The 56,046-nt window shown below is 40.7% G+C and carries 57 protein-coding genes (1 of these 57 only partly in view); 34 read left to right on the forward strand and 23 right to left on the reverse strand.

The window, feature by feature from the left end:
• Positions 1–180: 180 nt before the first annotated feature.
• Both I6F41_RS14965 and I6F41_RS14970 read left to right on the forward strand, forming a co-directional pair.
• On the forward strand, positions 181–1,077 hold the full coding sequence (locus tag I6F41_RS14965; RefSeq protein ID WP_089368868.1) for a LysR family transcriptional regulator: 897 nt from the start codon (positions 181–183) through the stop codon (positions 1,075–1,077).
• Entirely contained in the window at positions 1,077–1,307 is a 231-nt protein-coding gene (locus I6F41_RS14970; protein ID WP_089368867.1) for a hypothetical protein, read from the forward strand. Before I6F41_RS14965 ends, I6F41_RS14970 begins: the two co-directional genes overlap by 1 nt.
• A gap of 5 nt (positions 1,308–1,312) precedes the next feature.
• Here the strand turns inward: I6F41_RS14970 and norR are convergent, their stop codons facing one another.
• Complete coding sequence (norR, locus tag I6F41_RS14975; RefSeq protein ID WP_089368866.1) at positions 1,313–2,899, reverse strand: nitric oxide reductase transcriptional regulator NorR; 1,587 nt, start codon at positions 2,897–2,899, stop codon at positions 1,313–1,315.
• Between the two features lie 160 nt (positions 2,900–3,059).
• On the opposite strand from norR, the gene I6F41_RS14980 reads away from it, so the two are divergent.
• The 3 genes from I6F41_RS14980 to hmpA are packed head-to-tail and all read left to right on the forward strand — an operon-like array spanning position 3,060 to position 5,793.
• Positions 3,060–3,329, forward strand: a complete 270-nt coding sequence (locus I6F41_RS14980) for a hypothetical protein (protein ID WP_011329510.1) — start codon at positions 3,060–3,062, stop codon at positions 3,327–3,329.
• Entirely contained in the window at positions 3,329–4,561 is a 1,233-nt protein-coding gene (locus I6F41_RS14985; RefSeq protein ID WP_197108720.1) for an NnrS family protein, read from the forward strand. Before I6F41_RS14980 ends, I6F41_RS14985 begins: the two co-directional genes overlap by 1 nt.
• Positions 4,562–4,611: 50 nt before the next feature.
• Complete coding sequence (hmpA, locus tag I6F41_RS14990) at positions 4,612–5,793, forward strand: NO-inducible flavohemoprotein (RefSeq protein WP_179807954.1); 1,182 nt, start codon at positions 4,612–4,614, stop codon at positions 5,791–5,793.
• Positions 5,794–6,098: 305 nt separating this feature from the next.
• Here the strand turns inward: hmpA and I6F41_RS14995 are convergent, their stop codons facing one another.
• The gene (locus I6F41_RS14995; protein WP_011329507.1) at positions 6,099–6,752 is read right to left on the reverse strand and encodes an endonuclease; all 654 of its coding nucleotides are present in this window, start codon (positions 6,750–6,752) and stop codon (positions 6,099–6,101) included.
• 263 nt (positions 6,753–7,015) lie between these two features.
• On the opposite strand from I6F41_RS14995, the gene I6F41_RS15000 reads away from it, so the two are divergent.
• From I6F41_RS15000 to I6F41_RS15010, 3 genes are all read left to right on the forward strand, one after another.
• On the forward strand, positions 7,016–7,981 hold the full coding sequence (locus I6F41_RS15000; RefSeq protein ID WP_089368862.1) for a DnaJ C-terminal domain-containing protein: 966 nt from the start codon (positions 7,016–7,018) through the stop codon (positions 7,979–7,981).
• The gene (locus I6F41_RS15005; RefSeq protein WP_011329505.1) at positions 7,981–8,301 is read left to right on the forward strand and encodes a chaperone modulator CbpM; all 321 of its coding nucleotides are present in this window, start codon (positions 7,981–7,983) and stop codon (positions 8,299–8,301) included. The genes I6F41_RS15000 and I6F41_RS15005 overlap by 1 nt, the downstream gene beginning before the upstream one ends.
• A 252-nt stretch (positions 8,302–8,553) precedes the next feature.
• Positions 8,554–8,934, forward strand: a complete 381-nt coding sequence (locus I6F41_RS15010; RefSeq protein ID WP_011329504.1) for a hypothetical protein — start codon at positions 8,554–8,556, stop codon at positions 8,932–8,934.
• Positions 8,935–8,936: 2 nt separating this feature from the next.
• On the opposite strand, the gene I6F41_RS15015 is transcribed toward I6F41_RS15010, so the two are convergent.
• Both I6F41_RS15015 and I6F41_RS15020 read right to left on the reverse strand, forming a co-directional pair.
• Positions 8,937–9,380: a PaaI family thioesterase gene (locus tag I6F41_RS15015; RefSeq protein WP_011329503.1), complete on the reverse strand. Its 444-nt coding sequence runs from the start codon at positions 9,378–9,380 to the stop codon at positions 8,937–8,939.
• A gap of 98 nt (positions 9,381–9,478) precedes the next feature.
• A complete protein-coding gene (locus tag I6F41_RS15020) occupies positions 9,479–9,931 on the reverse strand; it encodes an SRPBCC family protein (RefSeq protein WP_182684484.1) in 453 nt (150 codons plus the stop codon).
• A 279-nt stretch (positions 9,932–10,210) separates the two neighbouring features.
• Between I6F41_RS15020 and lexA the strand changes: the two genes are divergently transcribed.
• From lexA to I6F41_RS15045, 5 genes are all read left to right on the forward strand, one after another.
• Positions 10,211–10,828, forward strand: a complete 618-nt coding sequence (lexA, locus tag I6F41_RS15025) for a transcriptional repressor LexA (RefSeq protein ID WP_041454613.1) — start codon at positions 10,211–10,213, stop codon at positions 10,826–10,828.
• Positions 10,829–11,301: 473 nt separating this feature from the next.
• Complete coding sequence (gene coxB / locus I6F41_RS15030; protein WP_011329500.1) at positions 11,302–12,444, forward strand: cytochrome c oxidase subunit II; 1,143 nt, start codon at positions 11,302–11,304, stop codon at positions 12,442–12,444.
• Entirely contained in the window at positions 12,444–14,036 is a 1,593-nt protein-coding gene (gene ctaD / locus I6F41_RS15035; RefSeq protein WP_011329499.1) for a cytochrome c oxidase subunit I, read from the forward strand. Before coxB ends, ctaD begins: the two co-directional genes overlap by 1 nt.
• Positions 14,036–14,566: a cytochrome c oxidase assembly protein gene (locus I6F41_RS15040; protein ID WP_086997121.1), complete on the forward strand. Its 531-nt coding sequence runs from the start codon at positions 14,036–14,038 to the stop codon at positions 14,564–14,566. The genes ctaD and I6F41_RS15040 overlap by 1 nt, the downstream gene beginning before the upstream one ends.
• 30 nt (positions 14,567–14,596) lie before the next feature.
• The gene (locus I6F41_RS15045) at positions 14,597–15,472 is read left to right on the forward strand and encodes a cytochrome c oxidase subunit 3 (RefSeq protein ID WP_182684483.1); all 876 of its coding nucleotides are present in this window, start codon (positions 14,597–14,599) and stop codon (positions 15,470–15,472) included.
• Here the strand turns inward: I6F41_RS15045 and I6F41_RS15050 are convergent.
• On the reverse strand, positions 15,450–15,680 hold the full coding sequence (locus I6F41_RS15050; RefSeq protein ID WP_050754475.1) for a DUF2909 family protein: 231 nt from the start codon (positions 15,678–15,680) through the stop codon (positions 15,450–15,452). The two genes, I6F41_RS15045 and I6F41_RS15050, sit on opposite strands and share 23 nt — an antisense overlap.
• 17 nt (positions 15,681–15,697) lie before the next feature.
• Here I6F41_RS15050 and I6F41_RS15055 point away from each other — a divergent pair, with 17 nt between their 5' ends.
• From I6F41_RS15055 to I6F41_RS15075, 5 genes are read left to right on the forward strand one after another with little or no spacing between them, the layout of a single operon-like run.
• Positions 15,698–16,438 (forward strand): SURF1 family protein, encoded by a 741-nt coding sequence (locus tag I6F41_RS15055; protein WP_182684482.1) that lies wholly within the window; start codon positions 15,698–15,700, stop codon positions 16,436–16,438.
• Complete coding sequence (locus I6F41_RS15060; RefSeq protein WP_086997112.1) at positions 16,428–16,922, forward strand: transmembrane cytochrome oxidase associated protein; 495 nt, start codon at positions 16,428–16,430, stop codon at positions 16,920–16,922. Before I6F41_RS15055 ends, I6F41_RS15060 begins: the two co-directional genes overlap by 11 nt.
• Before the next feature lie 13 nt (positions 16,923–16,935).
• Positions 16,936–17,925 (forward strand): COX15/CtaA family protein, encoded by a 990-nt coding sequence (locus I6F41_RS15065; RefSeq protein WP_089368859.1) that lies wholly within the window; start codon positions 16,936–16,938, stop codon positions 17,923–17,925.
• Between the two features lie 40 nt (positions 17,926–17,965).
• Positions 17,966–18,895: a heme o synthase gene (gene cyoE / locus I6F41_RS15070; protein ID WP_011329493.1), complete on the forward strand. Its 930-nt coding sequence runs from the start codon at positions 17,966–17,968 to the stop codon at positions 18,893–18,895.
• A complete protein-coding gene (locus I6F41_RS15075) occupies positions 18,892–19,509 on the forward strand; it encodes an SCO family protein (protein WP_182684481.1) in 618 nt (205 codons plus the stop codon). Before cyoE ends, I6F41_RS15075 begins: the two co-directional genes overlap by 4 nt.
• 61 nt (positions 19,510–19,570) lie before the next feature.
• On the opposite strand, the gene I6F41_RS15080 is transcribed toward I6F41_RS15075, so the two are convergent.
• A complete protein-coding gene (locus I6F41_RS15080; RefSeq protein ID WP_011329491.1) occupies positions 19,571–20,596 on the reverse strand; it encodes a polysaccharide deacetylase family protein in 1,026 nt (341 codons plus the stop codon).
• A gap of 42 nt (positions 20,597–20,638) precedes the next feature.
• Between I6F41_RS15080 and I6F41_RS15085 the strand changes: the two genes are divergently transcribed.
• Positions 20,639–21,910 carry an MATE family efflux transporter gene (locus tag I6F41_RS15085; RefSeq protein ID WP_011329490.1) on the forward strand — a complete coding sequence of 424 codons (1,272 nt, stop codon included), beginning with the start codon at positions 20,639–20,641 and terminating at the stop codon, positions 21,908–21,910.
• A 14-nt stretch (positions 21,911–21,924) separates the two neighbouring features.
• On the opposite strand, the gene I6F41_RS15090 is transcribed toward I6F41_RS15085, so the two are convergent.
• Together I6F41_RS15090 and nfuA are read right to left on the reverse strand one after the other, a co-directional pair.
• On the reverse strand, positions 21,925–22,194 hold the full coding sequence (locus I6F41_RS15090; protein ID WP_011329489.1) for a hypothetical protein: 270 nt from the start codon (positions 22,192–22,194) through the stop codon (positions 21,925–21,927).
• Positions 22,195–22,206: 12 nt separating this feature from the next.
• On the reverse strand, positions 22,207–22,782 hold the full coding sequence (gene nfuA / locus I6F41_RS15095) for a Fe-S biogenesis protein NfuA (RefSeq protein WP_011329488.1): 576 nt from the start codon (positions 22,780–22,782) through the stop codon (positions 22,207–22,209).
• A 179-nt stretch (positions 22,783–22,961) separates the two neighbouring features.
• On the opposite strand from nfuA, the gene I6F41_RS15100 reads away from it, so the two are divergent.
• A complete protein-coding gene (locus I6F41_RS15100) occupies positions 22,962–25,493 on the forward strand; it encodes a M14 metallopeptidase family protein (protein ID WP_179807497.1) in 2,532 nt (843 codons plus the stop codon).
• An 11-nt stretch (positions 25,494–25,504) separates the two neighbouring features.
• Here the strand turns inward: I6F41_RS15100 and I6F41_RS15105 are convergent, their stop codons facing one another.
• Complete coding sequence (locus tag I6F41_RS15105; protein WP_011329486.1) at positions 25,505–26,182, reverse strand: ComF family protein; 678 nt, start codon at positions 26,180–26,182, stop codon at positions 25,505–25,507.
• Positions 26,183–26,256: 74 nt separating this feature from the next.
• Here I6F41_RS15105 and bioH point away from each other — a divergent pair, with 74 nt between their 5' ends.
• The 3 genes from bioH (at position 26,257) to I6F41_RS15120 (ending at position 28,265) form a co-directional block, all read left to right on the forward strand.
• Complete coding sequence (gene bioH / locus I6F41_RS15110; protein ID WP_011329485.1) at positions 26,257–26,994, forward strand: pimeloyl-ACP methyl ester esterase BioH; 738 nt, start codon at positions 26,257–26,259, stop codon at positions 26,992–26,994.
• A 90-nt stretch (positions 26,995–27,084) separates the two neighbouring features.
• A complete protein-coding gene (locus I6F41_RS15115) occupies positions 27,085–27,393 on the forward strand; it encodes a hypothetical protein (RefSeq protein ID WP_011329484.1) in 309 nt (102 codons plus the stop codon).
• Positions 27,394–27,398: 5 nt separating this feature from the next.
• Positions 27,399–28,265 carry a putative metalloprotease CJM1_0395 family protein gene (locus I6F41_RS15120; protein WP_182684480.1) on the forward strand — a complete coding sequence of 289 codons (867 nt, stop codon included), beginning with the start codon at positions 27,399–27,401 and terminating at the stop codon, positions 28,263–28,265.
• Positions 28,266–28,560: 295 nt separating this feature from the next.
• On the opposite strand, the gene I6F41_RS15125 is transcribed toward I6F41_RS15120, so the two are convergent.
• The 4 genes from I6F41_RS15125 to greB form a co-directional block, all read right to left on the reverse strand.
• The gene (locus I6F41_RS15125; protein WP_011329482.1) at positions 28,561–30,885 is read right to left on the reverse strand and encodes a Tex family protein; all 2,325 of its coding nucleotides are present in this window, start codon (positions 30,883–30,885) and stop codon (positions 28,561–28,563) included.
• Positions 30,886–31,054: 169 nt separating this feature from the next.
• Entirely contained in the window at positions 31,055–31,636 is a 582-nt protein-coding gene (locus I6F41_RS15130; RefSeq protein ID WP_179807479.1) for a CBS domain-containing protein, read from the reverse strand.
• Positions 31,637–31,686: 50 nt separating this feature from the next.
• Positions 31,687–31,998, reverse strand: coding sequence for a hypothetical protein (locus tag I6F41_RS15135; protein WP_011329480.1), 312 nt, complete (start codon positions 31,996–31,998; stop codon positions 31,687–31,689).
• A 118-nt stretch (positions 31,999–32,116) separates the two neighbouring features.
• The gene (gene greB / locus I6F41_RS15140) at positions 32,117–32,596 is read right to left on the reverse strand and encodes a transcription elongation factor GreB (RefSeq protein WP_011329479.1); all 480 of its coding nucleotides are present in this window, start codon (positions 32,594–32,596) and stop codon (positions 32,117–32,119) included.
• Between the two features lie 193 nt (positions 32,597–32,789).
• Between greB and ompR the strand changes: the two genes are divergently transcribed.
• Both ompR and envZ read left to right on the forward strand, forming a co-directional pair.
• The gene (ompR, locus tag I6F41_RS15145; RefSeq protein ID WP_011329478.1) at positions 32,790–33,509 is read left to right on the forward strand and encodes an osmolarity response regulator transcription factor OmpR; all 720 of its coding nucleotides are present in this window, start codon (positions 32,790–32,792) and stop codon (positions 33,507–33,509) included.
• Between the two features lie 5 nt (positions 33,510–33,514).
• Positions 33,515–34,816: a two-component system sensor histidine kinase EnvZ gene (gene envZ / locus I6F41_RS15150; RefSeq protein ID WP_011329477.1), complete on the forward strand. Its 1,302-nt coding sequence runs from the start codon at positions 33,515–33,517 to the stop codon at positions 34,814–34,816.
• A 72-nt stretch (positions 34,817–34,888) separates the two neighbouring features.
• On the opposite strand, the gene I6F41_RS15155 is transcribed toward envZ, so the two are convergent.
• Positions 34,889–36,931, reverse strand: coding sequence for a glycoside hydrolase family 97 protein (locus I6F41_RS15155; RefSeq protein WP_011329476.1), 2,043 nt, complete (start codon positions 36,929–36,931; stop codon positions 34,889–34,891).
• 179 nt (positions 36,932–37,110) lie between these two features.
• Positions 37,111–37,974 (reverse strand): polyamine aminopropyltransferase, encoded by an 864-nt coding sequence (speE, locus tag I6F41_RS15160; RefSeq protein WP_011329475.1) that lies wholly within the window; start codon positions 37,972–37,974, stop codon positions 37,111–37,113.
• A gap of 200 nt (positions 37,975–38,174) precedes the next feature.
• Between speE and speA the strand changes: the two genes are divergently transcribed.
• The 3 genes from speA to I6F41_RS15175 all read left to right on the forward strand — a co-directional run bounded on the left by speA (position 38,175) and on the right by I6F41_RS15175 (position 42,487).
• Positions 38,175–40,055: a biosynthetic arginine decarboxylase gene (gene speA, locus I6F41_RS15165; protein WP_179807481.1), complete on the forward strand. Its 1,881-nt coding sequence runs from the start codon at positions 38,175–38,177 to the stop codon at positions 40,053–40,055.
• A gap of 73 nt (positions 40,056–40,128) precedes the next feature.
• The gene (locus I6F41_RS15170; RefSeq protein ID WP_011329473.1) at positions 40,129–41,001 is read left to right on the forward strand and encodes an acyltransferase; all 873 of its coding nucleotides are present in this window, start codon (positions 40,129–40,131) and stop codon (positions 40,999–41,001) included.
• Between the two features lie 232 nt (positions 41,002–41,233).
• On the forward strand, positions 41,234–42,487 hold the full coding sequence (locus tag I6F41_RS15175; protein WP_011329472.1) for a mechanosensitive ion channel family protein: 1,254 nt from the start codon (positions 41,234–41,236) through the stop codon (positions 42,485–42,487).
• Here the strand turns inward: I6F41_RS15175 and chrA are convergent.
• Positions 42,453–43,604, reverse strand: coding sequence for a chromate efflux transporter (gene chrA, locus I6F41_RS15180; protein WP_182684486.1), 1,152 nt, complete (start codon positions 43,602–43,604; stop codon positions 42,453–42,455). The two genes, I6F41_RS15175 and chrA, sit on opposite strands and share 35 nt — an antisense overlap.
• A 186-nt stretch (positions 43,605–43,790) precedes the next feature.
• Between chrA and I6F41_RS15185 the strand changes: the two genes are divergently transcribed.
• A complete protein-coding gene (locus tag I6F41_RS15185) occupies positions 43,791–44,420 on the forward strand; it encodes an OmpA family protein (protein ID WP_011329470.1) in 630 nt (209 codons plus the stop codon).
• A gap of 12 nt (positions 44,421–44,432) precedes the next feature.
• Here I6F41_RS15185 and I6F41_RS15190 read toward each other — a convergent pair whose 3' ends face one another.
• The gene (locus I6F41_RS15190; RefSeq protein ID WP_011329469.1) at positions 44,433–46,208 is read right to left on the reverse strand and encodes an ABC transporter transmembrane domain-containing protein; all 1,776 of its coding nucleotides are present in this window, start codon (positions 46,206–46,208) and stop codon (positions 44,433–44,435) included.
• Between the two features lie 114 nt (positions 46,209–46,322).
• On the opposite strand from I6F41_RS15190, the gene I6F41_RS15195 reads away from it, so the two are divergent.
• Both I6F41_RS15195 and I6F41_RS15200 read left to right on the forward strand, forming a co-directional pair.
• Positions 46,323–46,508 carry a hypothetical protein gene (locus I6F41_RS15195; RefSeq protein ID WP_041454610.1) on the forward strand — a complete coding sequence of 62 codons (186 nt, stop codon included), beginning with the start codon at positions 46,323–46,325 and terminating at the stop codon, positions 46,506–46,508.
• Positions 46,509–46,518: 10 nt separating this feature from the next.
• Positions 46,519–47,136 carry a LysE family translocator gene (locus I6F41_RS15200; RefSeq protein WP_011329468.1) on the forward strand — a complete coding sequence of 206 codons (618 nt, stop codon included), beginning with the start codon at positions 46,519–46,521 and terminating at the stop codon, positions 47,134–47,136.
• A 107-nt stretch (positions 47,137–47,243) separates the two neighbouring features.
• On the opposite strand, the gene I6F41_RS15205 is transcribed toward I6F41_RS15200, so the two are convergent.
• From I6F41_RS15205 to I6F41_RS15215, 3 genes are all read right to left on the reverse strand, one after another.
• Positions 47,244–47,981, reverse strand: coding sequence for a MipA/OmpV family protein (locus I6F41_RS15205; RefSeq protein ID WP_011329467.1), 738 nt, complete (start codon positions 47,979–47,981; stop codon positions 47,244–47,246).
• A gap of 385 nt (positions 47,982–48,366) precedes the next feature.
• Complete coding sequence (locus tag I6F41_RS15210) at positions 48,367–48,711, reverse strand: rhodanese-like domain-containing protein (RefSeq protein ID WP_182684487.1); 345 nt, start codon at positions 48,709–48,711, stop codon at positions 48,367–48,369.
• Positions 48,712–48,714: 3 nt separating this feature from the next.
• A complete protein-coding gene (locus I6F41_RS15215; RefSeq protein ID WP_182684488.1) occupies positions 48,715–48,903 on the reverse strand; it encodes a YgaP family membrane protein in 189 nt (62 codons plus the stop codon).
• 129 nt (positions 48,904–49,032) lie between these two features.
• On the opposite strand from I6F41_RS15215, the gene I6F41_RS15220 reads away from it, so the two are divergent.
• Genes I6F41_RS15220 through I6F41_RS15230 form a run of 3 tightly spaced genes read left to right on the forward strand, consistent with a single transcriptional unit; the run spans position 49,033 to position 53,699 of the window.
• Positions 49,033–49,335 carry an ArsR/SmtB family transcription factor gene (locus I6F41_RS15220; RefSeq protein ID WP_011329463.1) on the forward strand — a complete coding sequence of 101 codons (303 nt, stop codon included), beginning with the start codon at positions 49,033–49,035 and terminating at the stop codon, positions 49,333–49,335.
• 4 nt (positions 49,336–49,339) lie between these two features.
• A complete protein-coding gene (locus I6F41_RS15225; RefSeq protein ID WP_182684489.1) occupies positions 49,340–52,624 on the forward strand; it encodes an efflux RND transporter permease subunit in 3,285 nt (1,094 codons plus the stop codon).
• Positions 52,614–53,699: an efflux RND transporter periplasmic adaptor subunit gene (locus I6F41_RS15230; RefSeq protein ID WP_182684490.1), complete on the forward strand. Its 1,086-nt coding sequence runs from the start codon at positions 52,614–52,616 to the stop codon at positions 53,697–53,699. The genes I6F41_RS15225 and I6F41_RS15230 overlap by 11 nt, the downstream gene beginning before the upstream one ends.
• Positions 53,700–53,742: 43 nt before the next feature.
• On the opposite strand, the gene I6F41_RS15235 is transcribed toward I6F41_RS15230, so the two are convergent.
• The 3 genes from I6F41_RS15235 to I6F41_RS15245 form a co-directional block, all read right to left on the reverse strand.
• Positions 53,743–54,150 (reverse strand): YfeK family protein, encoded by a 408-nt coding sequence (locus I6F41_RS15235; protein WP_225740950.1) that lies wholly within the window; start codon positions 54,148–54,150, stop codon positions 53,743–53,745.
• Position 54,151: 1 nt separating this feature from the next.
• Positions 54,152–55,006: an endonuclease/exonuclease/phosphatase family protein gene (locus I6F41_RS15240; protein ID WP_182684492.1), complete on the reverse strand. Its 855-nt coding sequence runs from the start codon at positions 55,004–55,006 to the stop codon at positions 54,152–54,154.
• A gap of 194 nt (positions 55,007–55,200) precedes the next feature.
• Positions 55,201–56,046 carry the 3' portion of an ABC transporter permease gene (locus I6F41_RS15245; RefSeq protein WP_011329457.1) on the reverse strand. Its footprint extends 393 nt past the window's final position, so the window shows 846 of its 1,239 coding nt (coding positions 394–1,239); its start codon lies beyond the right edge, outside the window — the gene reads right to left on this strand; it ends in the stop codon at positions 55,201–55,203.

The following is a 56,046-nucleotide window of genomic DNA, read 5'->3' on the forward strand; positions in this document are numbered from 1 at the left end:
TCTGGCTAGAGAAAATAAAATTAAATATAACGATGATTCAATATGTTAGTAAATCTCTTAACCAGAGTTCAGGTTAATGTAGATAATATGGGGCTACTTTAACAAAAAATGACTTGAAGAAAACCCGAATAAACGCAACACTTATGTGCGTATATGCACATAAGTTTAAGGTGGCACAGTATGGCGGTTAAGTTTGAAGATTGGCAAGATGTTAAAGTGGCTTTTGAGGTTGCACGTTTAGGTACCTTAACTGCGGCGGCAGAGGCGCTTAATGTGCACCATAGTACAGTGCTTAGGCGAATTAATAATCTTGAAAAAAACTTAAACACACGTTTGTTTCATCGCCATGCTCGTGGCTATAAAGCAACAGAAACAGGCGCTAAGCTGTTTAGTACCGCACAAGTGATCGACAGCTCTCTTGAGCAGTTACATAATGATATTGCTGCGGCTGATAGCACACTGCGCGGCAGTTTACTGTTAACCACGGTTAGTGGCTTTATGGATGTGCTTGGCGATGTGTGCGAGCAATTTCAGGCGCTACATCCACAAGTGCAGCTTGAGATGATTTTAGAGCAAAAGCGTTTACGGCTCGATCACGGTCAGGCGCACATTGCCGTACGGGCAGGGCCAAGGCCCGATGAAGGCGACTATATTGCACAGCATTTGGCTCAGCTTAACTCGGGTTTATATGCTAATCGGCGATATATTAATAAATATGGTATGCCTAAATCGCTGAGTGATTTACAGCAACATAACTTTATTTCTGGCGTGGCGGGCTTTAATGCGCGGGTGCCGTATTTTGAATGGGTAGATCAGCATATTGCAGCGCCGCAAATAAAACTGCGTGTGTCAGAAACCTCAGAAGCTACGCGTGCTGTAATTAAAGGCTTAGGAATTGGTGGGTTACAGCACAATGTTGCGGCTCAATACGCTAATTTAGTACCCATTTTATCTAATGAATTAATCTGGTGTACTGATATATGGCTAGTAACGCATCATTTGGTGCATCGTACCGCAAAGGTACAGGCGTTTAGCCAATTGTTAAAAACCTATTTTCAAACCAATAAAGCAAGCTAATGTGGCATTATAAAAACTTAGGTGATGCTATGTTTGCAGATGCAGAGCTGGCTAAAATAAAACAGCTAGCAAAGGCTACCAACGCACCACTTTACGTTAAATATTACGCAAAAAGTGGACTGCATTGTGAAGTGTTACTGTATTTTTCGCCGCACTATCAATCGCTTGCTGCTCTGCTGGGGGCTACTTGCTGTAAAGCCCCTAACTTAGATGAACTGACGGTTTTATAGCTATTTTATAGCGACTTTTTGACTGAAATACCTAAGCGTTTAGCCAAGCGAACTAAGTTTGCACGGTCTACTTTTAAGGTGCGTGCTGCACTTGCCCAGTTATAATTATGTTGCTCAAGCTGCTGACTAATTAAATGATGGGTAAAGGTATCGGTTGCTTGCTTAAGTGATAAATTTTGCTCTGCTATGTTAGTGCTACTGCCAGTGGTGGTGTTTGTGGTACTAGCAGGTAATGATAACTGTGTTGTATTACTCGCACTAAGGTTTAGCTCACAGTGCTCGGGCTTTATGGTAATAATGGCTTGTTGCCATTGGCTTTGTTTGGCCTTTAGTGCTGCGCGGCTAATTACATGCTCTAGCTCCCGTACGTTACCCGGCCACTGATATTGGGTTAACAATAATTGTGCATCGACACTTAACTTAAGTTGTTTTATTGCTAATTTTCGTGCGGTTTGCTCAACAAAAAAACCAGCTAATAAAACCACATCGTTTTCACGCTGGCGTAACGGCGCTACCGTTAGCGGGTAGACACTTAATCTATGGTATAAATCGGCTCTAAAGCGTCCTTCGGCTACTTCTTTTTTTAAATTACGATTAGTAGCAGCAATAACCCGCACATCAACATATTTCACTTCGTCTTCGCCTACTGTTTGTATTTCGCCACTTTGTAATACCCGTAGCAATTTACTTTGTAGTACCAGTGGTAGCTCGCCTATTTCGTCTAAAAATAAAGTACCACCGTGCGCTAGCTGAAACTTACCTTGGCGCGCATGATCCGCCCCAGTAAAAGCGCCTTTAGCATGGCCAAAAAACTCACTTTCGGCGAGATTTTCAGCAAGCGAAGCACAGTTTAAATGAATAAGTGGCTGCTCACTGCGTTTCGAGTGTAAATGAATATTACGTGCAACCAGCTCTTTGCCTACGCCGGTTTCGCCTAAAATTAACACACTAAAATTAGAGGCGGCGACAAGTTTTATATCATTTTTAAGTGCTTGTATTGCTGAGCTCTGACCAATAATTTCGCCGCCATCACGGGTGAGTGCTTCGCGGTTAAGCTCTTGCACTAAGGCGCTAGAATGCTGTGCATGTAATTTGTAATGAGCCAGCTGTAATGCCGTTTTAAAATGTGCGCTGCATAGCGTTTGTAAGGTGCTAAGCGTTTGCGCACTAATAGCGTTAAAGGCATTGGCATTTAGGCTGTCAAACGTAATCACACCTAATAACTGTTGTTGATAAAATAGGGGTAAACCTAAGCAAGCATGTACCGGAATGTCGCCAGTTTTTGCTAGTAGTAAGCCGTCGTACGGATCGGGCAATGGACAGTCATGGGCAAATTGCAGTGGTTGCTGAGTATTACAAATAGCTTCTAAGCGCGGATGCTCACTAAGCTTAAAACGCCGTCCCAGGCTATCTGGCATTAAGCCTTTAATTGCAAGCGGCTTGAGCTGCTCACCTTGTAGCTCAAGCAGTGCGCTGGCATCACTGGCAATCACTGTTTCAAGGACAGTAAGTAATTGCTCAAAACAGTTTTTATCTAATGTGCTTTGAGCCAGCTTTACCGCTACGGCAGTGAAGTTAATTGCGCTACTCATGTCAAAATGACTCTTATGTGTTTTTTTAGTTTGATTTATGGTAGGTCATAAAGACATAAAAAGCAAAGGTGGATAAGTTAGTTCATTGAAATATATATGTTTATTTTATTGGCACGATAAGTGTAATAGGTAGTTAAGTGCATTAGTTGTTGAGGCCGTTATGAACACCTTGGTTATACATAATCCAAGCTACAAAATTGAGACAGCTTGTTTACTGAAAAAACTACTGCTAGTGGCAAACTCATTATTAGCAGCTAGTTGTGCATTACTAATAACCAGTATTTTAATTAGCTACCCTTTTGCCGATTACTTTTCTATACCGGTGCAAATTTCGGCACATATTAGCACTATTGTTATTGCTGCTATTTTAAAAATTAGCTATGTGCTGCGTTGTATCGCACTGCATGGCATGGGGAAGGAAGTTCGTTAATGCGACCTATTAATTTATCTCAGCCGGTACCGGCTAATATTCGCTTTTACCAAATAACGCAGTGGCCAGTATGGATGCTGCCATTTAGACCCTATTTTTTAGCCGCAGGCTTGTTGGCTTTTAGTTCAATAGGCTACTGGTTATTAATTTTAACGGGTAGTGCAACTTGGCAGTTAACAATCCCCGCTACATTATGGCATGCCCACGAAATGTTATTTGGTTTTGCAGGTGTTGTTGCAGTGGGTTTTTTACTTACCGCCGCGCAAACTTGGACTGGAGTACCTAGCATTAGTGGCAAAAAGTTAATGCTATTAACGCTGTTATGGCTTGGGGCGCGAGGCGCATTTTTTGTGTCTTTGCCTGCTTTTGCACAATTTAATTTATATGCGGTGTTAGTGTTACAGCTTGCATGGTGGCTAGGTGTTATTGCAGCATTAGCTAATATGTTATTAACCGCTAAAAGCAAAAATAACTATCAATTTTTAGTGCTATTAGCGGCGCTGTGTACGTTAAATATTGTTTACTTGGCCCTGCTGATTGAACAAAACATGCAGTTTGCGCTCGCCATTGTTGATACAGCAGTATTACTGATGACCTTATTAATTGGCATAGTAGCAGGGCGTGTATTGCCATTTTTTACCAGTAAAGGCCTTGGTTTAACAGCGCAGGTACGTACAGCTAACGTTGACTCAGTATTACTGTATATGAGCGTTTTTAGTATTGCGGTGTTTTTTCTTAGTCAGTTATTTTTTAATCAGCTAAACCCAGGCTGGGCACTTGCTGTTGTTGCTTTGCTGCATTTAATCCGTAGTTTTTATTGGTGGGATAAAAACGTACTTAAAGTTCCTTTGTTATGGTCTTTGCATTTTTCGTACTTGGCACTAGGTGTAGGTTTAATGCTGGTAGCCGTGAGTTTTTACAGCAGTGTTATTTTATTTAAAGATGCATTACACCTCATTACCATAAGTACCATAGGGATGATGATTTTAGCCATGATGACACGCGTATCTCATGGGCATACCGGGCGCTCTTTGACTATTCCACATTATATGGCGGTTGCTTTTGCTTTAGTGTTAGTGGCTGGGATTACTCGTTCTTTACTGCCTTTTGTTATTGGGCCACACCTAGCTTGGCAGCTAAGTGCTGGGCTGTGGCTAATTGCCTTTTTATTATTTTTAATTCACTGCACACCTATTTTAACACAGCGTCGTGTTGATGGGCGTCGTGGTTAACCTATACCTATTTTATTAATTGGGTATTATTCACACGTAGGAAAACCTAGATGTTATCTGATAAAACTATTGAAATTGTTAAAAGTACTGTTCCTTTATTAGCAGAGGCAGGTACGGTTGTTACTGATCATTTTTACAAGCGTTTATTTAGTCATAATCCTGAGCTTAAAAATATTTTTAATATGAGCAACCAAGATACCGGCCGTCAACAATTTGCATTATTTAACGCATTGGCTGCTTATGCACAAAACATTGATAATTTAGAGGTGTTAAAAGCGGCACTTGGGCGTATTAACCATAAACATACTAGTTTAAATATTTTGCCGGAGCACTACCCAATTGTTGGTGCACATTTAATTGGCACGCTGAAAGAGCTTATTCCTGAGCAGTTCACGCCAGATGTTGAATATGCTTGGCGTGAAGCGTATGGCGTACTTGCTGATATTTGTATAACTGAGGAAGCTGCTTTATACGAGCACAGTAAAAATAACTTAGGCGGTTGGGCAGGCACACGTCAGTTTGCAATAACTAATAAGCAGGCTGAGTCAGAGCTGGTAACTAGCTTTACGCTTACGCCAGTTGATGGCGAGGCAGTAATTGCCCATAAACCGGGTCAATATTTAGGTATTAAAGTTAAGCCAGAGGCTAGTGAATATGAAGAGATCCGCCAGTATTCTATTTCGCAAAAAAGTAATGGTAAAAACTACCGTATTAGCGTTAAAAAAGAGTTATTACCAAACCCTGGCATGGTGTCTAACCATTTACACTCACTAGAGCAAGGCGCAATAGTAGAGCTATATCCGCCTGCAGGGGATTTCTTTTTACGAAATAACACCAGCCCTGCTGTGCTTATTTCAGCGGGTGTTGGGCAAACGCCAATGGTAGCAATGTTAGAGACGCTATTAAGCGATACTGCTAATCAAAATATTATGTATTTGCATGCTTGCGAAAATACTCAGCAGCACTCATTTGCTAATTATTTAAATGAACTAAGCACTGTTTACCCGCGCTTACAAACCATGACTTGGTTTAATCAAGGCGATGTAGGAGCTGATTTTACCGGTTTTATGGATTTACACGCAGTACAAGCGCAATTGCCACTGAGCAACGGCGACTTTTACTTGTGTGGACCCGCTAATTTTATGGCCTTTGTGAAAAAACAACTGCTAGAATTAGGCGTTAATAACGGACACATTCATTACGAAATTTTTGGCCCGCATCAAGATCTATAATATTTATAGAATAAAACTCAATTAAAAAAGCGCGCTATTGGGCATTACTTCAATAGCGCGCTTTTTTGTGCCGTTAAATAACCTGAACTCCGGATAATAAACCTATCTCAAGCAGCTATTTTCAGCGCTAACTGCGTTGAATTTACTTGCAATAGGCCAGCTATTGACGCGTAAATTCGCCTTGTTTTCACTGGAAATCTCTGGCTAGAGAAAATAAAGCTAAATATAACTATGATTCAATACGTTAGTAAATCTCTTAACCAGAGTTCAGGTTAAATATTAAACTGGCTCCTAATACCTTTAAATTAAAGCTTTTTGGTATTGGTTTGCGCGGCATACGCTTGTTGTTGCCAAGCATTAAATAACTGCTGTTGTTTATTTGATATTTTTAAGCCGTAAGTTTTTTGCATATAGGCATAGGCGTCGGCTATTTGTTTACGGGCATAAAAAGGAGGCTCTATTACTCGTTGTTTAAAGTTAACTTTAACTTCACAGCGACCGTATTGGGTGGCGCTTTCACTAAGCATTCCAAATCGATAATTAGAACGATCTGCGTTAATTTCACCAATAGCAGGAGCTAAGTTGTTTATATCGGCTTCCATCTTTCTAAACTTAGCACTTACTTTACGGCAGTTTTTACGCCCGCCATCTTGCCAGCATTGTAATTGGTGGCCAAACTCCCAGGCAGGCACAATATGCTCCCATTCTATGCGTAAAGCGCGTGCATTTACGTTACCTGAGCGGGTATGTGTATTGCGTGGCACATAGCCACAGTTAGTGGGGTCAGGAACTAGTTTTTTACCCTGTTTTTTTATATCGCAGCCACAGTAAATACTTTTAGCATTACTAGGGAGGGTTTTAATTAGGTGTCTTTTAGCGGTTGAAAACCGAGTGAATTCTTCAGCCGATAGCGAAAAGCATACAAAAAAAGCCAACAAGGCTAAAATAAATCGAGTCATATCCATCACATACGTGAACTACAGGAGCGGCTAGTTTAATGACTTGAAGCTAAAAGATAAAGTTTACTTAAAGCCATATTTACCGTTCTTTAGTATTTAACCTTAGCTCTGGTTAAGAGATTTACTAACGTATTGAATCATAGTTATATTTAGTTTTATTATCCGGAGCTCAGGTTATCTACTTTAAATTGTTGTTTAAATAAACAAAAGTTGTTACTTAAAGAGTATGATGAAAGCTCATAAGTTTGTGATTTGGATTGCGAATGAAATTTATAGATTATTATGCCGTGCTTGGAGTATCGCCCGATGCAGACGATAAAGCGGTTAAAGTAGCTTATAAAAAGCTAGCTAGAAAATATCATCCAGATGTAAGTAAAGAACCTCAAGCCGAGGAAAAGTTTAAAGAGATAGGTGAAGCTTACGAAGTTATTCACAACAAAGAAGAGCGCGCTAAATACGATGTGTTACGTCGTAATCAACAAAACCGTGCTCAGCAGCAAGCAAATTATGGCGGTAGCTATGGCTCGTCACAAAACCATTATCAGCAAGGTGATCCCCAAGCCGATCAGGAGTTTTCTGATTTTGTAAATTCAATGTTTGGCGGCGCAGGTGGGTTTAACCATGGCGGGCAGGGCAGAACTGGTGGCGCTCGTGCGCAAAAAGGACAAGATGTGGAAATTGAATTCCCGGTATTTCTTGAAGAAACGTTAGTCGATACCGTTAAACCAATTGAGTTTATGCTGCCGCAGCGAGACAGTAGTGGCCGTGTATCTGAAGTTAAAAAATCGCTTAAAGTTAAAATTCCTGCCGGCTCGGTTAATGGCGAACGCATTCGCTTAAAAGGCCAAGGTGGATTAGGTTCGGCAAATGGCCCTAATGGCGATTTGTATTTGCAAATTCGCTTAGTGCCTCATCCATTATTTGACGTTGAGGGGCATGACCTAAACATAGTGGTACCTCTTGCACCATGGGAAGCTGCTTTGGGCACTAAAATAAATTTACCTACATTAGCCGGAAAAATCCAACTAACTATTCCAGCTAATAGTCAATCGGGTCAACGTTTACGCATTAAAGGTAAAGGGTTAATTAGTAAAAAAGCCAAAGGTGACTTATTTGCTGTGATTAAAATTGTTAATCCAGCATTGAGTGATGATGTTAGCAAAAAGCTTTGGCAAGAGCTGGCCGAAAAAGCCCATTTTGACCCCCGTAGCAATTGGAGCAAGTCATAATGAAAATTATCGAGGCACCACAAGGCAATTTACTCACTAGCCAAGAATTGTGTGTGAGTAGTGATATTAGCGAAGCCATATTATATGAATTGGTTGAGCACAGCATTGCTATTCCTATTGAGGGCGAGCGCGTTACAGAATGGCAATTTACGGTATCAACAGTGATCTTAGTTAAAAAGGCTGCGCGTATTCAGCATGACTTATCGTTAGATTGGTCTGCTATTGCTTTGGTTTTACAATTATTGGATGAACGGGATGAGTTGATTGCTGAAAACCAAATGTTAAAGCAGCACTTAAGTCGATTTAAACATTTAGAATAAAAAATAGTGGTTAAATTTTAAATGCGAGTAGCTAGCTATTTTTATGGAGCTAGCTCAGCACTTTTATAATAGTGAGCTTTTGGTGCTTAAATATTTTTTATTCGTGAAATAAGAGTAAGTAAAGCGTCAATAAATGCGTAAAAATAGCCGACTATTCAGATAAAAAAGGTGAATATTGCAGAGTTGATTTGGTATAAGCGTAAAACTGCGTTAAAGTTTACAGCGAACTAATTAGAGGATAAACAGCAGACAATGTCGGAAATTCAATTTTTAAATGTAGACCTAGAGCTTGAGTCAAAGCAAGATATTAGCGTGCTTGTAGCTGACCTAAAAAAAATCGCCACTATTTTACATTATGATAAAGACGAATACCGTCAGTTAGCGCGTATAGAAGTAACAGGCGAAATATCTTCACCGGATAAAGCAATTAACCACTTATGTGAGTTAGTAGAGTCATGCTCGCGGGCTGCACTTAAGCAATGGTTGAGTTGTTCGCGCCGTACCTTTGATATTGGTTTTGAATCGGGCACTTCGCCAAAGTGTTTTAACCAAGCGCTGCACGCCGATACATTATTACGTATATCGGCAATTGGTGCAGGCATGGAAATTACTATTTACCCGCTAGAAAAATAGCGTTAGCCTTTGCGCTCTACAACAGCTGCGGTCATTTTTGATACGCAGCAAAGCTCGCCGCGACTATTCGTTATTTTTATTTCCCATACTGAGCTACGTTTGCCAATATGAAACGCTTTTGCGGTGGCGGTTAAGGTGCCATTACGCGAGGCTTTTAAATGGCTGGCACTGATCTCTTGCCCTACACAATAAAATTTAGTGAAGTCGACCACAAAATTAGCCGCGTAGCTGGCAACACTTTCGGCTAAAACCACGTTTGCTCCGCCATGCACCATGCCTATAGGGTTATGGTGCGCAGGAATTGCTGGCATAGTGGCAACTAAGTAATCATCACCAATTTCAGTTATTTCAATCCCCATGGTTTTCATCAGTGTACCTTGGCCATTTATGCCTTGGTCTAACTGCTTACAAAACGCTAAAGTAATAGGTTGATGCCAAATACTCATTGTTACTCCTTTAAAGGTTGAAAACGATAACCGATAATACGATTTTTCATGGCGATATGATAGCCAAATTAGTGCAGCTACTGCATGGTAATACAGTGCTACTTTTTGCTTTCTACATAGTGCTTAATTTCATCGAGATCTTTTTTTAGCATTTTACGCATCGAACTTTTAAGAAAAAACCCTATCACTGCAGAGATCATTTTTACCCAAATAGACTCAGAGCTATCAGAAAAAGTCATGGTTAAACAGGTGCTAGGTTCGGCGGCGGTAAGTGACAGCTTAGTGGTATAAACTGCCCCGCCATTTTCTGCGCGAGTGCAATAGTATTCATTAGTAACAGCTTCGGTGATCCACATGGTTTCTGAGGCTGCTTTGCCAAAAAGTTTTCGTGTTTCTAACCATCTTAGGCCCACTAGCCCTTGTGGTGGCTTCTCGATTATTTTTACATCAATAATGCCAGACAGCATATTGGCACTGTTTTCGATGTCAGTTATTGCCGCCCATACTTTACGTTTAGGACCGTTAATTATTACCGCTACAGTGATATTCATAACACTCTCCGTTAATTCACATTGATGAAGTTAAGGCCCATTACAAAAACGATAGCTAACTAATTTTTAATAACAGCAACAACTTAGTAGTTATGTAATTAATGTAACGTAAAACTAACACTATCGTGATCTGCGTAATTTTATCTGTAATTTACTTGGTAATTTTAAGCTTAGACCAATGCCACCTTTGGCAGCAAAGGCGAGGAGTAATTTAAATTTGCGATTTTCAGATAACTGTATATACTCACAGTTAAATGTACTGTATGGAAAACCAGTTGTATGCGACCATTAACTAACCGCCAAGCGCAAATACTCGAACTTATTAAAGTGTTTATTAAAGACACTGGTATGCCTCCTACACGCGCAGAAATTGCACAAACATTAGGCTTTAAAAGTGCTAATGCAGCAGAAGAGCATTTAAAAGCGCTGGCTAAAAAAGGCGCTATTAAAATGAAACCAGGCGCTAGCCGTGGTATTCAACTTATTGAAGAAGATGAACCAGAACAACTTGGTTTACCGTTAATAGGCCGTGTAGCTGCCGGCGAACCTATTTTGGCGCAACAACATGTTGAGAGCCATTGTAAAATTGACCCGTTAATGTTTAAACCCGCTGCCGATTTTTTATTGCGTGTAAATGGTATGAGCATGCGAGATATTGGTATTATGGATGGTGATTTACTGGCTGTTCATCGCACTCAAGTTGCCGAAAATGGCCAAGTTATTGTTGCCCGCGTTGATGACGATGTAACGGTAAAACGCTTAGAAAAAGCAGGCAAAAAAGTATTATTGCATGCTGAAAATAAAGAATTTTCGTCGATAGAAGTGGATCTTGAAAACGAATCTTTTAATATTGAAGGCTTAGCTGTTGGGGTTATTCGTAATGCTGACTGGATGTGACAATTAAGCTGTTATAGCTATGTAAAATATCGGCATAATTTAATAGCTCAGATAATTAATGCGCACTTTTTAGTGCGCTTTTTTTTGCCTTTTTTTTGTGAAAATTCCGCTGCAATGAAAAAATTATATTAAGTTTATGTTTTTTATCATTTAAGTATTTAATACTCGTTATCGCTGTCTTTTTATTTGTAACCCTTGCTGTTGCTCACTTCCTGCTTAGAACAAAATTAAATAAATCCCATATTTACGCTAATCCCCTAATATTATTTGATTATTTTTCAAACTAAAACTTGCTAGTTGTTCAATTATTAACTAATTGTTAATGGGCTGGACTAACAATAACTCACAGCTTTAGTTTTGAGAAAATATATTTATATATCCGGCAGCAATACAAAAATAAAAAATAACAAATTGGCATTTAAAGCTTATGTCTTTTTGTTTTGCACTCGCAACAGTATTAAAGGAGCTGTCACATGGGTAAATTGAGCTCTACCTTGTGGCTTATATTGTTTGTTTTTCCGCAGTTAGCATTGGCAAATAGCCAATATAATATGCGCAAAGGCGTAACCGATATAAGTAATAATGTTTATCAACTACACATGACCATATTTTTAATATGCTGTGTAATAGGCGTGATTGTATTTGCCGTTATGTTTTGGGCACTTATTCATCATCGTAAATCTAAAGGAGCAGTTGCTGCTCAATTTCACGAAAGTACCAAAGTAGAAATACTCTGGACAGCAATTCCATTTGTTATTTTAATAGCAATGGCAGTCCCCGCAACTAAAACATTAATAGCGATGGAAGATGCCAGTAAAGCGGATATCACTATTAAAGTAACTGGTTCACAATGGAAATGGCATTACGAATATATGGGGGAAGATGTTGAGTTTTACTCAATACTTGCCACACCGCAAAATGAAATTGCTAACCTAGCCGATAAAAACCCCAACTATTTACTTGAGGTAGATAAGCCTCTGGTATTACCGATCAATAAAAAAGTACGCTTTTTAATGACCTCCGACGATGTTATTCATTCTTGGTGGGTGCCCGATTTTGCTATTAAAAAAGATGCAAACCCGGGGTTTATTAACGAAACGTGGACCAACATAAACGAAGTCGGTATTTATCGCGGTCAGTGTGCTGAGCTATGCGGTAAAGATCATGGCTTTATGCCAGTGGTAGTAGAGGCTAAGTCAGAGGCCGATTTTAAAGTTTGGCTAGCAGATGCTAAACAAGCAAAGCAAAAAGCAGCAGCAGCAGATGCTGCATTACTTGACCAAACACTCCCTAAAGAAGAATTAATGACTTTGGGTGAGCAAGTGTATATGGCCAATTGTGCTGCATGTCATCAGCCCACAGGGTTAGGTTTGCCAGGCGTTTTTCCTGCACTTAAAGGCAGCCCGATAGTGCTTGGCGATATAAAAGACCACATTGATATTGTTATTCACGGAAGCCCCGGCACAGCCATGCAAGCCTTTGCTAAACAGCTCTCTATAAAGCAATTAGCAGCGGTAATTACTTATAAGCGTAATGCATGGGGTAATGATACCGGTGATGTAATTCAACCAAGTGAAATACAGGCAGCACTTGATGCCGATGGGGAGGCGAACTAATGAGTAGCATAGTAGAACAACCTGACATTAATGAAGCTCACCACGCTCATCATCCTGCTAAAGGCTTTAAGCGCTGGTTATATACCACAAATCATAAAGATATAGGTAGCTTGTACTTAATTTTTTCGCTAACTATGTTTTTTATTGGTGGTGCTATGGCTATGGTGATCCGCGCTGAGTTATTTCAGCCAGGATTGCAATTAGTCGATCCTCACTTTTTTAATCAAATGACCACGGTTCATGGGTTGATTATGGTATTTGGTGCCGTTATGCCGGCCTTTACTGGCTTAGCTAACTGGATGGTGCCATTAATGATTGGCGCGCCTGATATGGCCTTACCCCGAATGAATAACTGGAGTTTTTGGATTTTACCATTCGCGTTTTTAATTTTATTATCATCGCTATTAATGCCCGGTGGCGGTCCTGCGTTTGGTTGGACTTTTTATGCGCCGCTGTCCACAACCTACAGTAATGACAATACCGCCATGTTTGTATTTGCTGTGCATATTATGGGTATTAGCTCCATTATGGGGGCAATTAATGTAATTGTAACCATAGTTAACTTGCGTGCCCCAGGCATGACTTGGATGAAGGTCCCTATGTTTGTATGGACTTGGCTGATAACGGCATTTTTATTAATTGCGGTTATGCCGGTACTCGCAGGTGCAGTGACCATGGTGCTCACCGATAAATACTTTGCAACCAGCTTTTTTGATGCAGCTGGTGGCGGTGATCCGGTGATGTTTCAGCACATATTTTGGTTTTTTGGCCACCCCGAAGTATACATAATGATTTTGCCGGCTTTTGGCATTATTTCTACTATAGTTCCTACCTTTTCGCGTAAAAAACTTTTTGGTTATTCCTCCATGGTATATGCCACGGCGTCAATTGCGTTGTTGAGTTTTACAGTGTGGGCGCATCATATGTTTACTACCGGTATGCCGGTGGCTGGCGAGCTATTTTTTATGTACGCGACTATGCTGATATCGGTGCCCACTGGAGTAAAAATATTTAATTGGGTAGCCACTATGTGGCGCGGTTCAATTACGTTTGAAGTCCCCATGCTGTTTAGTATTGCTTTTATTGTGTTGTTTACCTTAGGTGGTTTTTCGGGATTGATGCTGGCCATTACACCGGCTGATTTTCAGTACCATGATACCTACTTTGTAGTGGCACATTTTCATTATGTACTGGTAACGGGAGCGGTGTTTTCTATTATGGCAGGCGCGTATTATTGGCTGCCTAAATGGACTGGCAATATGTATAACATAGCGCTGGCTAAATGGCATTTTTGGTTATCGCTGGTAAGCGTAAATGTATTGTTTTTTCCTATGCACTTTGTAGGGCTTGCAGGCATGCCACGCCGTATACCCGACTATGCGCTACAGTTTGCTGACTTTAACGCCATTATTAGTATTGGCGGCTTTGCCTTTGGATTATCGCAGTTGTTGTTTGTAGCTGTAGTGATTAAATGCGCACGCGGCGGCGACAAGGTTCCTGCAAAAGTGTGGGAAGGCGCAGAAGGACTGGAGTGGGAGGTAGATTCACCTGCTCCGTACCATACATTTTCAACACCACCGGAAATTAAATAATGATACACGCACCGCTACTTAAGCGCTTAGTTGTTATTTGCTTAGCCATGTTCGCATTTGCATTTGCGTTAGTGCCTTTGTATGACGTGTTTTGTGATATTACCGGCATTAACGGTAAGCCATCATTAGAGCAAGCAAAGCAAAGCACGCAAGTAATACAAAATCGCGAAATAAGTGTGAGCTTTACCACGCATGCACAAAGCGGTGCACCCTTTGCTGTGAAGTCTAAAGAGTATAGTGTTGCGGTAAAGCCCGGTGCTATGCGTGAGGTAATGTTTAGCGCCAAAAATAATAGTGACCAAGATAAAGTAATGCAGGCAGTGCCTTCGGTATCACCCGGTAGAGCAGCAAAATACTTACATAAAATAGCGTGTTTTTGTTTTGATCAACAGCCATTAAAAGCAGGTGAAGAACTAGAGTTTACGTTGCTTTTTTATGTTGATACCGCACTACCAAGTGACATTGAAGAGTTAACTTTATCTTATACGGTATTTGATATTAGTGAGCGGCTAGCAGCCAATAACAACTAGCCTAACTAGTGACAACCAGGAGCAAATAAAATGAAGCAAGAATATGAGCATTATTATGTACCAGATCAAAGCCCATGGCCGATTGTTGGCGCAGTAGCATTATTTTTTATTGCAGTAGGTGCAGCTCTAACCGTAATGAGTGCCGGTAAAGAAGGTGACAGTGGCATTTATATTTTGTACGCAGGTATAGCAGTACTGCTGTATATGTTGTTTAGCTGGTTTAAAAACGTGATTGATGAGGCCGGGAAAGGCTTATATTCGGCGCAAATGGATCGCTCTTTTCGACAAGGAATGAGTTGGTTTATTTTTTCTGAAGTAATGTTTTTTATGGCATTTTTTGGCGCACTTTTTTACGCCCGTATGCTTTCTGTGCCTTGGCTTGGTGGTGCCGATAACAATGCCATGACTAACGAAGTGCTTTGGCCTACATTTGAAGCTGTGTGGCCATTAATTACCACGCCAGGGGGCGACACTACCCAAGCTATGGGATGGCAAGGTCTACCGCTGATTAACACCTTAATTTTATTGACCTCATCAGTTACTTTGCATTTTGCCCATGTGGCAATAGAAAGTGATAAACGCGGCCAGTTAAAAGTGTTTTTAGGACTGACTATTTTATTGGGTGCAATTTTTTTAGGCCTACAAGTAGAAGAATATATTCATGCGTATAACGATTTAAACTTAACATTAGATGCCGGTATTTATGGCAGCACGTTCTTTTTACTTACGGGTTTTCATGGCATGCATGTGACCTTAGGAACTATTATTTTATTGGTAGTATTTTTACGAATTTTAAAAGGACACTTTACTAAAGATAAGCACTTTGCTTTTCAAGCGGCGGCTTGGTACTGGCATTTTGTTGATGTAGTTTGGTTATGCTTATTTATATTTGTGTATGTGCTGTAGTTATTAAAGGGGCGTTATTGCCGCTAATAAAGCCAAGTTTTAGTGCGGCAATAACAACTATTAATACCACCACAGAAAATAATACGCGACGACCTAAAAAGTGAGACATAGGTCGTCCTTGGGTTTTTCCAGAGACCATAATAAATAAAGCGCGAAACAAGTTAAAAAGTATAAATAATAACAACAATACAATAAAAATTTTAATCATCACTAGGTTGACCCTTTATGCAGTTAATTAGATGGCGTGAACAAAAGTTTAGCTCAATAATCACCATTTGTATGGTAGTGATTGTAGTTTTGGTGTGTGTGCGTTTAGGTTTTTGGCAGTTAGAACGTGCGACACACAAACAACAGCAGTTAGCTTCTATTGCAACGCTGCAAACGCACGGTGTAATGAGCTGGCAGCAAATGCTTAAACTACCTAGTAACTGGAATAAAACAGGATTGTTAGTTGAGTTAACAGGGCATTTTATTAACGGTGAATATTGGCTTTTAGACAACCAAGTTTATAACGGGCAGGTGGGTTATGACTTACTGGCACTGTTAAAGCCAAATAACGAAACACATGCCATTTTGGTTAATTTAGGCTGGATAAAAGCTCCCCTATCGCGCGATACATTACCTAAAGTAACCCTACCTAAACACGCTTTTACGCTTACTGCTCAAATAAAAGAAAATAACCTTACTGCTTTTAGCCTCGAGAGTAAAACCAATAACATTGATTTACCAAAGCGAGTGCAAACAATTGAATTAAATAAGTTGAGCGAAGAAAGCCAGCAATTATTAGTTAATTTTATGGCGTATCGCCAAGGTAGCGGCGATGCAATAGGTATACCTCACTATACCGCGGTTGTTATGAGCCCACAAAAACACCACGCTTATGCGGTGCAATGGTTTTTAATTGCGCTGGCGTGCGTTTTAGTGGCTATTTTTGCAAGTAAAAAAAGGACACATAATGAAAAATAACCCCCTTTTACTGTTTGTCATTTGCTGCGCTATTCCGCTAATTTTAGCGTACAGCGCGCTTAAATTAGATTGGTTACCTACCGCCATTACTAACAATGGTGAGTTTTTACAGCAACAGGTTAAATATGAAAATTGGCCGCAAAACAATCATAAGCAATGGACTATTGCCCTAAATTACTCCAATGGATGTACTACGCCTTGTAGTGAGCAATTAGCCGCACTAAATAATTTATACATAGCGCTAGGCAAAAACCAGAATAAAGTAGATGTCGCCGTGATAGGCGAAGTAAAAGCTGCCAACTCCCCGTGGAAAAGTATAGATGCGCAACCAAACTTACAACCGGCTAGTTTGTATTTAATCGACCATATGGGGCTTGTAGTGCTTGAGTATCCATTTAAAACACAGCCACAGGAAAATAGATTAGTACAAAAAGGACTATTAAAAGATCTAAAAAAATTACTGAGTTATTCTCGTTCGAGCTAAGTAGGAAGATGCCATGTATAAAAATTATAAAAACTGGGTATTAATAACGGGCTTATTGGCTTTGATAGTAGTGGCGTTGGGTGCTTATACTCGCTTAAGTGATGCCGGGTTGGGTTGCCCAGATTGGCCAGGATGTTATGGTTTTTTAACTGTACCCAAACATGAAGCCGATATAGCGCAAGCAGCACAAAGTTATCCCGATATGATGTTTGAAACCGCTAAAGCATGGAAAGAAATGATTCATCGCTACTTTGCCGGTACGCTAGGCTTGCTCATATTAGCCTTATTTGTATATGCTTTTTTAAAACGTCAATCGCCAACAACGCCAGTTAAATTACCATTACTACTGTTATTGTTAGTGATATTTCAGGCTGCATTAGGTATGTGGACGGTTACGATGAATTTACAGCCGTTAATAGTGATGGGCCACTTACTTGGTGGCTTTAGTATTTTAGCGCTGCTCACTTTATTATATTTACGATTAAACGCCAAGCCAATAATGGGGGGAGATGCAGGTGCAAGACGCTACTTTGGTTTAAGCCTAGTGGCGCTTAGCGTACTAATTATACAAATAGCATTAGGAGGTTGGTTGGCTGCAAATTACGCTGCTCCGCATTGTAATGGCTTGCCTTTATGTAGTAATGCCCAGCCATTTTCGCTTAGTAGTGTGTTTCAGCTCCCGCTTGAGCATGGTAACTACGAGTTTGGCGTCCTGTCGCAGCAAGCACGTATGTCGATTCATTTATTACACCGTATTTGGGCATTAGTTACTTGCATAGTATTGGCATTAATTATGTGGCGAATATACAGCCGTGCCTACTCGCAAAAAATAAAAAGCTGCGCCGTTAGCGTGTTAGTTGTCTTATTTTGCCAAATTGCTTTAGGCCTCGCAGTGGTGCATTGGCATATTCCGTTAAGTATGGCACTGGCACATAACTTAATGGCTGCCATACTGTTATTAACTTTAATTAGATTATGCTATTACCTCAAAGCACGAACTTAAAAGCACGAACCTAAAATTACAAATAGAAAGGAGCGTTGTTATGGCACTTACAATAGATAAAAAAGCAATACAACCAATAAATACACTACCGCTAATTACACGTAGTTATAATTTACTACAAGATTATTTAGCCATTAGTAAATTTAAAGTAGTCGCTATGTTGGTACTGACCGCGTGGGTTGGTTTGGCGCTAGCACCCGATGTAGGCAGAGGCATGGGTGTACAGTTTATAAGCTTACTTGGCATAGGATTGCTTTCAGCAGCAGCAGCGGTAATTAACCATGTTGTTGATAGCGAAATAGACAGCAAAATGGCGCGTACTCGTCATCGCCCAGTAGCTAAAGGCCGCCTAAGTAAGGCACATGCACTGAGTTTTGCGGCAATAATAGGTGTGGCAGGTTTTATTATGCTAATGCTATGGGCAAATACCCTTACCGCCATATTAACCTTATTTGCGCTGGTGGGTTATGCCTTTGTATACACCTCTTTTTTAAAGCGCGCTACACCACAAAATATTGTTATTGGTGGCCTTGCTGGCGCTATGCCACCCTTATTGGGTTGGGTGTCTGAAACAGGGCAAATGGCAGCTGCACCTTGGCTACTAGTGATGATTATTTTTACGTGGACCCCTCCGCACTTTTGGGCCTTAGCTATAGCTCGTAAGAGCGATTACGCACGGGCTAAAATTCCTATGTTACCGGTTACGCATGGTATCGATTTTTCTAAAACCTGTGTGGTTGCTTACTCTGTGTTACTGGCAATTGTGTGTATATTTCCTTATTTGATAGGAATGTCGGGGTTAATTTATTTAATCGGCGCATCTGGATTAAATGCAGTCTTTATTTATAAAGCGATTAAATTAAAACTAGCCGCTAACGACGACACTGCTATGGATTTATTTCGCTTTTCAATTATTCATTTAATGGTACTCTTCATCATATTATTTATAGATAAATGGCTACTTTTATGAAGCAATTATGGCTAGGGTTAGTTATTGTTTTAACATTGTTTTTATCGGCGTGCTCAGATGATAATGCACCGCCAGACGTTAATGCATTAGTGTACGAAAATGCTAAACCTTTAGCCGACTTTAGTTTAGATGATCAACATGGCGAATTGGTTACTAAGCAGCAGCTTTTAGGGCAATGGAATTTAGTGTTTTTAGGTTACACCAGCTGCCCCGATATTTGCCCGTTAACACTGGCTAAACTAAATGCAGTGTATAAAAATTTACGTAGTGATTACCCAGTGCAAATTTGGTTTGTATCGGTAGATCCAAAACGAGATACCCCAGCAAAACGAAAAGACTATATTGATTACTTTAACCCCGATTTTTTAGCGGTTTCGGGGGAGCACAAACAGCTTTTCCCTATGGTAAGAGGGTTAGGCTTAATTTACGCTATTAGTGATAGTAGCGAGTCAGAGTATGCAGTTGATCATAGTGCTTCAGTGGCTATGGTTGATGGCAATGGGGCGGTAAGAGCTATATTTAAACCTGAATTTAAACAAGGTAGCGTGCCGTTAATAAATTCCAAAGAGTTAACTCAAGAATTTAAACAAATAGCTGATTATTATAAAAACTAGTTATTTAAACAGTAAATTAAAAAAGGAGCCCTAGGCTCCTTTTTTACTGCTGTAATTTAAGCTATTCAATAACCCAAGGCTGCGAAAACCAAAAATAGCTACCAGCATTGTTAATTGCAGGGGCGGTACAATTAAAGCGCGAACGACCTTTATTGAGCGCTTTAGGTGAGGTGACTTCTACTGTGTTTTTATTTATCCAGGTTAAATTAGCCTGGCCAACACTCGATACATAACAAGCAAACTGACTTTTATGAAAATCCCCCATAGTAAACTCAATAGTGAGTTTGGGTGGGTTTTGCGCCGTTACACTGTCTTCATAAGTGAGCGCGGTTATATTAAATGCGCGAGAATTCAATTTAGTGATCAGCGTATCTAATTTACTATAAAAGCCCGAAGCCGGAAAACGCGGTAAGCGACTAAAGTTAGAATCTTTATTTACAGCGCCAGAATGCTGACCTATACCAATAAAACCAAGCTCGGTTACTAGGGCTTGTAACTTATTGTTAAACTCGCCATACGGATAAGCTAAATATTTATAATCATGGCCAATTTCTGTTTTTATACGCTGCTGTGAATGTAGGATGTCTTGTTTAATGCGGGCTTGCCATTGTGCATCGCTTTCGTTTGCAAGCATATGGTGTAAGTAATCGTGTTGGCCACTATGATTGGCAATAAGTGCGCCTTTTTTTGCTAGCTCTTGGAGTTTATCCCAGCCCATTACATAGCCTTTACCTTCGTCTATTAGCTTAGGATTGACAAAAATTGTGTACGGATAGCCAAACTTTTCTAAAATTGGCGCTGCTTGCTCGTAATTATTGTTGTAACCATCATCGAAAGTAATAGCGACGGTTTTATCTGGTAAAGTGTGTTTTTGCTGCAACGCAGTTATCAGCTCATCTAAAGGAATAACATTAAAGTTATGCTCTTTTAAATAACTTAAGTGCTCAGTAAAAGTGCTCGCGCTAACACTGGTTACCGCCGGAAGGGTTTCACTAACGTGATGATACTGTAAAATAACGGCTGCTTGAGCGCGCAGTGAAATACTAATCAGGATAAATAATACTAAATGAAACAATTTCTTATACATAATAAAGCACACCATAAAAGCTTGTTGTTGTTAGCGGGTCCGATGATATTATCAAATATTACCGTCCCACTGTTAGGAATTGTTGATACTGCAGTAATTGGCCACTTAGGAAGCGCTCATTATTTAGCCGGTATTGCGCTGGGATCTGCGGTTATATCAATATTATTTTGGCTCGCAGGCTTTTTAAGAATGAGCACCACTGGGTTAGTGGCACAAGCTTATGGGCAAAACGATTTAACCCAATTGGCGGCGTTATTAAAACGCAGCTTAGTGCTTTCTTGCTTTGTTGCCGTATTGCTTATCGCCTTATCGCCTTTAATAAAACACGCCATTGCATTTTTATCGGCGGCCAATAGCGACGTGCTTACGCAAGCGTATCAGTATTTTAGTATTCGTATTTTTAGTGCGCCTGCGGCCTTATGTAATTTAGTACTATTAGGTTGGATGCTAGGTATGCATTATGGCCGTGGGCCGTTTTATTTATTATTAGTGACTAATATTACCAATATAGTGCTCGACATATATTTTGTTGTATACCTAGATTGGGCGGTAGCAGGCGCTGCATGGGCGTCACTTATTGCCGATTACACCGCGTTAGTTTTTGCCGTGGTGTTAGTTATTAAATTAGCTAAAAAACGCGGCATAAAACTAAGCGTACCAGGTTGGTTTAGCATTACAAAAATGGCAAACCTACTAAGCTTAAACCGTGATATTTTTATTCGCTCATTTATTTTACAGCTCTGCTTTAGCTTTATGACCTTTTACGGCGCACGAATTGGCGAAACCACGCTAGCAGCAAATGCAGTATTACTTAACTTTTTAATGTTGGTAAGCTTTGCACTCGACGGTATTGCTTATGCCAGTGAGGCAAAAGTAGGGCATGCTAAAGGTCAACAAAGTGTAAAAAATATTGAGCTTTGGGTAAAAATAAGTGTGTTTTGGGGCGCGCTATTTGCTTTAGCATACAGTTTGTTTTTTGCTATATTTGGTCGCTATATTATTACGCTATTAACTAATGTGCCGGAAGTGATTACCACGGCTACGCTGTACTTGCCTTGGATTATAGCCTTGCCATTATTGGCAATGAGTTGCTTTTTATTTGATGGTGTATTTGTTGGACTTACCCGGGCAAAGGCAATGCGAAATAGTATGTTGCTCTCAGCAAGTGTTGGTTTTTTTGGTGTATTTGCAGTGTTTCATCAGTGGGAGAATAATGGTTTATGGTTAGCAATGAGCTGTTTTATGCTAATGCGAGGAGTAACATTAATAGTGAAATACCAAAAGTTAAAGGCAAATAATCAGTTATTAGATTAAGGTAATTTGGTGGCTTATTTCCATAGGTCGGGGTCGTGGTTTTTAGGCTCAATATTTTTAAGTACTTGTGAAAAGCGATTAGCAAAAATACCGCTGTAGCCCCAAGCAGCAAAAAACAAAGCTGGCACTAAAATAACAACGCCAATAATTTGCAAGCTGTAGTGACTGTAATAGCCTAAAAAAATAAATATCACGGCTAGCACAAACAGTGCTACGCCGCGAAAAAAACGCTTTAAGCTAAGCTTAGGGTTGCTCCCTAAGCTATATATAAGCGACTTTAGCATTAAAAATGCTTATTAATAGTAAGAATGATCGCCCGCTTGGTGCTCAGTAATATCGGCAACACCAGTGATCTCTTCAAACTTTTCGATCATCTCTTTTTCAATGCCTTCTTTTAACGTGACATCGATCATAGAACAACCATTACAACCACCGCCAAACTGTAATACAGCAATACCTGCAGCGGTAATTTCCACTAAGCTTACTTGGCCACCGTGGTTAGCAAGTTGTGGATTTACTTCGGTTTCTAGCATGTGTTGTACGCGTTCGTTTAACGATGCATCACCGCTAATTTTACGCGCTTTAGCATTAGGTGCTTTTAGTGTTAACTGAGTACCCATTTTGTCGGTAACAAAATCAATTTCAGCGTCTTCTAAAAAGGGTGCACTTTCTGCATCTACAACGCCGTCAAAACCATTAAAGTTTAGGCGAATATCGCTGTCTTCTACAGCGTCTTCTGGACAATAAGAAACACCACATTCCGCTTGTGATGTACCAGGGTTTACAACAAAAACACGAATGTTGGTTTGTTGTGCTTGATCTGCTAATAGTTTAGCAAAATGCGCTTGTGCTGTTTCGGAAATTGAAATCATAAGACCGTCTATACTTGACTAAATTACTCGGATACTGCATATCATACCCCGCTCATCGTGTTGCGGCTAGTGTTGAGCGTAAAAAGTTGGCATCTATTTTAAGCAATGCTAGCGTGCAAACAACAAACATTTTATGAGTAAATTATATGCGTATAATAATAAAAATAACATTAATGATAATGGTGGCAATACTGAGTTTTTCAACTCAAGCTAAACCATTGTCTTACTACTTTGCAGAGGATGTTGAGTTTGATCCAAGTATACCCACTCCAGAGCAAGTGCTTGGTTATCAAGTAGGTGAGTGGCATGTAAGGCACGATCAGTTGGTGCGTTATATGGAAATACTAGCACAAAAAAGTGATCGAATTAATTTTGAAGTAATAGGGCGCACGCACGAACAGCGACCATTAGTGATGCTGACTATTACCGCCGCCAATAAATTAAAAAATATAGAGCAAATTCGCCAGGCCCATTTAGCGCGTTTAACGCCTAGCAACACGCAATCATCAGAGCAGCCTGGTGTTGTATGGATGGGTTACAGCGTACATGGTAATGAGTCGTCGGGCAGTAATTCTGCATTGCTGGTGGCGTATTACTTAGCCGCAGCGCAAGGTAATGAAATAAATGAGTTATTAAATAATACCGTTATTTTACTCGACCCTTCACTTAATCCCGATGGTTTAGCTCGTTTTGCTAATTGGGCTAATAGTAATCGTGGTATGAACTTATCGTCAGACCCCGTTACCCGAGAACACGTGGAAAGCTGGCCAAGTAGCCGTACTAATCATTACTGGTTTGACTTAAACCGCGACTGGTTATTACTACAACACCCAGAATCGCGTGCGCGTATTGCAAAGTTTCATCAGTGGAAACCAAATATTTTAACCGACTTTCATGAAATGGGGCCAAACAGCAGTTACTTTTTTCAGCCCGGTATTCCATCGCGCAAACACCCGATTACGCCTGATGAAAATGTCAGCTTAACTAAAGCAATTGCAAATTATCATGCTAAAACATTAGACGAAAATAATGCGCTATACTTCACCGAAGAAAGCTTTGATGACTTTTATTACGGTAAAGGCTCAACTTACCCAGACGTAAATGGTGGCGTAGGTATTTTATTTGAACAAGCCAGTTCGCGCGGGCATATTCAAGAAACCGTAAATGGGCCTCTCAGCTTTGCTTTTACTATTAAAAACCAGCTGCTTACTAGTTTATCAACATTTAAAGCCGCGATAGACAACCGCCAAGCCTTACTCGATTACCAAGCTAAGTTTTATAACCAGGCGATAGATTTAGCAGCCGATGAAAGCTTTCAAGGTTATGTAGTTGCAGGTGCAGCCGATAACACCCGAGTTAACGACTTTTTAAGCATACTGCAACAGCACCAAATTAACGCTTACCCTTTAACAAAAGAGCTAAAAGCAGGTGGTGAAACTTATTCTAGCAATAGCTATTTTGTGCCTTTAGCACAGCCACAATACCGTTTAGTTAAAGCTATTTTTAGCGAACAAAAAAACTTTGCCGATAACACTTTTTACGATGTATCTGGCTGGACACTAGCGCATGCATTTAATTTACCCTTTGCTAAAGTAACCAGTAGTTGGGGATTAAAAGTTGCTGATAACGCATGGCAACAAGCCGCTACACCGCGCTTTGCACAACTTAATGAAGGGTATGCATTTGGCTTTTCGTGGGATGATACCTTGGCGCCAAAAATGCTCAATAGTTTACTGCAGCAAGGGGTAAAAGCCCGTGTTGCATTAAATTCATTAACGGCTAAGTCAGTAAACAGCGAAGAAGTAAATTTTGCAGCGGGGAGTATTATTATTCCTGCAGGGTTACAAACAAATAGTGATTGGATAGCACAGCTTAATCAGGCGCAAAATGAGTTTGGCATTGCTATTAAGCCAATAACGTCAGGATTAACCAGTAAAGGTGCCGATTTAGGGTCACGCTCAATGGCGGTGCTTAGCGCTCCCAAAGTGCTGCTGTTAGGCGGTAAAGGGGTAAGCCAATATGAAGCTGGAGAAGTGTGGTACTACCTAGACCGTTTTGTAGGTGTTGCTCCAACCATTGTTGAGCTAGAGCGTTTGGGCTCAATTGAGCTAAGTAATTACAGCCATATTGTGCTGGCTCATGGTAACTACAGTGGTTTATCTGACGCTGATAAAGTGGCCATAAAAGGTTGGGTTAGAAAAGGCGGTGTTATTTGGGGTCACAAAGGCGGTGCTAAATTTTTAGCGGATCAGCAACTATTAAAAGCCAGCTACTTGTCTCGCAAAGAAGTAGCCAGTGCGTTTAAAACCGACGGTTTAAACTATGCTGATAAAGAGCATTTAGCTGGGCGTCAGCGTATTGCAGGCGCTATTTTTAATACCCATGTAGATTTAACTCACCCACTTACCTTTTCATTACCACGTAATACGCTACCTGTATTTAAAAATAGCACTTGGTTGCTGGAGACCTCAGAGGCACCGTTTGTTAATGTGCTTACCTATACTGAGCAGCCATTACTTGCGGGCTTTACCGATGCTGTAAATGTTACTCAAGTTGCCGGCGCAGCAGGCTTAATTGCGCACTCTTACGGGCGTGGAGCAGTAATTGGTATGACCGACGATCCGGTGTTTAGAGGTTATTGGTACGGTACGAGTAGGTTACTTAGTAACGCATTGTTTTTTGGCCACACGTTTCGGGTAAGTGGCGACTAACTATTAAAATTTTAAATAGGCGTTAAGCAAGTGGTAAAAGCCCACACTTGTTTAGCGCCTGCCTGTTTTAAAGCCTGGGTGGCTGCATTAAGTGTAGCGCCTGTGGTCATAATATCATCAACAATTGCCACCGTTTTACCACTCATATCTGCAGTACATATAAATGCGTCTTTTAAATTTTTAACCCGCTTAGCTTTAGTTAGCTTAGATTGTGCGTGCGTTTTTTTATTACGTAACAGCGAATCACTAAGTAAATTAAAAGATGATAAACACGGTTGCCATACTTGTGTTACTTGATTAAAACCGCGCTGAAAAAATCGACTTTTATGCAGTGGTAATATAATAAAGGTATCGGGCAGTGGGTAATCAGGAGTAAAAAAAGTACTCAATTGTTTAGTAATAACTTGTTGTAATGCATTTTTATAATGTATTTGATTATTAAACTTAAGTTGCTTCAGCCATTGCTCAAAAGGGGGCTGGTAAAACGCACAGGAAAATAACTTATCAAATTCGCAGTTAGGAAACATTTCAATAATATCAGGGCGATATAGCAAGTTTTTTTGCTCGCTTAAATCAAATAATGGTAAATCTTCTAAGCAATACTCACACAAGCCCAGCGCGGCTGGGACTGGGCCTTGGCAAAGTACGCAATGCGACTCAAACAGCCAATTTATAAATGCGTGCTTCATCGGATAAATATACTCATTACAATCGCCTAGTTAAACGCTATTATAAACTTCAGTTTGGTTAAGGTTTGGCAAATATGCAAAATGAATTAGTGTTACTACATGGTTGGGGTATGAACAAAGGTGTATGGCAATTAGTGCAGCCAGAGCTAGCATTTATTCATAATAACAACGTACGCAGTATTGATTTACCTGGCTACGGTAGTAGTAAAACATGCCCAAACCCTTATACCTTACACAGCGCTGCAGCACTTTTAAGTGAGCAGTTAAAACCACACTCTATTTTAATGGGTTGGTCTTTAGGTGGGTTATTTGCACTATATATTGCTAAACATTGGCCCGAAAAAGTAGCTAAAGTGATACTTGTTGCTGCTAGCCCCTTTTTTGCAGAGCAAGCGCCGTGGCCGGGTATAAAAGCACAGGTTTTAACGCAATTTAAAGAGCAGCTTGTTAATCATGGTGAAAAAACCATAGAGCGATTTTTAGCTATTCAGGCAATGGGCAGCGAATCGGCTCGTGATGACGTAAAACAACTTAAACAATTGCTAAATCAATATAAAGCCCCTGAAAATGAGGCTTTGACTGCGGGTTTAGATATTTTACAAAATGAAGATTTACGAGCGCTATTTACTCATTGCCCTGTGCCTATAAGCGCTATATTTGGTCGTTTAGATGCACTTGTTCCTTATAGAGCAATTGCCCAAATGGCAGCACTTAATACTGAGTTTGAGTATGAAGTATTAGATAAAGCGTCACATGCTCCTTTTATTTCTCATAAAAATGAATTTATATCTGCCGTTAAATCAATGCTTTAAAATAGAGCGACGAATAGCGCTGGTTAAAGCTTTATTTTGCGCATTAGTTGAGCGATAATTAAACAATATTTATTTTAATGGAGATTTAATATGCCAATAGGATCTGCATTTAATAGTGGCCTAGAAGGGTTTAACCGAGCTAGCCAAGGAATTGAAAGAGCCAGCGCAGAAATTAACCGTGCCAGTATTGAACAACAAGACGATGCGCAACTAGCACAGCAGCGCCAACTTACGGCTGCTCGCTCAGAAGAAGCGGTTACTGCGCCAGTAGCAAAACCTGCCCGTATTGATGAAGCTTTGGTAAACTTAAAAGTTGAAGAGTTTAACGCTAAAGCGAATACGCAATCGATTCAAACTGCCGATGATGTGCTCGGTACATTAATTGATATAAACGTTTAAATATTATGAATATTGTCACGCCATTCCCGTCTATTAATATAAACACCGCAAATGTTTATACCGAAACTGCACGGCGTGATAATCAGTTGCGAGAAGTTATTCCCCCGCCAGCATCAAGTACGGCTAGTAGCACCGAAAATAAAGCCCAAAGTGATGCCGAAAAAGCTAAATTACCGGGTAACAGTGACCCAGCTACTTACGACGCTAAAGGAAAGCTGATAGGTGAAAAGTCTGTTGAGGCACGTGACGAAAGTTCAGGCAATTCAGATAATGCTGAGCAAGAAAACGAGCAAGAAAAAAACCAAGCGACAGAACAAGAAGCAGCAAAAGAAGAGCAGCAGTTAGCGCAACAAGCACTACAAATTAAAGAGCTTAAAGCGCGTGATACCGAAGTACGTGTGCACGAACAAGCGCATGCAGCAGTGGGTGGGCAACATGCGGGCTCGCCTAGTTATGAGTATCAGCGTGGCCCAGATGGCACTAATTACGCTGTGGGTGGCGAAGTGCAAATAGATGTGGGGGCTATAAGTGGTGATCCACAAGCAACCATAGAAAAAATGCAAACAGTACGTGCAGCAGCACTTGCCCCAGCTCAACCATCGGGTGCAGATAGAGCAATTGCTGCCGATGCCACGCAAAAAATAGCCACCGCACAGGCTGAACTTGCAAGCCCAAAAAGTAATGAAGACGAAAAAACAACAAGTAAAGCAGCCGCTTCACTTTCAAGTAATGATAGCAGTGAAGAAAAAACAGCAAAAAGTGCAGAGCAAACTCGCGATACACAAGTTGAAGCACGCGCTGGGCGCATTGCTAATTTTTATCAAATGGCGACATCGCCCGCAAGCAACAGCGGTTTTTCAGCGCAAATATAGTTAACCTGAACTCTGGTTAAGAGATTTACTAACGTATTGAATTATAATTATATTTAACTTTATTTTCTCTAGCCAGAGATTTTCAGTGAAAATAAGGCGAGTTTACGCGTCAATAGCTGGCCTATTGCAAGTAAATTCAACGCAGTTAGCGCTGAAAATAACTGCTTGAGATAGGTTTATTATCCGGAGATCAGGTTAGTTATGTAGCTTAAGCAATACTGAGCTTAAAGCTTTTATCAAAATACCCAAATAAAAAAACCGCTAACGCGGTTTTTTATTTTTAGCTATATAAGTATTACTTTTTCAGTTTAGCGTTAGCAAATGCATCAGCAAACGCATTGCCCATTAGCGCATTACCATTATCACGCTTTGGCTTAGCAGCTCTTGGCTGTGAGTTGTTGTTAGCGCGTGGCTTTTGCGCAGCAGGAGCTGCTGGCTTATTACTGGTATCAATGTCGTCATCTAGGCGCATGGTAAAGCTAATGCGTTTACGTGCGGCATCAACTTCAACTACTTTAACTTTTACAATGTCACCGGCTTTAACAACTTCACGCGGATCAGAGATAAACTTATTAGTAATTGATGAAATATGTACTAAACCATCTTGATGTACACCTACATCAACAAAAGCACCAAAATTAGCAACGTTAGATACAACACCTTCTAAAATCATTCCTGGTTTTAGATCGCTTATTTTTTCTACGCCGGCTTTAAATTCAGCAGTTTTAAACTCAGGGCGAGGATCGCGCCCAGGCTTATCAAGCTCGCTAATAATATCGGTAACGGTAGGTAAACCAAATTTATCGTCAATGTAGTCGTTAGCGGCTAACTTATTTAAAAAGTCGCTGTTACCCATTAAGCTATTTACATCAATGCTATTGTGCTCACAAATACGCTTAACAACAGGGTAAGCCTCAGGGTGAACGGATGAGTTATCTAGCGGATCGCTGCCGTTGTTAATACGTAAAAACCCTGCGGCTTGTTCAAACGCTTTTGGCCCTAAACGCTCTACTTTTTTAAGCTCACTGCGTTTTGCAAACGAACCATTAGCATCGCGGTAGTTAACAATATTTTGCGCTAAGGTTTTGTTTAAACCAGAAACGCGGGTTAGTAATGGCACCGAGGCCATATTTAAATCTACGCCTACAGAGTTTACACAGTCTTCTACTACTGAGATCAGGCTTTGCCCTAATTGGCTTTGCGATACATCGTGCTGGTATTGACCTACACCTATGGCTTTAGGCTCAATTTTAACCAGCTCAGCTAGAGGGTCTTGTAAACGACGGGCAATAGAAACCGCGCCTCTTAGAGAAACGTCTAAATTAGGAAATTCATTAGCAGCAAGTTCTGAGGCAGAATAGACCGATGCACCCGCTTCGCTAACCATAATTTTATTAAGTTTAAGCTCGGCATTAGCTTTCATTAGTTCAGCAATTAACTTATCAGACTCGCGAGACGCGGTGCCATTACCAATCGCAATAAGCTCAACCTTATGTTGACGACAAAGTAGCTCTAAGGTGCGTACAGATTTTTCCCAGTGATTTTGTGGCGCATGTGGGAAAATAGTTTGTGTGGTTAAAAGTTTGCCAGTGCTATCTACAATCGCAATTTTACAACCGGTACGTAGACCAGGATCGAGCCCTAGAGTAGTACGCGGGCCAGCTGGTGCGGCCATGAGTAGGTCTTTTAAGTTTTTAGCAAATACATCAATTGCACCGGTTTCGGCTTTTTCGCGCATAGCCGCTAAAAATTCATTTTCTAAGTGTAAGCCTAGTTTAATTTTCCACGCCCACTGCACCACAGTTAATAGCCAGCTGCTAGCTGCTTGGTTTTTAATATCTAAGCGATAATGATCAGCTATCATTTGAGCACAAAGTTGCGCTGAATTTTCTGAGCTTGGTTCAGGATTAATATTAAGCTGTAAAATGCCTTCATTACGGGCTCTAAGCATAGCAAGCGCACGGTGCGAAGGTACTTTTTTAAGAGCCTCTTGATGCTCAAAGTAGTCACGATATTTAGCGCCAGCTTGTTCTTGGCCTTTAATTAAGCTGCTTTCAATAACCCCATTTTGACTAATGTAGCTTCTGAACTTCGCGAGTAACTTGGCGTCTTCGGCAAAACGCTCCATTAAAATAAACTTAGCACCTTCAAGGGCTGATTTTGTATCAGCTATGCCTTTATCGGCACTTACAAACTGCTCAGCTTGCTGCTCTGGATCTAGGTTGGCATCATTAAATAGTGCATTGGCAAGCGGCTCTAATCCCGCCTCTATTGCTATTTGCCCTTTGGTACGACGCTTTGCTTTATAAGGCAGGTATAAATCTTCAAGCTCAGTTTTACTTTGTGCAGCATTAATATCGGCGCTTAGCGCTGCAGTTAGTTTTTTTTGTGACTCTATAGTTGATAAAATAAAGCTACGGCGCTCTTCAAGCTCTCGTAAATACGACAACCTTTGCTCTAACAACCGCAGTTGCGTGTCGTCTAGTCCGCCGGTTACTTCTTTTCTGTAACGGGCAATAAAAGGAACCGTTGCGCCTTCATCAAGTAACTTTGTTGCTGCAACAACTTGTTGCTGTTGTGCGTTTAACTCACTGGCTAAACGTGCAGAGATATCGCTCATGCAAAAACCTTATAAAACAAAAATAAGACCAGTTAAATTAACTTAACTGGCGGGTCAATTGCTTGAATAATATCACAGGGGAGGGTAATAAAAAGGTCTTAAAGCAAGCTATTTTGCTTGCTTTAAGATGTAACAATCAAAGCGATAACTTTAATTGTTGTAAAGCGCTTTAATGGGGGTGATCTACGCTCTCTAGTACTTCACTAAATGAGTTAGCAATAGGGGTTATGTGCACAGGTATTTGCAGTGTTTTGGCAATTTCGCGAGCTGAAATTAAGCCACATATTTCATTATTAGCAGTAGTCACTAATAAAAACATAGCGCCACGGTGCTCCATTGTTTGTAGTGCATCGCCAATACATGCGTAGCTTAAGCTTTGCATGCTTACACCGAGTAAATTAGTTAACGGGGTCATTAAGTGGTGTAAGTTAACTTCGCTGCGCGGCAAGCCTATACGCTGGGCTATTATCATTGTTTTTGAGCTTTGTAAGTCTGCACTCGAAACAATGCCTATTAGCTTATGCTGCTCGTCGGTGACTAAAATAAAGTTTGAAGGTTGCACACTAAGTTGTTTTAGCGCTTGCTCAATGGTTGTTTCGAATGATGCACGCACTGGTATTTTATTCGTAAAGTTATTAATCATTTTAATAGCAGGAGAGGTTAAATCAATAAGCGGTTGTTCAACAGCAAACGTGTTAGCAATAACGCCATGAGAAATATCTTGAATACGAAGTTCTTTAAAGTTAGACATATTAGTCACCTTATTTAGTTATAAAATTTAATAGTTTGAAAAGTAAGTTATTAAATTAAATAGCTAGGTGGGCCTCGCTGATGCGCGCAGCTAAAAGGTTTGTCTAAAATAGTACTCTGGTAATAAGAGTAGGGTGCTTTAGGGAGTGGTTGCAGTACCCTAAGGCTAATAACATAGGCATGAGAATCAAAGTCTATGTCGGGATTTGTTTGATCAGGAGTGTCACAAGCAATAAAGTGGGGAGTAACTATACTTGAGTCTAGTTGTGTGTTTTTAGGGCTAGCATGCAAAGTCAAACTTACACTCATGAAGAGTGCAAACAATACGGCATTACTTAATATGCGCGATACTATGTTTGACATAAATACGACCTTAATTAACGAGTCTCAAATTAAAATTGTGTAACTTGAGTTAAATCAGTTATAGCTCATTGCATTAAGTTACACAATAAAAAGTTAATATGATCTGAATCAAAGCAGCTTAACTATTTTTTTGATAGCTAATGCTATTTACGTACCACTGTTTTTTGCCTTGAGGGGTGATAACGTCAAACTCGTCATCTACTTGTTTTTTTAACAACGCTCGCGCCATTGGTGAATCAATCGAAATATAGTCTTTACGCTCGTAAATTTCATCGGGACCGACAATTTTAAACTTTTTAGTCTCGCCTTGCTCATTTTCAATTTCAACCCAAGCACCAAAAAACACTTTGCCATCTTGCACAGGCGAATAATCAATAATTTTTAAGTCGGGTATGCGCTTACGTAAATAGCGCACACGGCGGTCTATTTGCCGTAGAAGCCGTTTATTATATTGATAATCTGCATTTTCAGATCTATCTCCTAGGCTGGCCGCCCAGCTTACTATTTTGGTGATTTCAGGGCGTTTTACATTCCATAAATGGGTATGTTCTTGTTGTAATTGTAAGTAGCCTTCGCGGGTAATTAAGTTTGTTTTCACGCCATGTTCTTTTTTAATACTCATACAGAGCAAGGTATTAAAATAACCCAAACTTGTCGAGTGTATTATTAATAAAACACGCGCACAAATGAGTTTGAAATGTTCAGTAACAATCTAAGCGGCTAATAAATTGTTGCTTACAGGTTTTTTCATTTATATTAATGGGTAATAGATTATAAAAATAAGAAACACAATGGGACACGAAACGACAAAAGTATTGGTTGTAGATGATGACATGCGTTTACGCAGCTTACTGGAGCGCTATTTAGTAGAGCAAGGCTTTATTGTAAGAACAGCGGGTAATTCAGAGCAAATGGATCGGCTTATCGAACGTGAAAACTTTCATTTAATGGTGCTCGATTTAATGCTGCCGGGTGAAGATGGTTTGTCTATTTGTCGTCGTTTACGCCAAAAAGAAAACGACATTCCAATTGTTATGCTTACCGCTAAAGGTGATGAGGTTGACCGTATTATTGGCCTTGAATTGGGAGCAGACGACTACATTCCAAAACCATTTAATCCACGAGAGCTGTTAGCGCGAATAAAAGCTATTTTACGACGCCGTGCCAAAGAAGTGCCGGGCGCACCTGCTGCAGAAGAAAACTTGATTGAATTTGGGCGATTTTCGCTTAATTTAGCCACTCGCGAAATGAGCGAAGGCGATAAAACAATTTCCTTAACCAGTGGCGAATTTGCAGTGCTTAAAGCGCTGGTCTTGCATCCACGTGAGCCGCTGAGCCGTGATAAATTGATGAACCTAGCGCGCGGGCGAGATTACAGCGCACTGGAGCGCAGTATTGATGTGCAAGTGTCGCGACTTCGCCGCATGATTGAGTTAGATGCCGCCAGCCCACGTTATATTCAAACCGTTTGGGGCTTAGGATATGTATTTGTTCCCGATGGTGAAAAGTAATTTATATGGGACTATTTCCGCGTAGCGCATTTGGACAAACCGTTTTTTTAGTGGCGGCTTTGCTGTTAATAAATCAAATAGTATCTTACGTAACGGTGAGCTTATACGTAGTAAAACCTACCATTGAACAAGTTAATTTAATGCTGGCTAAGCAAATTAAAACCGTATTTATTGACTGGGAAGATGGTGTTGAAGTAACCAATGAAGTATCGGATAAGTTTTTTGAAATTACCGGTATTGAAGTAATGACTCAGCGTGAAGCAATGCGCAGTGGTTTGGGGCAAAGTCGCGAATATTCGGTATTATCGCGTAGTATGTCTGAGCAGCTAAATGGCTCTGCGCGGGTGCGTATTAGCCAAACCGATCCACTCATATACTGGGTAGAAGCCCCGCAAGCATTAGGTTATTGGGTAAAAGTGCCGCTTAGTGGGTTTAAAGAAAATAATCTCGAGTTTTTAACCTTTTACTTATCAAGTATTGGTTTTTTAAGTGTATTAGGTGGTTGGTTATTTGCTAGGCACTTAAATAGGCCATTAAAAGCATTGCAACAAGCGGCGGTTAAGGTAGGTAAAGGCGATTTTAGTACTAAGTTAGCCGAGCAAGGATCGAGTGAAGTTATTGCTGTAACACGGGCATTTAATCAAATGTCACGGGGTATTGCTGCGCTTGAAAACGATCGTCGGCTGTTAATGGCAGGGGTGTCTCATGATTTACGCACTCCACTAACCCGCATTCGTTTAGCCACCGAAATGATGGCAGATGAAGATGACTATTTGCGTGAAGGCATTATTTACGATATTGAAGACATGAACGGCATTATCGACCAGTTCATTGAATATTTACGCCATCACAAACGTGAAGAGCTAAGCTGTGAGGACATTAACGCGTTAGTGGCAGAGGTAGTGCACACTGAGCTTAAACACCAGCGAGTAATTACCTTTAAAGGTAATCCTAGTATTGGCAATATACCTATTAGTGCAGTGGCAATTAAGCGTGTAATAACCAATATGATTGAAAATGCGCTGCGTTACTCAGAAGGTGATATTGAAGTGCTCTGCTATTTTAATAGCAATAAAAAGTATGTTGTTATTGCGGTAAACGATAGTGGCCCGGGTATACCAGAGGGCGAACTGGAGTCGGTATTTGAGCCGTTTAAGCAAGGCGATACAGCACGTGGTAGCGAGGGCAGCGGTTTAGGGCTGGCTATTATTAAACGCATTATAGATATGCATGACGGTAAAGTTAAATTATCTAACCGGCCTGAGGGCGGGTTAAGTGCACAAATTTACTTACCAATTAAAGTATAATACCAACCCACTTTACTGCAGCGGGTTGGTATTAAGTTGTGCTGGCCAAAATTATAAATACACAGTAAGCGATTAAAGTGCTTTAAAACGAATAGCCGTACCGCCACTGGTGGCCAGCTTAAGCGTTAATTTATCGCTTGCAGTAACAAGGCGTTTTTCGATAGTTAAATCGTACGGATTATTTTTCCATTCGGCATTCTTACCATCTTTATAAATATGTGCCTCAAACTGTTTGCCGTTATCTAAAAAGTCTAAACTAATCTCAATAGTACGCGCTTGCTCGTCAGTCACTGCGCCTAAATACCAGTCGTTGCCGGTATATTTGTCGCGCTTTCGCTCTTTTCGCGCAAATACAATAAAGTCACCTACTGCACCATCAAGGGCAATGCTTTGTTGCCAGTCGGTCGGTACGTCTTGAATAAATTGAAATGCATCGGGTTTAGCTAAATAATTTTTAGGTAGGTCGGCCGCCATTTGAATCGGACTATACAATACAACATACAATGCTAGTTGTTTAGCCAGCGTAGTTTGCGGGCGATTAGTATTAGCGCCTAAACCGTTAAAACTTAAATCGAAAATACCAGGAGTAAAATCCATAGGCCCAGCAAGCATGCGGGTAAATGCCAGCATAGCAATGTGCTCGGGTGGATTAGGAGGAGTACCCCATGCGTTAAACTCTTGTCCGCGTGCGCCTTCTCGAGTGATCCAGTTTGGATAAGTACGGCGCAGTCCGGTATCTTTAATCGGCTCGTGGGTGTTAATACTTATTTTATGTTTAGCAGCTAGCTTAACGTTATGTAAGTACTCGTTAACCATAAATTGGCCGTCGTGCCACTCATGGCGAGCTATACCGTTTTTGTCAATGCGCTTAATGTTTCCGCCATCGGCTACGTAACCGGTTTTAACTTGGCTAACGTTAGATTTTTCATACAATGCAAAGGCATCTGCCATTTGCTTGCGATAGTTACTGACGTTGCCGGATGTTTCGTGATGGCCAATGAGTTGCACGCCTGTTTGCTTAGAATATTTTGTTAGCGCTGCTATATCAAAATCATCGTAGGGCTGAGTAAAGCTAAACACATCACCATTAAAAAACCAGTCGCCATCCCAGCCTGTGTTCCAGCCTTCAACTAATACGCCATCAAAACCATATTTGGCGGCAAAGTCCATGTAGTATTTGGTATTTTTTGTAGTAGCGCCGTGTTTGTCGCCGCTGCCCCAAGTGTGTGTATTTATATGCATACCCCACCAAATACCTATGTATTTACCAGGTTTTACCCACGACACGTCACCGAGTTTATTTGGCTCATTTAGATTTAAAATAATATCTGAGTTAACTAAATCAACGGCTTTTTCGCCAATTTGAATAGTGCGCCATGGGGTATTAAACGCGCCCTGTTTTTTAACGGCAACACCGCTCGACCATGGCGTTAAATCGGCTTGAAAAACCCCAGGACGGCGTTGATTAAGTACCATGGCGGCGTAATCAACAAGGGCGGCTTCATGAATACTAATATGCACACCATCTTGGTTTTTAAAGGTAAATGGCGTATGTACCAATGCGGCATCGTTTAATGGGCTGGTATTATATACATATTCGTAGCGATTCCAGCCGCGGGCAGGGATCCACCAAGCTGTCGCTGTGTGGCTGTTATTAACAGCAAACTCGGTAAGCTCTTTGGTTATTTCAATATTGTTAAGGCCTGCTTGTTTTGGTACTTCGTATCTAAAACCCACGCCACTATCAAACGCTTTAAAGCGCACGCTATAAGTACCACCTTGAGGTTGTGGCTTAGCAAAGGTTACAGTTACCTCGTTATGCTGATCTACAACCGTTTGTCGCTCGCCCCAAGGTTGTTGCCACTGAGTGTTGGTACTTTGTTGTTGAACTTTGGTTATTTTAAAGCTGTTACTAAACGGTGCATGTTGTTTAAATTCAAACCCGAGAGCAGAATTATTAATGACTGTTTTATTTTTAAAACTAATAGAATAACTAGGTGTACTCTGCTCGTCTGAGATGATTATTTTTATATTACCGTCAGGCGATTGTACGGTAGCTGTTTGAGCAACCGTGATACTTGAAAAAGCCATGAGTAGCAGTGCCAATGTGCGCATAATAGTTCCTTGGGTTAGCGACGTGTTTGGCTATCAAGCATAAAGCGAGAGGGTGGTGAATACGACAGGTTGCATACGTATTCAGGGTGATAAAAAGTGAGCAGTGAGGTTGCTTGTACGCTAAGCAATAAAAAAGGGCTCTGTTGAGCCCTTAATTTAGTATTGCTTAGATTGCGAGATTATTTTTTATCAAAAGCGCGTTGCATAAAGTTTGGCGTAGCTAATGCACCGTGATGAATGCCGTTGTTGTAGTATTCGCTGTTCTTTGCAATATCGGCTGCTGCATCTTCTCTAAAGCCATTAAAGGCTGCAGATTTACGCGCTAAAGTTACTGACCATAAACCACTTGGGTATATAGGTTGCGGGAATGGCAGTGTTTGTAAGTCGTTAAAACCTACCGTTAGCATAGCTTCGCGCATTTCAACTAATAACGGCATATGCATAAGCGGTGATTCGCTTTGTTGTACTAAAATGCCACCTGGGCGAAGGGCGTTTAAGCAGCTAGTGTAAAATGCATGATTAAATAAACCTTCACCTGGGCCTACTGGGTCGGTGCCATCAACAATAACAACATCGATTGATTCGCTTGCGGCTTCGCGCATGTATTTAATGCCGTCGTCAAACATAACTGTTGCACGAGGATCGTTGTTAGATTCACACAGCTCTGGGAAGTATTTTAACGACATTTGCGTTACTACTTCGTCTATATCTATTTGCGTAACGCTCTCTACACCAGGGTGCTTTAACACTTCGCGTAAGGTACCGCAGTCGCCGCCGCCAATAATAACTACATTTTTAGGTGCTGGGTGCGCTAAAAGTGCAGGGTGGCTGATCATCTCATGATAAAAAAAGTTTTCGCGGCTACTTACCATAGTGCAACCGTCGATGATCATTAAATTACCAAAGTCGGTGGTTTCGAACATTTCTACTTTTTGAAAAGGAGACTGTTTTTCATCTAACTTTTTGTTAATACGTAATGAAAATGCGCTGCCATCGCGGTCGCTAATTTCAGTAAACCACTTACTTTGATCTAAATTTGCCATAGTTACTATTACACTTTTTTAAGTTGAGGATGAAAAAGGGGGCAATTTTGCCAGTGCTTGACGTTTTGCTCAATGACATTTTAACTGATTTAACCAATAAAGTTAGTTAGGAATGAGGGAAAGTTCAATTTTTGTTAGCCTAGAGGATAGCGACGTATTAAAATGCGTCATTGTATTTAATTGATTAAAGAAGAGTTGCCATGACTTGGGGTTTAGAAACAGCACGTGCCACTTATAATGTTGCACATTGGAGTGAAGGCTATTTTGATATTAACGCACAAGGCGAGTTGGTGGCCTACCCAGATGGCGACCAAGCAAAGGCCGCAATTTCTTTAACGCAATTAACCGAACAATTTAAACAACAGGGTTTAACCTTACCAGTATTGGTGCGCTTTACCGATATATTACAAAACCGGGTAGATACGCTTACCAATGCCTTTACTCAAGCACGAGCAAATCGTGAGTATCAAGGCGAATATACCTGCGTTTATCCAATCAAAGTAAATCAGCAACGCTCTGTAGTGAGTAAACTTTTAGCTCACCCTAGCGGGCTGGTTGGCCTTGAAGCTGGCTCTAAACCAGAACTAATGGCTATTTTAGGGGTGGCAAAAGAGCCCATTACTATTGTGTGTAATGGCTATAAAGACAGTGAGTTTTTACGCTTAGCCTGTATTGGTCAGGCTATGGGTCACAAAGTTAAAATAGTGGTAGAGAAGCTCTCGGAGTTAACCACCTTACTGGAAGAAATTGATAATTTAGGCATTGAACCGGCTATTGGTATTCGTATTCGCCTAAACTCAGTGGGCAAAGGTAAATGGCAAAACACCGGTGGCGAAAAAGGTAAATTTGGTTTAACGGCAGGGCAAGTGCTTAGCGCTGTTGAAGTGTTAAAAAAACATAATAAATTGCACTTAATGCAAATGGTGCATTTTCATATTGGCTCTCAAATAGCCAATATTCGCGATATTCACCGCGCTTTGCGTGAATGTGCACGCCATTTTGCTGAACTTACTCAGTTAGGTGTACCACTTAATACCGTTGATGTAGGCGGTGGGTTAGGGGTTGATTACGAAGGTTCGGGTTCACGTAGTGCGTGTTCAATGAACTATACCGTTGCAGAATATGCCCGTAACGTAGTAAATGCGTTTTCTGAGGTGTGTGACCAACATCAATTAACTCATCCGGCCATTATTACTGAATCAGGGCGTGCGTTAACCGCGCACCACGCGGTATTAATTACCGATGTAATTGACGTTGAAAAAGCGCCTAATCACTTAAACCCAGAGGCGCCTGCGCAAAGCAGTACACTGGTATTAGATGAAATGTGGCAATGTTTACAGCGTTTAAGCCCGCGTATGGCGCTGGAAATTTATCACGACGCAATGCACTTATTTAGCGAAGCACACGATCAGTACGTACACGGTTTAGTGAGCATGCTAGAGTGGGCGAAAATAGAGCAACTTTACTTTACTATTTTACATCGGGTGCGCTCATCTTTGAGCAATAATGTGCGTGCGCATCGCGAAGTACTCGATGATTTAAACGAAAAATTAGCTGATAAATTATTTGTTAATTTTTCACTATTTCAATCGTTGCCAGATATATGGGGAATTGGCCAATTATTCCCAGTAATGCCTATTGAAAACCTCACTCAACCGCTTACCCAGCGCGCTATTATTCAAGATATAACGTGTGATTCTGATGGGCAAATTCGCGAATATGTAGAAGGTGCAGGTATAGAAACAAGCTTACCTATACCTGAATATACACAAGGGCAGCAGTATCATATTGCAATGTTTATGGTTGGCGCTTATCAAGAAATTTTAGGTGACTTACACAACCTATTTGGCGACACCGACTCAGTGCATGTGGAGTTAAACGATGATGGTTATGTACTTACTAACGCCATTAAAGGTGACAGCGTTAAGGATGTATTAAAGTGTGTTGACTATGATAGCGCCATTTTAGCAGACAACTTTGCAGAGCAAATTAATAAGCTCGATGTGTCTGAGCCATGTAAAGCAGGCTATTTAGCAGAGCTTAATGCGGGACTAGAAGGCTATACCTATTTTGAGGACTAACCTCAGCCATTATTAATTAAGTATAAAAAGCGCAGTAATTAGCTGCTGCGCGCTATTTAAAGGAATAGAAACAATGTCAGTTATCCGCAGTGTATTTAGTATTTTGTTGTACTTTATAAATACTCTTATTTGGTTTGTGCCAATTTTTATTTGTGGTGTTATTAAGCTTATACCAATTAAGCCGCTACAAAAGTTAATGAGTTGGGCCGCCAAACAATTTGCCACTATTTGGGTTACCTTTAACAGCTTAAATCAAAAATTATTTACGCCAACTAAAATTAACGTTACTGGGCTTGAAGATATAAAGCTAAAAGATTGGTATTTAGTTATAGCTAATCATCAAAGCTGGGTTGATATTTTAGTATTGCAACGCGTATTAAATCGCAAAATACCCTTTTTAAATTTCTTTTTGAAAAAAGAGCTTATTTACGTGCCTATATTAGGTTTGTGCTGGTGGGCGCTTGATTTTCCGTTCATGACTCGTACGAGTAAAAGTCAGCTTAAAAAGAACCCTAAATTACGCGGTAAAGATTTAGAAACCACGCGTAAGGCCTGCGAAAAATTTAAAGAAATGCCAGTAAGTGTGGTTAATTTTGTAGAAGGTACGCGCTATACGAAGCAAAAGCACGCTCGCCAAAACAGCCCTTTTCCACATTTGTTAAAACCCAAAGCAGGAGGCGTTGCCTTTGTAATGCAAGCTATGGGAGAGCAAATTACTAAAGTAGTTAATGTGACTATTCATTATCCTGAGGGCATTCCGACCTTTATGGATTTTGCCAGCGGTAAAGTAAAAAATATAAACGTACATGTTGAAGTAAGACCGGTCAGTGACGAGCTAATTGGTGACTACACTAACGATCCCGACTTTAGAGTGCGCTTTCAAAGTGAGCTTAATCGGTTATGGAAAGAAAAAAACCAAACATTAATAAACCTTGAACAAAAATAAATGCATAAAAATATGAGCCTACAGTTACGCTAAAAACACTTAGCTATTCACGGTCAATACAGATTAACTTAGGTAGTGTTTTTTAATGTCACTTTGCTTGGCTCTGTTAATTTTACAGCGGGTATTACCCGCTGTAGTTACTATAAATGACTTGGTTATGCTGCAATGGCGCTTTTTACTCTAGCTAGCACTGTAATTTTAAACCTAACTCCCGCAAGGAAATAAAAATACCATGACCGATACCCACTTACAGAAGTTAATAGCGCCTTGGTTTGAAAAAGTGCCCGACGCTTTTTTTCTAAGCACTATTACTGCCGTCGCCATTGGTATATTTTCATTATTATTTGTGTACTTATTTACTCGTCGCTTAATGTTTCCTGCGATCCAAAAAATTGTTACTAAAATCTCACCTGAACGCATTGGCTTACTTGCACCTATGCTAAACAAGCTCAATAAGCGCATAGCTTGCTTACTTTGCTGTGCATTGTTTCTAGCCACATTTGATAGTGTGTACCCGGTGAATGAGATTGCAGAGGAAATTTTAAAAACCTTAGGCCAAGCGCTGCTCATTATTTATGCGGGCTTTATTTTTAGTAGCATAGTGAGTATTGCGGGCGCTATTTATAATCAATTAGATTTTGCCCGCGAAGTACCCATTCAGGGATTAATTCAGGTTGTTAAATTAATTACCTTTATTGTCAGTGTTATTTTAATTGTTAGTATAGTGCTAGAAAAATCACCTACTTATATTCTCTCGGGTTTTGGTGCTATTGCCGCCGTCACTTTATTAGTATTTAAAGACACCATATTGGGGTTTGTCGCAAGCATTCAAATTGCAGCCAATAGACTCGTTACATATGGCGACTGGATCCAGGTAGATAATTATGGGGCCGACGGAGAAGTAATTGATTTAGGGTTAAACACAGTAAGAGTGCGTAACTGGGATAATACTGTAACGACTATTCCTACTTACATGTTAGTAGCAGGTTCATTTAAAAACTGGCGTAGTATGCAAGAGTCTGCCGGGAGGCGCATGAAGCGCTCGCTTAATATTGATATGAATAGTATTTTTTTAGTTGAAGATGATTTTCGCCAGCAAATAGAAGCGGCTATACCTTTGGCCGACTACATTCGTACGTCTTCACTGCCTGATCCTGTGTCTAATTTAGGTTTGTTTCGCCGTTATGCCGAAGGTTACCTAAAGCAACATAAAAAAATCAATACTTCACTGACCTTGCTAGTACGTGAGTTACAGCCGACAAACCACGGCTTACCGATTGAGTTTTATTGCTTTAGTAGCGATAAACGTTGGATATCGTATGAGCATTTACAAGCCGAAATAATGGATCATTTATTGGCTGTGTTACCTATTTTTGGCCTGCGTCCGTATCAAAGTGTGAGTGGCCAATTTAGCCCACCCACAGCCGTGCCTACAAGCGAAAAACCTAAAATTAAAGTGCCCAATAATACTGAGCCAACCCCGTAGTAATAAAGAGTATTAACAGCCACCAAATAGGTGGCTTTTTTAATCTTAGCCAAGCGAATGCTGCAATAACTAGCGCAATGTGCCAAAAATTGTGCACCGCCGATGTCCAAATAGGTGAATACAGCGCCGCGGCTAAAAAACCCACTACAGAGGCATTAAGTGCGGCAATAACACTGGCAAAGCGAGGCTTGTTGGCTAAGTTTAACCAACTTTTTTGAAACGCAAGTATGAGTAAAAACCCGGGCATAAATATAAGTACAGTGGCTACGATAGCGCCAAATAAAGGTTGTTCGGTACTTAGTTGTGCACCTAAGTAAGTAGCAATGGTAAACATAGGTCCAGGCACAGCTTGCGCGCTTGCATAGGCGCTCAAAAACTGATCGCTGCTTAGTGCAGGTACGCTTGCTTGCAATACAGGTAATACTACATGGCCACCACCAAACACCATGGCACCTGCTTGATAAAAGGGGGCAAACAAAGCTAATTCAGTAGTCAAAGGAATGAAACTGAGTGCTAGCAGCAGTGTAAATAACCCTAAAGCGAGCCAATTTATATTACTTTTTGACTTACTTTGCTGTGCGGGTTCAGGATTTAATTTTAATAATGGCCATATTGCACCCACAGCAGCTGCGGTAATTAAAATAGCTATTTGTGTGCCCAGCAGAGGAAAAAGTATTAAGGCTAACGTGCTTAGTACGGCTAATAGCTTTAGGGCTGCGCTAGTGCAAAAGCTTTTTGCCATACTTAATGTGGCATCGGCGACAATAACCACAGCAAACAGTTTTAACCCAGCAATAATGGCAAAATAAACAGCATCAAACTGATGCGCACTTATAGCCAATAGCAACATAATTAAAAATGATGGTAGGGTAAAACCAATAAAGGCAGCAATGCCACCAAGTACACCCGCGCGCTCTACCCCAATGGCAAAACTAACTTGGCTAGAACCAGGCCCAGGCAAGGCTTGGCTTAAGCTTATAAGCTGTGCATAACGGGTGTTAGTGAGCCAATTTAGGGTATCGACAAAATGGCGCTTAAAATAGCCTAAGTGAGCAGCAGGGCCACCAAAACTCATGCAGCCGAGTAAAAAAAACTGTCTAAAAATAGCAATTAACATTACGCCCCAATCCTCGTTATAAATTATAAAATTATCATCCAGTAGTATGACATATTTATGAACTCAGCTATCGATAGAATTTTTGTTGTTATACAGCATAAAACGCTAATTATAATAGATTCTTCATGGCTTGTTCATTCATATATTTGCATAATAGCGCAAAATACTAAATAGATAGGACATAGCATGACTTTAACTAAATCACTTTTAAGCGTAACGGTAGTTGCTGTATTACTTAGCGGTTGTGAAATGAATAACACAGGTAAAGGAGCGGCAATTGGTGCTGCAGCTGGTGGTGTATTAGGTAAGGCTACTGGTAATCATAAAGATAAGCGTATCTTTATTGGTGCTGCAATTGGTGCATTAGCTGGTGCTGCAGTAGGCGATTACATGGACAAACAAGAAACCGCTTTTCGTGACGAGTTAGCGGGTTCTGGTGTTGAAGTGGTACGTGAAGGCGATAACTTACGTTTAGTTATGCCGTCAAACATTACCTTTGCAACCGATCAGTCGTATATTTCGTCGGGCTTTCACAATACGCTAAGTGCGATTGCTAAAGTGATGAACAAATACGAAAAAACTTATTTAAGCGTAGAAGGGCATACCGATAGCACAGGTAAAGATAGCTATAATATGAGCCTTTCACAGCAACGCGCTCAAAGTGTTAAAAACTATTTAGTTAATCAGCAAATTATGGCTGAGCGAATTAGCACTACAGGTTATGGTGAAACACGTCCAATTTCATCAAACGATAGCGCAAATGGCCGTGCACAAAATCGTCGTGTAGAAATTCAAATAGTGCCTAACACGCAATAAGCACATAAAAATCTAGTCTTTATTGAACTGTAGTTCACATAAGCGCTGGTACAACGGGGAGCTTTGCAGTAATTGCTGATGGCTCCCTGTTGCTATTATTTCCCCGTGTTCCATTACCACAATCATATCTGCATGTTTTACCGTTGCCAGACGATGCGCAATGATCAACGTTGTTCGGTTTTGCATTAAGTGCTCAAGTGCGGCTTGTACATGGTGCTCGCTTTGTGCATCGAGTGCGCTGGTGGCTTCATCGAGTAATAGTATTTCAGGGTCTTTTAAAATTGCTCGCGCGAGTACAATGCGTTGCTTTTGACCGCCCGATAGTCTCACTCCTTGTTCCCCTAAAAAGCTGTTATAGCCTTGTGGTAGCTGTTGAATAAACTCATCAGCATGGGCATGTTTAGCCGCCGCATAAACCTGCTCGTCGGTAGCATCTGGATTGCCGTAGCGAATGTTATGCATTACATCTGAGCTAAATAAAATAGGGTTTTGTGCCACCATGCCCATTTTATTACGCAGCGTATTGAGTGATAAATCTTTAATATTTACATCACGAAACTTAATAGCACCGCTGGCTGGATCGTAAAAGCGTTGTAGTAATTCAAATAAGGTGGTTTTCCCTGCACCAGAAGGACCCACAATTGCCACTGTTTGCCCTTGCTGTATGTTTAAACTCACATTATTAAGTGCGCTTACATCGGGACGAGATGGGTAATTAAAGCTAATGCTTTCAAGTGTAATGGCAGAGTGGTTAGTGCTACTTAGGAGCTTTTCGTCTTGTGGGGAAATAGGGTTTTCAATTTCGCTTTTTACAGCGAGTAATTCTAGTAGCCTTGCAGCAGCACCCGCTGCGCGCTGCAGCTCACCATAAACCTCTGCCACAGTTGCAACCGACATGGCCACCATAATAGCGTAAAACACAAAGGCACCTAGCTCACCTCCAGTCATAGTGCCGGCTAGTACATCGCTGCCGCCAACCCATAACATAGCGCTGATGGCACTAAAGGTTAAAAATATAACGGCGGCAATTAAAAACGAGCGTTGTTTTATACGGCTTTTAGCGACGTTAAAGGCTTTTTCGACCTCCAGAGCAAAAGCTTGCTGCTCTCGCTGTTCGTGGCTATAGCTTTGCACTACTTTAATATTTTGAATGATCTCACCGGCGTAAGTACTTATATCGGCAATAGCACTTTGGCTGCTACTGGCTAACTTTCTCACTTTGCGGCCAAATACCATCATGGGCACCAGTACTAAAGGTACACAAGCAACGACCACTAAGGTCAGTTTTAAATTGGTAAACAGCAGCATGGCTAAACCACCCACTAGCATTAATGCACTGCGTAGCGCCATTGAAAAAGAAGAGCCAATAATAGATTGCAGCAAAGTGGTGTCGGTGGTTAACCGCGACATTAACTCACCGCTGCGGTTTTCTTCAAAATAACTTGGGTGCAAAGTAACAATACGGTTAAACACCGCTTTACGAATATCGTTACTGACACGTTCACCAATCCACGACATTAAATAAAAACGACTAAAGGTGCCCACCGCTAATAAACTAATTAAGCCTATAAGTACCAGTACTGCTTGTTGCAACTGTGCTTGAGATCCTGCTATAAAACCATGGTCAATAACAAATTTAACGCCTTGGCCTAATGATAAATTAACCCCCGCCGTCACTAAAAGAGCAATAAGGGCGGCAATAACCATTAGTTTATACGGTTTAATAAACGCAAAAACAGGTAATAAACTACTAAACGCGGCTTTTTCTGCAGCAGGGGCTTGAGACATAGTGGGTTCTTTTTAATGATTGAGCTTTATATATGGCGTCTGTAAACTAAAATTCAATAGTGCTAAAAATAATCAGCAAGGATAAGTGATGACAAATAAAACGGATAATAAACAATGCAAAAAATAGTGGAATTTAAAAAGCGTGGATTTTTTAGCCACGCTATAGATTTAGATGCATTGAATGAGCGTATTTACCAATTAAATCAAGATGGATGGCGAGTTATTAGCGTAACAACAGCAACGGGCTTTCAAGGGCAAATAACGGCTTATGCCTTATTAATAGAAAATAATGAATTATAAAGGGTGATTAATGGTTTTATCTGTTTGGCTAAGTTTAGCGTTAGTTTGCATAATGGGCGCAATGTCGCCTGGTCCTAGCTTGGCTGTGGTATTAAAGCATACCTTAAGCGGTGGGATGAAAAACGGTATGCTTGCGGCATTGAGCCATGGCGTAGGAGTAGGATTGTATGCAGCTGCATCTTTACTCGGTTTAGGTGCCTTAATGGTGCAGTTTCCTAATGTTTATCAATTATTAGTCTATTTAGGAGCAGCATATTTAGCTTACTTGGGAATTAAAATACTGCTGGCTAAACCTAGTAATAATGAGCTACAAGTGCAAAAGAGTGAAGTAAGTGCATTAAAGGCGCTACAAGATGGCTTTGCAATTGCATTTTTAAACCCCAAACTCGCTATCTTCTTTTTAGCCTTATTTTCGCAATTTATTGACCCGCAAAATCTTACTCTCAGCATTGGTATTATTATGTGCTTAACGGTATTTGTAATTGATACCGGCTGGTATTTACTGGTGGCACTGTTAACTGAGGTTTCTAAAAATCGCTTTGGTTTTACTAAACAAAACCCATGGCTAGATAAAGTGTTAGGTGCGGTATTTATTGCTTTAGCTATAAAAGTAGTAGTGAGTGTTTAGCTATTGCTGCTATTTATGGCTATATAAATACCTATAAACAGAGTTAACAATGGTGTTGAGTGAGCGTTAAAAACCGAGCACAACTAGGTGCTCGGTAAAGTTATTAATTAAAAGTGATAAGTGATAGACATCATTGCAGTCGTGAGATTGTCGGTGTCTATAATAGGCGAGTCTTCAATATCAGCATCTAGCTGATGATATTTAACCAAGGCGTTAACATTTAAGTTTTTATTGATTTTGTATGTTGCTAACAAGCCAATATTATAGTTAACCGTAGAGCTAAGCTCGTATGCATCAAAAGTGCTAGATTCGCCCTCAGCCACACCGTAATAATAGTTTGATAACTGGCTACTATTAATTTCAACCCCAACGAAAGGCGCTAACATTAGCTCTTTTGTTAACTTAACTGGGTAGCTGTAGTCGGTTTTAAACTTAGCGCCATCACCGTTGCCCAATATATCATGAGATACACTTGCGCTAACGCGGCCAAAACTGGCAGCGTAACTTACCTTTGTACCAGCGTATAGTGACATTTTACGCTCATTTAATGCTTTAATAGCAACATTATCAGAATCTGTAGAGTCAAAAAATTGTCCAGGCTCAAGAATAACTGACCAATTTAAACCTTCATCACCAAGCAATTTATAATCAAGCATGTACCCTTTAAGGGTTAATCGCTCGCCTGTATAGTTGATCATAGGTAACCCGAGTGTTTTATTATCGGTATCTGCATATGGCGACTCTACAGAAATCACCCCGCCTGCAACCGACCAACGCGACTCAGCATTAGCAGCAGATGCTGTGAAAATTAATGCAGTTACTAACACTCGTAAACTGTTTGTCATGTACGTATTCATAATTACCTTAACTATTTAAGTTATAAATTGATTTATGATCTAAGGTAAATATTGTATAGCTAATAGCCCAAAAATGGTTGTAAGTTAATGTATGAAAGTTTGTATCGATGTAAATGCAATAAAGGATTAGGTAACCTTTGTATAGGTTGAGCTTTTAAATTGCGGGGCCGTCGGGAGAAGGGGAATTGGTGTCGTTACTTGCTTTGGTGAACGCTAGAGAATTACGCAAAGTAATCTTAACTCAAAAAGATAGCCCTCACAGCGCAGCAAGTAACTATAGCTTAAAGCAATCAAGCATAAAGCTATAGCTAATTCGGGTATCACCTACAGCGTAAAAACATTGAGCAAATGCTAGGGTGAAAAAGCACTAAATTTAAAAAACGCTACAAATCTCTTCGGCATTACAAGTAATCACAGTTACGTTTTCGTAGCCAACACGAGTGAGTGCTTCGGCGCCAAGAGTAGCGCGGGCTGCACTGGCGCAGTGTAAATAAATTGGCCGTGTAGCGTCTTTTTCAATTTCCATTAATTTCATTTCGAGTAAACCACGAGGGATATTAATCGAGCCAACAGCGGCTTTATTTGCATGTTCTGCCGGCTCGCGTACATCGATAAGTAACCCTTTATTGCCCTCAAGCTCTTGTTTTGCCTGTTGTGCACCAATACGGCGCTGATTAGGGATAATTGTTTTTAATAAGTCGGGAATGGATGTAAGCATTTGTTATTCCTTAACGCCAAGTCTGCGTAATAGTGTGATCATTGGGCACCAGCAGGTAAAAGCTGATTGCATTAGATTTAGTGCTATAAATACAGTAAACCATATCCAGCGTGGGTCATGAAAGCTTTGTAATAAAACAGAGATAATAATCATGATGCCAGCAATTAAGCGCAGTGCATTATTAAGCTTCATTATAGTCGGTCATTTTAATGAGTATGTATAGCTACTATATTAGGTTTTTATACATTAGCAAGATCTAATGTTAGACATGGCTGTTCTAGCAACCTATACTTACTAACAAATTAAGTATAAGAGCACAGTATGAATATTGACTTTACTGCCATGGCTGCCAACGTAGAAAAAGCAGAGAAATTATTAAAAATCTTAGCCAATAAAAATCGCTTAATGATTTTATGCTCCTTACAAGACACCGAAATGAACGTGTCGCAGTTAAATGAAGCTGTACCTCTTGCACAATCGGCACTCTCTCAGCATTTAGCTGCATTGCGTAAAGCAAATATAGTGGCTACTCGACGCGAAAGCCAAACAATTTATTATCGTGTTATTGATAAAGATGCTGTAACACTGCTGGCAACTTTATATGGGTTGTTTTGTAAGGAATAACACAATGAACGCTATAGATAACGCTGTAAAAAGCAGTTTAAGTGGCCGCGTACCAATTATTATTTTTGTGTTGTCGGTACTGTGTGGGTTATTTGCTTTACAGCAAACGCCGCGTGAGGAAGAGCCACAAATAGTGGTACCTATGCTCGACATTTATGTGTCGGCACCTAATGTAGAAGCCCCTGAAGTTGCTAGGTTAGTCACCGAGCCATTAGAAAAGTTATTGGCGCAACTTAGTGGTGTAAAACATATATATTCAACTACGCAAAGTAGTCGTGCTGTGGTTACTTTGCGCTTTGAGGTAGGGCACGATCGCGAACAAGCCATACTCGATACCTACGCCAAGCTCTATAGCTATCAACATACTATGACTCCTATTATTAAAAGCTGGCAAATACGCCCAGTAGAAGTAAATGATGTGCCTATTGTTATGCTTGGGTTATATAGCAAGGATCCTAAGCTTTATAGTGATTATGAATTAACCCGCTTTGCAAACGAAATAGCCAATAATTTACAACGAATTGAACACACGAGCGAAGTAAAAGTAATTGCGGGGCGTAACCGCGCCATTACCGTTAATTTAAATGCCACCGCTTTGGCTGCACACCAAACCACATTAAGTGATGTTTATTATGCGCTTAGTGTATCTAATCAACTCACCGAGGTAGGTAGCGTGGTAAATGCCCAGCAGCAAATAATTTTGCAAGCGGGCGATGTATTAAGAACTAAAACAGCGATAGAACAACTAGTCGTTAATGTTGTTAATGGTAAAAGTGTTTATTTAACCGATGTAGCCCAGGTTAGTGATGGCCCCGATGAGGCGCAAAGCTATCAATGGCTGGCGCAGTCAAATGAGCAACAGCATTACCCTATGGTAACGCTGAGTATTGCCAAACAAGCAGGCACTAATGCTGTAGCGGTGGCAAGCGATGTACATGCCATGATGGCAGAGCTAAAAACAAGGTTACTACCAGCAGAAATAACGTACTCAGTACTGCGAGATTACGGCCAAACCGCCGACGAAAAAGTAAATAATTTAGCCTCAAGCTTAGTGTTTGCAGTATTTACTGTGGTTATATTTGTGGGCGTATTTTTAGGTTGGCGCCCGGCAATAGTAGTTGGACTTGCTGTACCCATTTGTTATGGCATTACGCTCTCGCTTGATTTTGCCTTTGGTTACACAATTAACCGAGTGACCTTATTTGCGTTAATTTTATCTTTGGGGTTACTGGTTGATGATCCGATCACAGGTATAGATAACATCAGCCGTTTTATAAATAAAAAGGGTGATAAAAAACAGCAAATTGTGAATGCAATGAGTGAAATTCGCACTGCACTATTAATGTCGACCCTAACTATTATGGTGGCATTTATTCCACTGGCTTTTATTACTGGAATGATGGGGCCTTATATGGCGCCAATGGCATTTAACGTACCTGTGAGTGTTATGGTATCAACATTAGTGGCGTTTTTTGTAACCCCATGGCTTGCCATGAAATTACTAAAACCTAATAGTGAAGAGCCCGATCAAGCAAATAACAAAACGAGCCTCTACGAGCGCTTACTAACCCCCTTACTGGCCTCAAAACCACGTGCTAAATGGGTACTGTGGATCACGCTTGCGTTATTTATTATTAGCGCCATGTTACCTGTGATGCGATTAGTACCGCTGAAGTTATTACCGTTTGATAATAAAAATGAACTACAAGTACTTATTGATATGCCAGAGGGCACTAATTTAGAGCAAACAGCTGCTTTTACCCGACAAGTGCAAACGCTCACATGGCAATTAACCGAGGTAAGTGAAATAGCCACTTATGTAGGCCAGCCTTCAAGTATGGACTTTAATGGTATGGTACGCGGTTATTACCGACGAGAAGCACCGAACTTAGCTGAACTAAGAGTGCTACTACTAGATAAAACAGCGCGCGAGCATCAATCTCATGCGGTGGTAATGCGTTTGCGTAAACAGTTAGCACCATTAGTAAATAACGGCATAGTGATTAAAGTAGTTGAAGTGCCGCCAGGGCCGCCGGTGTTAAGTACTTTAGTGGCAGAAGTTTATCGAGATACATTTATTGATAGGCAAACGCATTATTTAGCCGCAGAGCAAGTTGCAACGCGCTTAAAACAAGAACCTCATGTGGTAGAGGTTGATACTTCAATGCTTGCAGCAGCCCCTTTGCAACGTTTTATTACTGATAAAACGAAAGCGGCGCATAGTGCTATATCTACCGAAAATATCACGCAAACACTTAGCATAGCGTCACAAGGGCAAACGGTTGGGCAGCTTTATGTCAGCAACGAAACTCAGCCTGTGCCAATAAAACTGCAGTTATCTTATAGCGACCGCAATCAATTTGCACAATTGCTAGCATTACAACTAAGGGGCGACAGAGACATAGCTAAAAATGCGAGTAAATTTGGCTTAAGTAGTGCGCCGCGGCCTTTAGTTGCGCTTTCTGAGCTTGGAGAGTTTACTCAATTAAATGTAGCGCAAACTATTATGCGCAAAGATCAGCGCGAAGTTATTTATGTTATGGCAGAGCTAAATGGGAGAACTCCCGCAGCAATAATTGCCGATGTAACTGCTGATTTAAATATATCAACAGACGATTTTGTAAAAACGCCTTGGTTAGCGCGGCACTTTTTTAATAATGGTGGCACCGCACCTTGGCAATTACCGCCAGGTACGCAAGTAACATTTAGCGGTGAAGGAGAGTGGCGTATTACCATAGATGTATTTAGAGATATGGGGATTGCCTTTGCATTTGCACTTAGCGCCATTTTTATTATTTTACGCCTACAAACACGCTCAGTAAGCTTGTCGCTTATTATTATGTCGGCAATACCACTCACTGTTATTGGCATTATGCCTGGTTTTTGGTTACTTAATCAGTTTGGTGAGCGCAGTATTGCATCAGCTCCCGAGCCGGTTTTATTTACCGCTACTGCGATGATAGGCATGATTGCCTTGGCGGGTATTGTGGTGCGTAATTCACTTATTTTAGTTGAGTTTATTAATCAAGCACGCGCCCAAGGTATGGCAATAAAAGCAGCGTTAATTGCAGCAGGAACAGTGCGCATGCGCCCCGTACTACTAACCGCAGGCACCACATTATTAGGTAACTTAGTGATTACACTAGATCCGGTATTTAGTGGCTTAGCAATTGCGATTATTTTTGGCATTGTGGCATCAACGTTGTTTTCGTTATTTGTAGTGCCGCTTGTTTATTACTTAGTATTTGCAAACACAGAAACCACTGCGGGAGAAACGCATGCAAGGTAAATCAAAACTAGTTGGCTCGTTACTCGCTTTATTAGTGGTAGTAGGCGCCGTATTGTATATGGCGGGCAGCTTTTCAAATAAGCAAGTTGCTGGTTTAAAAACGACCAACGCTAACAATTACCACGGTAAGCGGGAAACAGTTTTACTACAAAAAATATCCCGTAGTGAATGGGTGCCAGGCAGTATTATTGCGAAACAAAATACCCAAATTTCATCGCGAGTTATGGCGCAAGTTGAGCGTTTAAGTGTACGCGCGGGCGATAAAGTAACCAAAGGTGATTTACTCATTACCTTACAACAAGATGACTTTAAAGCGCAATTAGCACAAAGTGAGGCGCAAATTAATGCTATTCAAGCCGCATTAACCCAAGCTACAAAGCAACTTAAGCGAATTGAAAGTGTGTATGCGCAAGGCTTAGTATCGTTAAGTGAGTTAGATAATGCGAAGGCAAATTTTGATAGTTTATCGGCCAATTTAATTGCCGCTAAGCAGCAGCAAACACAAGCCAAAGTTGCGCTGAGTTACACTCGTATTACAGCGCCTATTTCGGGGGTTGTAGTAGAGCGGTTAGTCGAACCTGGTGATACAGCTACGCCTGGGCAGGCTTTATTGGGATTATATAACCCGCAGCAGCTACAAGTTGAGTTTAATGTGCGAGAAACGCAAGCGGTTAAATTGCAGTTAGGGCAAAGTTTAACCATAAAGTTGCCTGCACTTAATTTAACCTCGCCAGCCACAGTGGCCGAAATAGTTCCGGTTGCCGATAGCGCCTCACGTAGTTTGTTAATTCGCTTAGACTTTGACTCTTCTGTAGGGGTAATGCCCGGCTTGTATGCGCAATTAGAGTTAGTATTACCCGATGAACAAGGAATATTGCTAGATAGTAGCTGGATACATGAGTTTGGCCAATTAACTATGCTGTATGTGATTAATAGTGACAATGAGCAAATAGAACGCCGGTTTGTGCGCTTAGGTGAAATAATTGGCGCAAAGCAGCATGTAGTTACTGGGCTTAACCCCGGCGATATTCTAGCGGTAGATTACTTACCTAACTTAGCGCATACAGCTAGGTAACGCTTAGCTTGTTATTATTGATAGCTTTAGAGAGCCGTATTTACTACGGCTTTTTTGTGTTTCTAAATCGTATTAGCTCATTGGTTAGCCAGCTATTTGCGGTTAACTTAGCACCACTGCTTAAAATTACCGTGTAGGCTTTACCACTCCATGAACTTTTACTAGCGAGATTATTAATGAAGTCGTCGGCTGTTTTTGCATAACGTTTAGCTTTACGGTATTTCATGGCTAAATGCTCGGCGGCTTCTTTGCTAGTATGTTCATCGCCATTGCGGATAAAAGTGGCGTTGCTGTTGCTAATAAAGGTAATTAAATGCTGCACTTCTTGGTCGGGTTCTCGATTGGGTTCTTGATTAGGTAATTGGTTGGGGTGTGCAGCTAGGCTTATTTGGCTAAAAAAGGTGAATAATATGGTCAGTAGCCAAGCAGAATAAATACGAGTTTTTTTCATGTTATACATCATCAACTTTTAAAGTGGCTAAAATAGGGTTGTGATCAGAGCTGTTATATTCGCTTACTAAAGTATCAGAAATAACAACACCACGAGCCCACACTTGATCCAGGGCTAAACCAAATGCTTTTGTACGCTTGTCATCTACGTATATAGCTTCTTTAAGGCCCAGTTTAGTCAGCGCGTCATTAACTAGCTTTTGGCGTGCATCGCTCCATGCGTTTAAATCGCCCGCAAAAAGAATTGGCCCTTTGTGTTGTTGCATTATTTTTATACTGGCTTGTAACTGTTGCGCGTAGGCTTTAGTACCAAATGTAAAGTTAATGCCGTGCACATTAACGCTCAATAAGCGTTGTTGGTTAGCCATTGCATATTCAACAATGTTAGTTGCTTTTGGGCTTCGTAACCATGGCTCTTTATGAATAAAAGTACAATGTACAGTTGCAGGCCAGCGGCTAAGCGTCATTACACCAGATTGTACATTGCCACTTTTATAACCGGGCGAAAAACGCCAAAAAGGTTTAAGGCTAGTAAGGCGTGTATCTACAATAGCCTCTTGTAATAAAACAATATCAGCACTTTCATTAAGGTGAGTTAAATCTTTATATAGGCCTTGGTTTTGTGCCTTATAAATATTCCATGAGAGTAACCTAGCTTGTTGAGGAACAATAAACTTACGGCTGTATGTTTTTTGCCTACTTGCCTGTAGTTGCTGATTACAACGCAGAGGAGTATATGCGGTTTCGGTTATACCTTGCGCTTCATCTGATGGGTTTAGTTGTGCTAGCGCCAAGCTAGAGTTTATAGTTAAAAAAGAGCATGCAGCAATAATGCAACGTATTAGCTTTTTGTGCATTTAATACCTTATTTAAAATTAGCCGTGAGCAATATCAATAGTGTGTACTTTGGGTGGTTTAAGCGTTAAAAGTTCATTTTTTAAGTGGTGTTTAAGTAGGGTAATACTTTGTGCTTGAAGTTTAAAGAGAGTTTTAATCACTGTGTTAATTATGTACTAGGCTTACATCCTTGTAAGCAACTACAATGCTATTGTTACTCGTAACGCAGTGCATCTATAGGGTTGAGCCTGGCGGCTTTAATGGCTGGGGCTAAACCAAACACTATGCCAATTAATGAAGTAAAACCAAACGACAACATTACCGCCCATGCCGGAATATACGCATCTGGCATGCTAGGAACCATAAACGAAATAAGCCCCGCTGCGCCATAACCAATGGCAAGCCCAATCAACCCGCCAAATAGCGATAACACCACAGCCTCAACTAAAAACTGCAACATTATAAAGCCGGGTGTAGCGCCTAGCGCTTTAAGGGTGCCAATCACGCGGGTGCGCTCAGTTACCGACACTAACATAATATTCATTACACCTATGCCACCAACTAATAAGCTAATACCAACAATACCTGCGGTTATGGCAGTGGCACTACCGGTAAATTTATCTACTTGGGCGCGGGCTTTTTCAGCAGTTTCAAATTCAAAGTCATTGTCGTCGCCGTCTTTAAGTTTATGTAACTGGCGCAGTATACGAGTAATTTTTGCTAGTACCTGCTCTTCGTTAGCGTTGTCTTCAAGCCTAAACATAATTTGTACATTACTTTGCGTATTGCCTCCCTCTAACGCACTCATAGTGCTAATGGGAATATTAATATAATCGTCTTGATCAAAGCCCAAAAAGCTACCTTGTTTTTCGGCTACACCAATAATTCTAAACCATTCGCCACCTAGCTTTATGTATTCGCCTACCGGATTGCTGGGTAAGTTTAATTTTTCGATAATTGACGGCCCAATAAAAGCTACGCGGCGGCGTTTTTCGTCGTCTTCAGCGCGAATAAAACGGCCTAGATCGGGGTAGGTACGGTATGCTTTTTGATAGTCTTG

The sequence above is a fragment of the Pseudoalteromonas sp. SCQQ13 genome (assembly GCF_015864415.1).
In the GTDB taxonomy this organism is placed as follows: Bacteria; Pseudomonadota; Gammaproteobacteria; order Enterobacterales; family Alteromonadaceae; genus Pseudoalteromonas; species Pseudoalteromonas nigrifaciens.

What these genes read in the sequence shown, in the direction of transcription:
- I6F41_RS14965 (WP_089368868.1), top strand. Translation starts at nt 181, where the DNA reads ATGGCGGTTAAGTTTGAAGATTGGCAAGATGTTAAAGTGGCTTTTGAG.
- I6F41_RS15135 (WP_011329480.1), bottom strand. Translation starts at nt 31,998, where the DNA reads ATGTCAAACATAGTATCGCGCATATTAAGTAATGCCGTATTGTTTGCA.
- I6F41_RS15105 (WP_011329486.1), bottom strand. Translation starts at nt 26,182, where the DNA reads ATGAAGCACGCATTTATAAATTGGCTGTTTGAGTCGCATTGCGTACTT.
- I6F41_RS15050 (WP_050754475.1), bottom strand. Translation starts at nt 15,680, where the DNA reads ATGATTAAAATTTTTATTGTATTGTTGTTATTATTTATACTTTTTAAC.
- I6F41_RS15045 (WP_182684483.1), top strand. Translation starts at nt 14,597, where the DNA reads ATGAAGCAAGAATATGAGCATTATTATGTACCAGATCAAAGCCCATGG.
- I6F41_RS15125 (WP_011329482.1), bottom strand. Translation starts at nt 30,885, where the DNA reads ATGAGCGATATCTCTGCACGTTTAGCCAGTGAGTTAAACGCACAACAG.
- I6F41_RS14995 (WP_011329507.1), bottom strand. Translation starts at nt 6,752, where the DNA reads ATGACTCGATTTATTTTAGCCTTGTTGGCTTTTTTTGTATGCTTTTCG.
- I6F41_RS15015 (WP_011329503.1), bottom strand. Translation starts at nt 9,380, where the DNA reads ATGAGTATTTGGCATCAACCTATTACTTTAGCGTTTTGTAAGCAGTTA.
- I6F41_RS15060 (WP_086997112.1), top strand. Translation starts at nt 16,428, where the DNA reads ATGAAAAATAACCCCCTTTTACTGTTTGTCATTTGCTGCGCTATTCCG.
- I6F41_RS15120 (WP_182684480.1), top strand. Translation starts at nt 27,399, where the DNA reads ATGAATATTGTCACGCCATTCCCGTCTATTAATATAAACACCGCAAAT.
- I6F41_RS15175 (WP_011329472.1), top strand. Translation starts at nt 41,234, where the DNA reads ATGACCGATACCCACTTACAGAAGTTAATAGCGCCTTGGTTTGAAAAA.
- I6F41_RS15040 (WP_086997121.1), top strand. Translation starts at nt 14,036, where the DNA reads ATGATACACGCACCGCTACTTAAGCGCTTAGTTGTTATTTGCTTAGCC.
- ompR (WP_011329478.1), top strand. Translation starts at nt 32,790, where the DNA reads ATGGGACACGAAACGACAAAAGTATTGGTTGTAGATGATGACATGCGT.
- I6F41_RS15080 (WP_011329491.1), bottom strand. Translation starts at nt 20,596, where the DNA reads ATGTATAAGAAATTGTTTCATTTAGTATTATTTATCCTGATTAGTATT.
- I6F41_RS15220 (WP_011329463.1), top strand. Translation starts at nt 49,033, where the DNA reads ATGAATATTGACTTTACTGCCATGGCTGCCAACGTAGAAAAAGCAGAG.
- I6F41_RS14980 (WP_011329510.1), top strand. Translation starts at nt 3,060, where the DNA reads ATGAACACCTTGGTTATACATAATCCAAGCTACAAAATTGAGACAGCT.
- I6F41_RS14970 (WP_089368867.1), top strand. Translation starts at nt 1,077, where the DNA reads ATGTGGCATTATAAAAACTTAGGTGATGCTATGTTTGCAGATGCAGAG.
- I6F41_RS15000 (WP_089368862.1), top strand. Translation starts at nt 7,016, where the DNA reads ATGAAATTTATAGATTATTATGCCGTGCTTGGAGTATCGCCCGATGCA.
- I6F41_RS15155 (WP_011329476.1), bottom strand. Translation starts at nt 36,931, where the DNA reads ATGCGCACATTGGCACTGCTACTCATGGCTTTTTCAAGTATCACGGTT.
- I6F41_RS15215 (WP_182684488.1), bottom strand. Translation starts at nt 48,903, where the DNA reads ATGAAGCTTAATAATGCACTGCGCTTAATTGCTGGCATCATGATTATT.
- I6F41_RS15010 (WP_011329504.1), top strand. Translation starts at nt 8,554, where the DNA reads ATGTCGGAAATTCAATTTTTAAATGTAGACCTAGAGCTTGAGTCAAAG.
- I6F41_RS15115 (WP_011329484.1), top strand. Translation starts at nt 27,085, where the DNA reads ATGCCAATAGGATCTGCATTTAATAGTGGCCTAGAAGGGTTTAACCGA.
- I6F41_RS15190 (WP_011329469.1), bottom strand. Translation starts at nt 46,208, where the DNA reads ATGTCTCAAGCCCCTGCTGCAGAAAAAGCCGCGTTTAGTAGTTTATTA.
- speE (WP_011329475.1), bottom strand. Translation starts at nt 37,974, where the DNA reads ATGGCAAATTTAGATCAAAGTAAGTGGTTTACTGAAATTAGCGACCGC.
- I6F41_RS15085 (WP_011329490.1), top strand. Translation starts at nt 20,639, where the DNA reads ATGATATTATCAAATATTACCGTCCCACTGTTAGGAATTGTTGATACT.
- I6F41_RS15100 (WP_179807497.1), top strand. Translation starts at nt 22,962, where the DNA reads ATGGTGGCAATACTGAGTTTTTCAACTCAAGCTAAACCATTGTCTTAC.
- I6F41_RS15200 (WP_011329468.1), top strand. Translation starts at nt 46,519, where the DNA reads ATGGTTTTATCTGTTTGGCTAAGTTTAGCGTTAGTTTGCATAATGGGC.
- I6F41_RS15210 (WP_182684487.1), bottom strand. Translation starts at nt 48,711, where the DNA reads ATGCTTACATCCATTCCCGACTTATTAAAAACAATTATCCCTAATCAG.
- I6F41_RS15240 (WP_182684492.1), bottom strand. Translation starts at nt 55,006, where the DNA reads ATGCACAAAAAGCTAATACGTTGCATTATTGCTGCATGCTCTTTTTTA.
- I6F41_RS15005 (WP_011329505.1), top strand. Translation starts at nt 7,981, where the DNA reads ATGAAAATTATCGAGGCACCACAAGGCAATTTACTCACTAGCCAAGAA.
- I6F41_RS15235 (WP_225740950.1), bottom strand. Translation starts at nt 54,150, where the DNA reads ATGAAAAAAACTCGTATTTATTCTGCTTGGCTACTGACCATATTATTC.
- I6F41_RS15130 (WP_179807479.1), bottom strand. Translation starts at nt 31,636, where the DNA reads ATGTCTAACTTTAAAGAACTTCGTATTCAAGATATTTCTCATGGCGTT.
- speA (WP_179807481.1), top strand. Translation starts at nt 38,175, where the DNA reads ATGACTTGGGGTTTAGAAACAGCACGTGCCACTTATAATGTTGCACAT.
- envZ (WP_011329477.1), top strand. Translation starts at nt 33,515, where the DNA reads ATGGGACTATTTCCGCGTAGCGCATTTGGACAAACCGTTTTTTTAGTG.
- I6F41_RS15185 (WP_011329470.1), top strand. Translation starts at nt 43,791, where the DNA reads ATGACTTTAACTAAATCACTTTTAAGCGTAACGGTAGTTGCTGTATTA.
- I6F41_RS15195 (WP_041454610.1), top strand. Translation starts at nt 46,323, where the DNA reads ATGCAAAAAATAGTGGAATTTAAAAAGCGTGGATTTTTTAGCCACGCT.
- I6F41_RS15090 (WP_011329489.1), bottom strand. Translation starts at nt 22,194, where the DNA reads ATGCTAAAGTCGCTTATATATAGCTTAGGGAGCAACCCTAAGCTTAGC.
- I6F41_RS15230 (WP_182684490.1), top strand. Translation starts at nt 52,614, where the DNA reads ATGCAAGGTAAATCAAAACTAGTTGGCTCGTTACTCGCTTTATTAGTG.
- I6F41_RS15225 (WP_182684489.1), top strand. Translation starts at nt 49,340, where the DNA reads ATGAACGCTATAGATAACGCTGTAAAAAGCAGTTTAAGTGGCCGCGTA.
- I6F41_RS15205 (WP_011329467.1), bottom strand. Translation starts at nt 47,981, where the DNA reads ATGACAAACAGTTTACGAGTGTTAGTAACTGCATTAATTTTCACAGCA.
- lexA (WP_041454613.1), top strand. Translation starts at nt 10,211, where the DNA reads ATGCGACCATTAACTAACCGCCAAGCGCAAATACTCGAACTTATTAAA.
- I6F41_RS15170 (WP_011329473.1), top strand. Translation starts at nt 40,129, where the DNA reads ATGTCAGTTATCCGCAGTGTATTTAGTATTTTGTTGTACTTTATAAAT.
- I6F41_RS15055 (WP_182684482.1), top strand. Translation starts at nt 15,698, where the DNA reads ATGCAGTTAATTAGATGGCGTGAACAAAAGTTTAGCTCAATAATCACC.
- norR (WP_089368866.1), bottom strand. Translation starts at nt 2,899, where the DNA reads ATGAGTAGCGCAATTAACTTCACTGCCGTAGCGGTAAAGCTGGCTCAA.
- nfuA (WP_011329488.1), bottom strand. Translation starts at nt 22,782, where the DNA reads ATGATTTCAATTTCCGAAACAGCACAAGCGCATTTTGCTAAACTATTA.
- chrA (WP_182684486.1), bottom strand. Translation starts at nt 43,604, where the DNA reads ATGTTAATTGCTATTTTTAGACAGTTTTTTTTACTCGGCTGCATGAGT.
- I6F41_RS15065 (WP_089368859.1), top strand. Translation starts at nt 16,936, where the DNA reads ATGTATAAAAATTATAAAAACTGGGTATTAATAACGGGCTTATTGGCT.
- coxB (WP_011329500.1), top strand. Translation starts at nt 11,302, where the DNA reads ATGGGTAAATTGAGCTCTACCTTGTGGCTTATATTGTTTGTTTTTCCG.
- cyoE (WP_011329493.1), top strand. Translation starts at nt 17,966, where the DNA reads ATGGCACTTACAATAGATAAAAAAGCAATACAACCAATAAATACACTA.
- I6F41_RS14985 (WP_197108720.1), top strand. Translation starts at nt 3,329, where the DNA reads ATGCGACCTATTAATTTATCTCAGCCGGTACCGGCTAATATTCGCTTT.
- ctaD (WP_011329499.1), top strand. Translation starts at nt 12,444, where the DNA reads ATGAGTAGCATAGTAGAACAACCTGACATTAATGAAGCTCACCACGCT.
- bioH (WP_011329485.1), top strand. Translation starts at nt 26,257, where the DNA reads ATGCAAAATGAATTAGTGTTACTACATGGTTGGGGTATGAACAAAGGT.
- I6F41_RS15020 (WP_182684484.1), bottom strand. Translation starts at nt 9,931, where the DNA reads ATGAATATCACTGTAGCGGTAATAATTAACGGTCCTAAACGTAAAGTA.
- I6F41_RS15075 (WP_182684481.1), top strand. Translation starts at nt 18,892, where the DNA reads ATGAAGCAATTATGGCTAGGGTTAGTTATTGTTTTAACATTGTTTTTA.
- hmpA (WP_179807954.1), top strand. Translation starts at nt 4,612, where the DNA reads ATGTTATCTGATAAAACTATTGAAATTGTTAAAAGTACTGTTCCTTTA.